Origin of the sequence: Cryobacterium cryoconiti, assembly GCF_004403065.1 — a bacterium.
In the GTDB taxonomy this organism is placed as follows: Bacteria; Actinomycetota; Actinomycetes; order Actinomycetales; family Microbacteriaceae; genus Cryobacterium; species Cryobacterium cryoconiti.
Genome location: NZ_SOHA01000044.1, coordinates 1 through 57,671, shown reverse-complemented (window position 1 = coordinate 57,671; position 57,671 = coordinate 1). Strand labels below are relative to the sequence as shown.

Below are 57,671 nucleotides of genomic sequence, written 5' to 3'. Positions count from 1 at the left end.
TCCTGCCGCTCGCGACGGTCATCGCCGGGTCATTCCTGCTGGCCCGGCAGACGGATGCCGCCACCCGGCGACCCCGGCGGCTCGCCACGGGCGCCCTGCTGGTTCTCGCCCTCACGCTGGTGACCATCGCCGAGATCAGCGCCTTCGCCGGGGCCGGGAACGGTGTCGACGGCGTGACCGGCGTGCGGGCATCCGTGCTCGTGCTGGCGCTGTCCCTGACGCACGTGCTCGCCCTCTGGCGACCGCGTGCCCCGCTCACGGCGGGCGTCGGCTGGGCCGCCGCCGGCCTCGCCGCCGTGGCCGCGCTGAGCTCGGTTCTGACGGGGGCCACCGAACCGTTCGAGCTCGTGACCGTTCCGCTCGCCCTCGCTGTGGTCGTCGGCCAGGTTCTTGCCGGGCGGCCTGCGCCCGGCACCCCCGCCCTGCCCGGCGCCCCTGCCCTGCCCGGTGCCCCTGCCGTGCCCGGCGAACGCCGGGGCTCCGCGGCGGCGCGGCGCATCACCGCCGGGCTCGCCCTCGCCCTGCTGCCCAGCGCGCTCGTCGGCGGAACGAACGAGGACCTCCTGCGCCCGATCCTCACCCTGACCCTCGGCGGCGCCCTGGGCCTCGGCGGAGCATTCCTGCTGTCCCGCCCGCAGAGGGCTCGCCTGGCCTGGCCCGCGCTCGGCGTGGGCTCGCTCACGGTCGTGCTCGCTGCCGGGGCGCGCCTCACGTCGCTGTTCGGAACGGGCCCCCTCGGCCCGGACACCCGGCTCGAGGCCTGGCTGCTTCCCGCCGTGTTGCTGCTGCTCGGCATCGGCGCGGGTGCCATCGCGGCGGTGGCGAAGGAGGCAGCGACGGCGGCACGTGCACCTGCACCGGCACCGGCACCCGCACCGCCGGCACCCGGAACAACCGCAGCCCGCGGGCGCCGATTCGGTTACGGCGTGCTCATGTTCGCCCTCGTCGCGGGCCTCCTCACCGAGCTGCTCGCCCTCGACTACGCACCGCTGGCCGAGCCCCGCGTGATCCTGCTGGCCTGGATCTTCGCCGCCGTGCACGTCGCCGTGGTGCGCTTCGACCGGAGCGGCGAGGGCCGCGCCCTCGGCTGGGTCGCCATCGGCGCCGCCGGTGTCGCCGTGCTCGCCGCGCTGGCCGTGGTCGGCCCCGAGCCGATCGAACTCGTGACCGTGCCGGTGGGCGTCGCCCTCGTGCTCGGCCGACTGCTGGCCGTGCGCGACCGGGCGGCCGGGGCATCCGTCGCCGGCGTTCAGCCTGGTTCGTGGTGGATCGCCCTGGGTCTGGCCCTGGGCCTGCTGCCGAGCGCGGTCAGCGTCGGCACCGGGACGGCTGCCGGCGACCTGCTCCGGCCGATCCTCGTGATCGGCCTCGGCGGCGCCCTCGCCGTGGCGGGGGCGCTCCTGGTGCAGCACCCGCGGTGGAGCCTGGTGGCGCGGCCGACCGTGCTCGTGGGTCTGGCCGCGGTGGCCATCGTTACCGCCACGCGCATCCTGGTCCTGCTCGGCCAGGTGCCCGCCGGCCCGACCCTGCTGCTCGAGGCCTGGCTGCTGCCCGCCGCCCTGCTCGTCGCCGCCGTCGGCACGTCCCTCACGGTCGTCACCCGCCGAGCGGCCGACCGAGCGCCGGACCAGCCGACGGATGCCGCCGCCACCCGCCTCGGCTACGGGCTGCTGATCCTCGCGATCGGCGGCGTCCTCCTGACCGAGGTGTCCGCCCTCGGCCACGAACCGCTCGCCGCGATCCGGGTGACCGTTCTCGCCTCGGTCTTCGCCGCTCTGCACCTGGTTGTGCTGCGCTCGGACCTGAGCCCAGGGGGCCGGATGCTCGGCTGGGTCTGCATCGGCGCCGCCGGTCTGACCGTCCTCGCGGGCTGGACCCTGTCCGCGCCTGACCCCTTCGAGCTGGCGACCGTGCCGGTGGGCGTGGCGCTCGTGCTCGGGCGACTGCTTCCCGCGCCAGCGAAGCCGGGCGCGCAGGCGAGCGGGCCTGCGAGCGCGGCGTCCGTGGCAACCGGACGGACGGCCTCGCTCTGGGTCACCGCCGGACTCGCCCTCGCCCTGCTGCCGAGCGCGATCGCCACAGCCGGCGGCACGAGCTCCGACCTGCTCCGGCCGATCCTCGTGCTCGGTCTCGGCGGCGCCCTGGCCGTGGCCGGCGCCGTCCTGGTGCGGCAACCGCGCTGGAACGCCGCCGCCTGGCCGGCCGTCGGGATGGGACTGGCCGCCGTGGGCATCACGGCTGCGGCCCGCATCCTGCCGCTGCTGCAGGAGTCGCCCCGTGGCCCGGATGCCCGCCTCGAGGCCTGGCTGCTTCCCACCCTGCTCATCGTGGTCGCCGCGGCCGCCTGCCTGGTGACCGCCGCACGCCGCGCCGAGCACGACGACCCCGCACCGTCGACGGATGCCGCCCTCCGCTGCGGCTACGGCCTGATCGTTCTGGCGATCGTGGCCACCCTCGCGGCCGAGGTGGTCGCGCTCGGCTTCGCGCCGCTGGCGACCATCCGGGTGATCCTGCTCGTCTTCACCTTCTCCGCCCTGCACGTCGCGGCCTTCTGGTTCGACGACAGCCGGCCCGGCCGCGTGGTGGCCTGGGTGTCCATCGGGGCCGGCGCGGCGGCCGTGGTTGCCGGCGCGGCCTGGAGCACACCGGACACGATCGAAATCGTGACCGTGCCGCTCGCGATCGCCCTGCTGACCAGCGGATGGCTGCACCTCGACGCGGTGCCGCGCGCCCGCAGCTGGCCCTGGCTCGCCCCCGGCCTGCTGGTGCTCCTGGTGCCCTCGATGCTGCAGGACGTCACCGAGAGCGCACTCTGGCGGATCGTTCTGCTGGGCGTGGTCGCCACCGTCGTGATCGTGGTCGGGCTGGTGCGCAAGCTGCAGGCGCCGTTCGTGATCGGGGCCGTGGTGCTCCTGATCCACGGCGTGGCGCAGCTGTGGCCGTGGATCTCGCTCGCCTACGGCGCTGTGCCGTGGTGGCTGTGGCTGGGTGCCGGGGGGATCCTGCTGATCGTTCTCGCCGCCCGCTACGAGCAGCGGATCGCGAACTTCAAGGCGATCGCGCTGAACGTGTCGGCGCTGCGGTAGCACCGGCGCGGGCCGGCACCGGATTCCGGCCGTCGGCTCAGGACTGTGCGGTGTGGCTGATCGTGAGCTGCACGAAGTCGGGATTGATCAGGGCCTTGGAGAGGTAGAACGGCTGGCCGTGCAGTTCGAGGGTCTGGGTGAGGATGAGCACGGGGCTGCCGGCTGGCAGTCCGAGGAGCTTGCCCCGGGTGCTGCCGGGCACGCCGAGTGTGATGTCGGTCTCGCCGGGTCCGAAGGTGGGGCCGAGCACCGCGATGAGCGCGGCGAGCGCGCTGCGCTCGGCGCTCACCTCATCCGCTGTTCCGTCATCGACTCCCGCATCGGCCGCGCCGCCGACCCCCGCATCGGCGCCTCCCTGGGCGATCGCCGCCACCGCGGCCTCGCCGAGTTCGGTCAGCCGTGCGGCCGGAACGTGCTCCTGGATCAGAGCGATGGGGGCGCCGTCCCGTGAGATGACGCTCTCCAGGAACCACGACGGCTCGTCGGGACGGATGCCGATGGCGTCGGCGGTGAACGCGGGCGACTCGGACTGCAGCGCGTTCTGGGTGCGGCGCACGAGAACGGCCGGGCCGGTCTCGCGCAGGAGTTCCTCGATCGGGCGGATCTTCTGCAACCCGAGGTGCGGCATCCGGTCGGCGACGAAGCGCCCGATCCCCCGGCGCGAGCGCACGAAGCGGTCCTCCTCCAGCAGCATGAGGGCTTCCCGCACGACGGTGCGGCTGACCCCCATTGCCGTGCCGAGCTCGGACTCCGAGGGAAGCAGGGAGGCAACCGGGAGGGATCCGTCGCGGATCGCCTCGGTGATGCGGGAGTACACGGCCACCCGCAGCGGCAGGCTTCCAGCGGTCTCAAGCGGACCCGCCAGGGCCGCCTCGGTGCGTCGATCCATGTGTCTCCCCCGGTCGTTTCTCCGAGCATATCGCGCCATCTCATGATCTTGTATAACAAGCATGTACACTGAGCGTGTCGACCTTGCGGTTGCTCCAATGAAGGAGTCTTTTCATGCTCGTACGTTCCCCCGAAGTAGCTCCGGTTGCGGTGCGTGCGCGGGCTCCCCGGTCGGCCGGGGTCTTGATCGGCACCCTGGTCCTGGCGATCCTGACCTTCCAGCTGAACGCCACGCTGCTCTCCGCCGCGCTGCCGGCCGTCGGTCGGCAGCTGGGCGAGAGCATGCAGGACATCGCCCGCGTGCAGTCGGTGTTCTTCCTCGCCGGCGCGGTCTTCAGCATGGTCTTCTCCCGCTGGAGCGACTTCCTCGGTCGCAAGCGCAGTCTCGTGATCGTGCTGTCGATGGTGCTGATCGGCACGGTGATCTGCGCCCTTGCCCCAAGCCTGCCGATGTTGCTGATCGGCCGGGTGCTGCAGGGTGCCGCCAACGCCACCTTCACCATTTCCTTCCTCCTGCTGTCGGAACGGCTGAACAGCCGCCTGTTCGGAATCTCGGTGGGTATCATCACCTCCGTCAACGGCGGACTGTTCGGCGTCGACGGGTTCGTCGGCGGGTTCGTGACCGACACCATCGGCTGGCGGTTCCTGTTCGTGATCACCCTCGCCCTCGGGCTGGTCGCGATCAGCTGCGTCGCCTTCTTCGTGCCGCAGGATGAGCCGCGCACCCAGCAGGGGTCGATGGACTGGTGGGGCGCCGGCATCCTGTCCCTCTTCCTGGTCCTGCTGACGAGCCTGATCGCGCAGATCTCCGCCGCCGGCTGGTCCGACCCGCTGACGATCGCGTACCTCCTCGGGGCGATGGTGAGCGCCGTCGTCTTCGTGATGATCGAAGCCCGCACCCGGCACCCGCTCATCCCCGTGCACGCGCTGCGCTCGCGCCAGGTGTGGCCGCTCCTGCTCTCCACCGTCTTCACCCTCGCCGGCGTCTACTCCGCGGTCAACTTCACCCTGGTCCTGCTCAGCCAGAACACGCAGGTCGGCTACGGGCTGTCCGCGTCGATGTCGGCCCTGCTCTACCTCACCCCCACCGCCTTCTTCGGCGTCACCGCGGCGATCTTCTCCGGCTGGGTCGCCGTGCGGATCGGCTGGATCACGTCCCTGCGACTGAGCAGCGGCGTCATCGCGCTGATCTCGGTGGCCATCGCCGTGTTCGCGATGGACCGCTGGGCGATCTTCGGCCTGCTGATCGTGATGGGCGTCTTCTACCTCGGCCTGTTCCAGAGTTCGGTCAACGGTGTCTCCGTGCTCAACTCCCCGGCCGAGGCCCGGGGGGCCCTCCCGGGCCTGAACGGCGCCTGCTTCGGAATCGGGATCGGGGTCGGCATCGCCCTCGTCGCCCCGGTCGTGGCTGCGGGAACCGTCACCGGATTCCGGACGGCCCTGTGGATCTCCGTGGGCCTCACGCTGGCCTCGTTCCTGGCCTCCCTCGTTCTGCGCCCTGCCGCGAGGATCGGCGCATGAACCCCTGCACTTCTCTCCCGCACACGAACGATGAGACGGATGGTCGACGATGACTCCCACACTGGCTCCCCAGCCCCGCCCGATCTACCTCGATTGCGACACCGGGATCGACGACGCGTTGGCGCTCGCTTTCCTGCTCGCGACGCCGGGCATCCGTCTGGTCGGAATCGGCACGGTGAACGGATGCGTCAACCCGGCCGTCGCCGCGGCGAACACCCTGAGCCTGCTCGCGACCGCCGGACGCGATGACGTTCCGGTGGCGATCGGAGCGTACGAGCCGGTGAGCGGGGTGTCCCGGCGCGGGGCCACCCACATGCACGGCCGCAACGGAATCGGAGACGTCCTGCTGCCCCGGTCACGGCGGAATCCGGTGGAGGAATCGGCGACGGAACTGCTGATCCGGCTGGCGCACGAGCACGCGGGGCGGCTCGAGGTCATCACGGTCGGCCCGCTGACGAACCTCGCCGAAGCGCTCTACCTCGACCCGGAACTGCCCCGGCTCGTGCGCCGGGTGACCATCATGGGCGGCGCCGTCTTCGCTCCCGGCAACGCGGGCAAGTTCGCGGAGGCCAACATCGCCGCCGATCCCACGGCCGCCGCTGACGTGTTCGCGGCCAGCTGGCCGGTCACCCTCGTTCCGCTCGACGCGACCGCCCCGCACTCCTTCGACGAAACCCACCGCCGCGAATTGGCCTCGTCGTCGGGACTGACCCAGCAGGCGCTGGCCGCCATGCTCGGAACCTGCCTGACGCAGTGCGGCAAGCAGTTCAGCACCCGGCACTTCGCCCTACCCAACTCGCTCGCCGTCGCGTTCGCGACCGGCGATCTCGACTCGGAGCGCGCGCCGACCCTGCGCGTCTGCGTGGACCTGAGCGCCGGACCGCGCCGCGGCCAGACCCACTTCGCCAAGCTGGCGGAGCCGGACGGCCCGGTGGGTGGCGCTGGTCGCCCGGCGGCCGGGCAGGTTCGGGCCGCTGGCGCGGCACACCTTGCCGGGCGTGCCGGGCAGAACCCGCACGAGGCCCGGGTCGTGCTGTCCTTCCGGCGCAACGCGGCCCCCGTGCTCCTGGAGCGCATCCTCACCCTCGCGCTGCCAACGCCCGCACGCCGGTCCGTTGCTGCACCCGCTCGGGCGTCCGACCCTGCTGCGGCTCCTGCTGCAAGCCCCGTGCCCGCTCCTGCCCTCAGTCCCCGCGGACCGGCCCCCACGCGCGCACGCCGGCAGGCGCAACCGGTGCCTGCCTGACCGGGGCTCGCGGCGCAGGTTGTGGAGGCTGGCGCACGATAGAGCATGCGCCCACTTCCACAGGGTGCGCCGCGACCTCGAACCCCCGGCGGACGACACGGCGGGCACGCGGGCACGCGGGCACGGCGGGAGTCTGAGAAAATAGACGGATGACCGCAACACTCGTGGCCAAGGGCCTGGCCGGCGGGTACGCGCACCGCACACTCTTCGAGTCGCTCGACCTCACCGTGGCGCCCGGCGACGTCGTCGGCGTCGTCGGCGTGAACGGATCGGGCAAGTCCACCCTGCTGAGCCTGCTCGCGGGCCTGGCCGAGCCTCAGGCCGGCACCGTGAGCCTCGCGCCAGCCGACGCCTTCGTCGGCTGGCTGCCGCAGGAGCACGAGCGTGTTCCCGGCGAGACCGTGGCCGGCTACGTGTCCCGGCGCACCGGCTGCGCCCAGGCGACCCTCGAGATGGATGCCGCGGCATCCGCTCTCGGTGATCTCTCGCCTGCCCCGCGCCCGGACGGCCTCGATCCCGCGGACGTCTACTCCGCCGCCCTGGAACGGTGGCTGGCCAGCGGCGCCGCCGACCTTGATGAGCGGATGCCCGTGGTGCTCGCCGAGCTCGGACTCACCCTCGGCGCCGCCGACGCCACCCTGATGACGTCCCTTTCCGGCGGTCAGGCCGCGCGGGTCGGGCTCGCTGCCCTGCTGCTGTCCCGCTTCGACGTCGTGCTGCTCGACGAGCCCACCAACGACCTCGACCTCGACGGCCTGGCACGGCTGGAGTCCTTCGTCACCGGCCTCCGCGGCGGGGTCGTGCTCGTCAGCCACGACCGCGAGTTCCTGGCCCGGTGCGTGACGCGCGTGCTCGAACTCGACCTCGCGCAGGGCGCGAACCGGGTGTTCGGCGGCGGTTACGACTCCTACCTGGAGGAGCGCGAGACGGACCGCCGGCACAAGCGCGAGCACTACGACGAGTTCGCGGAGAAGAAGGCCGACCTCGTGGGCCGGGCCCGCACCCAGCGGGAATGGTCGAGCCAGGGCGTGCGGAATGCCATGAAGAAGGCGCCGGACAATGACAAGATCCGGCGCAAGGCATCCGCCGAGTCCAGTGAGAAGCAGGCGCAGAAGGTGCGGCAGATGGAGAGCCGCATCGCGCGCCTCGAGGAGGTCGACGAGCCGCGCAAGGAGTGGCAGCTCGAATTCACGATCGGCGCAGCGCCGCGGTCGAGCTCGGTGGTGTCCACGCTGAGCAACGCGGTTCTCCGCCAGGGCGATTTCACCCTCGGCCCGGTGTCCCTGCAGGTCAACGCGGGCGAGCGCATCGGCATCACCGGCCCCAACGGCGCCGGAAAGTCCACACTGCTGCGCGCGCTGCTGGGGCGGCAGGTTCCGGATGAGGGCACGGCCGACCTCGGGGCCAGCGTGAGTATCGGCGAAATCGACCAGGCCCGGGCCCAGCTGGGCGGCACCCGGCCCCTCGCCATCAGTTTCGAGGAGCTTGTGCCCGACCTGTCCACGGCCGAGGTGCGCACCCTGCTCGCGAAGTTCGGGCTCAAAGCCGACCACGTCAACCGCCCCGCCGCCGACCTCTCCCCCGGCGAGCGCACCCGCGCCGGCCTGGCGCTGTTGCAGGCCCGCGGCATCAACCTGCTCGTGCTCGACGAGCCCACGAACCACCTGGACCTGGCCGCCATCGAGCAGCTCGAGCAGGCCCTCGAGTCCTACGAGGGCACACTGCTGCTGGTCACCCACGACCGACGGATGCTGGCCAACGTGCACACGGACCGGCACTGGCAGGTCGACAACGGCCAGGTGACCGAGGCCTGACCTGTCCCGGGGCTGCGGCCAACCCGCCGCGGGCGGCTCTACGAGGGGTGGGTCGGGAGGATGACGATCTTGCCGATGTGGCGCCGGGCGGAGAACTCCCGCTGGGCGTCTGCTATCTCGGTCAGGGCGAACGTGCTGCTGACCTGGGGGCGGACATCCCCGGCCCGGGCGAGCTCGACCAGCCGGCGGAAATGAACCCGGGTGTGCATGGAGGAGCCGATCAACTGCACGTTGTGCAGGTAGAGGCGACGAAGGTCGAACTCGATCACCGGCCCGGCCACGGCCCCCGCGATCACCCATCGCCCGTTGTCCCGAAGCAGCGGCATCAGGGCCGAGAGCCCCGGGCCGCCGGCGATGTCCGCGACCACGTCCAACCCCGCCGGAGCGGCGGCGGCGATCTCGGCGAGCATGTCCGGTGCATCCCGGTTGAACACCTGGGTTGCCCCGTTCGCGAGCACCGCCGTCCCCTTGGACCCACTGGTGATCGCCAGAACGCGCGCGCCCCGGGCCGCCGCGAGCTGAACGAGAGCGAGACCGACACCCCCGGACGCTCCCGTCACCAGCACGGTCTCGCCACCCTGCACGTGCGCGCGTTCAAGCATGCCGATCGCCGTACCGAAGGCCACGGGCAGGCACGCCAGCTGCTCGTCAGACATCGGAGACTCCTGCACGTCATGGGCGTGGGACGCGTCCACGGCGACATACTGCGCGAAACCGCCATCGGCCTCGCTGCCCAGGTATCCCACCGGTGACGCGTTCTCGTCCTCGGATCCGTAGAGGGCAGGGTCCACAAGCACCCGTCGGCCGATCAGCTCCCCCGTGACGTTCCGCCCGACCTCCACGACGACACCGGTGATATCCCCACCCTGGATGCGCGGGAAGTCGAACGACCCCAGCCAGCCGGCCTGCGCGGCGGGGTCCTCCGGCAGGCCGTAGGCTCCCTGGCGGGTCCAGATGTCGGTGTTGTTGACCGCGGCCGCGGTCACCCTGACCAGGACCTGGTCATCCAAGGGCTGTGGACGGGGCCACTCATGGTGCAGCTCCAGCACCTCGGGGCCACCGAACTTCGTCAGAACGGCCGCAGTCATGGTGTGAGTCATGGGTCAAGCGTGCCAGTGTCAGCGCCCGCATGCGAACGCGGGCGCGGCACCGGTGGTCCGAGGCGGTTAGTAGCTGCCGGCCGCGTCGGCCGGAGTGGCACCGGAGAGCAGTGCTGCGCTACCGGAGACGCCGAGTCGGGTTGCGCCGGCCTCGATCATGGCCAGTGCGTCGTCGAAGCTGCGAACTCCGCCGGATGCCTTGACCTCTGCCCGGTCGCCCACGGTCTGCTTCATCAGACGCACGGCGTGCACGGTCGCGCCGCCGGCCGGGTGGAAGCCGGTGGAGGTCTTGACGAAGTCGGCACCGGCAGCAACGGATGCCTGGCACACGCCGACGATCTCGGCATCCGTCAGCGCTGCGGACTCGATGATCACCTTGAGCACCAGCGGAGCCGGGATCGCGGCCCGCACGGCCGCGATGTCGGCCTGCACGTCGTCGAACCGGCCGGCCTTGGCCGCGCCGATGTCGATGACCATGTCGACCTCGTCCGCGCCCTGCTCAATGGCCAGGGCGGCCTCGGCGGCCTTGATGACGCTGTGGTGCTTACCGCTGGGGAAACCGCAGACAACCGCGACCTTGACGTCGGCGCCGGCGGGGATGCGGAGCGGCAGCATCGACGGGGAGACACAGATCGAGTAGGTTCCGAGCTCGGCGGCCTCGGCGATCAGCGCCGCCACGTCGGCGTCGGTGGCCTCGGGCTTCAGAAGGGTGTGGTCGATGTATCGGGCGACAGTGGCGGCGTCGAGGGACGATGCGGAGTCGAGGGAAAGGGTGGATGTCATTGTGGTGCGTCCTTAGGTGATGACGAGTTCGGGATGCCTTGCGACGTCGAAGCGACATCGGCGGGTGTGGCGAGCCCCGATTCACCGAACTCCTTAAACGACATTACGCGCCCATCCTTGGAAGAGCCCACTACTCCGCGCCCTCGGCGACTTTCTCAGGACCTCGGACGGGTGGCGCCGGCGGTCCTCGGTCGGCGCCGCGACGACCGCGCCTTCTGAATCGCCGCTTTCCCCTGCGGGCTGCGCAGATACTTGACGACCAGGGTCAGAACAACGGGGATGTACTTGAGCAGTCGTGCCATGACGATCTCTTTTCGTTTGATGATGTGCGAGCGAACGTGCGGAAGCGGCGTGGCCGAGCAGCCCGCCCATCCTGGAGTCAGCGGCCGAGGACTGCGCGGTCCACGCGACGGTGGAAACGCATCCCGGCGAGTCCGCCGACGATCGCGCCGAGGAGGCTGACCAGAACGATGACGAGCGCGGTGATGATGCTGCCCGCGGTGAGGTCTCCCGAATTGAGCGGGATGCTGGGCAGGCTGTTCAGATTCCCGAGAACGTTGAGCTCGCCCCCGGCGATGACACCGATGATTCCGGCCACGGCAGCGATCACGATCGCCCACACCCAGACCGCGATTCCCTGCTTGACGCCGCTGAAGCGGGCCATGCGACCGGCAACGTAGCCGCCGCACAGGTAGGCCACGAACACCACGACGGCCAGCACAATGGCACCAACCAGTGCGATGGTATCGGCGTTCTCGGCAACGTTTCCGGCTGCCTGGTCAGCGGAATCCGACCCACCCAGGCCGACCGCGGCTCCGGCTGCGGCGAACAGGGCGGTCAGGATGACTGCGGTCCCGGTGGCTGTCAGCCAACCGAAGAAGGCCGATCCCCACTGGATCCCGCCGAAGCGGGTCTCGTCGCGGACGACGACCTGTTCGCGGCCACCGACCTCGTCGCGGGTGGTCGCCCCGGCGCCCGCGGACACCGCAGCGCCGGAACCGTGGTCATCGACGTTTCGATTGATCGGTGTGCCGGCATTGATATGTGAACCGGAATTGATCGGTGAACCGGAATTGATCGGTGAACCGGATGAGTCGTGTGTCGCCATGGTGAGTGCTCCTCTACTGATCTCTTATGACGTAGTCGTATCTCGGACGACGTTCGTCACAGGATCAGGCAAGGAATTTTGGGGTCGTAAGCAGATTCCCGGCAACGGGGTGCGGGTTCGCCGACGAGTTCTACTCTCTGAGATAGAGCTCGAGTGCCGGTACCCGCATCATCGCCAGGGCCCGCTTCTCGATCTGCCGGATTCGTTCCCGGGTCACGCCCTCCCGGGCGGCGATTTGGTCGAGCGTTCGGGGTTGATCGCCGTTGAACCCGAAGCGGGCTTCCAGGATCATGCGCTCCCGGGTCGGCAACGCATCGAGATGGAAGGTGATATCAGACCGGCGCAGAGCCAGTTCTGCGTATTCGTCGGGCTGCGGCAGGTCGCCGTCCATGATCAGCTCGGAGATATCGGCCAGACCCTCGCCGAGCGGGGTCTGATACGAGATCGGCTCACTGTCCCAGTCGAGCAAGGCGCGCACGTCGGCCACGGGAATCCGCTCTCCTCGGCCAACTCCGCCAGGGTGGGCTCGCGACGCAGGATGCCGGTGAGGTCACGGCGAAGGCGCTTGAGCCTGTTGAGCTTTTCCACGGTGTGCACCGGGATCCGAATCGTTCGGGCGGTGCCGACCATGCCGCGGTGAATGGACTGCCGGATCCACCAGATTCCGTAGGTGGAAAACTTGTATCCGGTGGTGAAATCGAATTTCTCCACCGCCCGCAGCAGCCCGATGTTGCCGTCCTGAACGAGATCCATAATGGGAATCCCGTGGCCGGAGTAGTGCTTGGCAACGCTGACCACCAGACGCAGGTTCGCCTCGATGAACCGGCACTTCGCCCGGTCACCGTCTCGGGCCAGCCACTCCAACTCCCGGGTCAGATCCGGTTCCGTGGCACCCCGGGAGAGTCTCTCTGCCGCGAACAGGCCGACCTCCATCCGCCGGGCCAGGTCGACCTCTTCCTCCGCGGTGAGAAGGGCCACTCTGCCGATTTTCCGCAGATAGTAGCCGAAGGTGTCCGTCGGTCCCCGACTGAATCGTGCCGTCGTGGCAGGCGGCACGATGGTCGGAGCTGCGGTCAGCCAGGGATGAGCCGGATCGGACTCGGGTTGCTCCGATTCTTCGGTTGGGGATTCCTGATCCGGCGAGCTCACGAGCTGACCTCGGTCACGGTCACGCCAACACGTCCGCATTGACATGAGGATTCGTCACTATCAAACATAAGGACCTGTCCAAAGATTTGAACATTAATCGTACGCGCCGGATCGAGTGTTCTCAAGAGAAGAACACCCACCCCGGGGTCAGATGACGAGCGTCTGATCCACGAGCCCCTGGGCAACCTGGGACAGCATCACGCGGTTGCTGCGAGCGTAGGTGCGGAGCAGAACGAACGCTTCCTCCATCGAGACTCCGCGCGAATGCGAAATCACACCTTTGGCTTGTTCGATCACGACTCGGGACGTCAACGCGCTCGTCAGTTGCTCCCGCACCGAATTGCTCTCTCGGAGCGTGCGTTCCTGCAGAATCCCGATCGTGGCCACATCGGCCAACGCCTGGGCTGCCCGCACATCCTGCTGCCGCAGGGCCCCGGGAACCGTGGACAGCAGGTTGAGGGCGCCGATCGTCGTCTCCCGCAACCGCAACGGAATCGCCGTGACCGCAGCGAAACCCTGCTCCCTGGCGCTGTCCCGAAAGCGCAGCCACGCCGGCGGGCTGTCCTCCACATCCGGCAGCGACACGACCGTGCCCGTGGTGAAGCACTGCACGCACGGACCTGCCCGGGCGCTCAGCTGCATGACCTCGACCAGCCGGCTGGCTTCGCTGGTCGAGGCGACGACCTCGAGCTCACCGTCTGCGTCGGCCAGGAGGATGCCCGCCGCCGCAATGTCCAGGAGGTCGGCGCAGCTTTCCACCAGGGTTTGCAGGAGATCCACCACGTCGTAACCGGCGACCAGGGTGTCCGCCAGGGTCGCGAACGTCTCGATCAGGCGGTCTTCTCTCGTTGCCTCAATCATGAGAGCCCTCGATCTGATTCTCATTCACCGCAAAACTCAGTCGCCGGTCGATGATCTCCTGCGCGATCTCCTGCATCGGCCGGCCGGCGGCGAATGCATGGCCCTGGATGACCAGCAGAGCGTCTGTGGCGGCAATCCCCAGTTGCGCCAGCACCATGCCCGTGGCCTGATGCACCTCGCGCCGGGAGAACTGTCGGCTGGATTCTGCACCGCCCTCGATGTCGCCCTCGGCCAGCCGGATGGCTCGAGCGAGCACGAGGCGGCTGACAACGGTCGCGAGCCCGGAGGTCTGCCGGATGTTCAGATCGCTGAGGTGTCCCGGCCTGGTCGTGTACAGGTCGATCGCCCCGATGCGCAGGGGCCCCAGCAGCAGGGGAAAGGCGAACAGGGCACCCAGGTCGTCATCGATGATGGCCTCCGAGAAGACCGGCCACACCCGTGTCGGCCTGTGACGGATGTCGGGCTCGAGAATCGGGGCCCGGGTCGCCAGCGCATCCCAACAGGGGCCTTCGCCCAGATCCAATTGCAACTCGTCCAGTCGTATCGATTGCGCGTCGCTGGCCGAGACCGTTTCGGCAGGCAGGAAGTCGCCGAACGTCGAAATGGACAACCCGTCCACCGGCAGCACCCCCAGCAAGGGCTCATACAACCGCGACTCATCTCCCGCCAATGCGGTCAACGCGCCTTCGGTGGCTTCAAATCGATCACGCATGGCACTCGTACCTGCGCTTCCGATTTCTGCTTCGATTGAGACCTGCCCACGTCATAGTCCGAACGTACTCCGCCGATGGCGAATCGGGAGATTCTGCACCATCCGTCAGGCGCTCCTGACTGCTGGAATCTGCGTTCCGGCAAGACCGTCCTCCAGGTCGTAGCCGAGCGCCGCTGCGATACTGAGCAACTGCGCCGCGAGTAGCGACTGCTCTTCGTCCGACATCTGGCCCTGGGCCGTGCCGACCCGTGCACGAAAATCGCCGTAAATGCTGTCCATCAGCGTCTCGCCCGCCAGCGTCAGTTCCAGAAACAGGCTGCGCCGGTCTGCCGGGTTGGCAACTCGACGCACCACGTTCCGGGCAACCAGTCGGTCACAGATCGCCGTGACCGCGCCCATTGACAGGCCTGTGGACCCAGCCAACGTCTTCGGTGTTACCCGCCCTGCCTCCGAAATCCGAAAAAGCACCCGAATCTCCGACCCCGTCAAGCCGGCTTCCGCCGCCATCCCCGCACGGGTCTTGTCCAACGCCCGGAGCAGGACTATCACCGCGGCGGTGACACCCTCGAGCACCTGGACGGAGCCGCTTTCCTTGAACATGGTTTCTCCCGACAGCAACGACGCGAATACAACCGGAGCCCCGGCGAATCCGCCTCCACCCTAGCGATGACTGCACTGTTCTTCCAACATGGAATATCACGAACTTGGAATAGTTTGAAATCCAAACTAATGGCTATAGATTAAGCCCCGACGCCAGTTCCCTACGGCATCATCCGAACTCTGCCGGGCCACCCGTAGCGCCTCGGTGTTCGCTGAGAGACAGGTCTGCATCGATGAACGAGTACCGTCTGACCGTGAATGGCGACCGCTATGTGGTCGACACAATCGATGACCTGGCGGCATGGAAGACCTCCGTCGCCGCCGCCGTGCAGCGCGGCGGCGGATTCATCGATGTGACCAATTCCGCCGGATTCCTGACTTCCCTGCTGATCACTCCGAACTCGACCGTCACAGTGCAGCGGGTCCATCTCCCGGAACCACGACCGGAGCCCTGGACGCAGCTCCTCTCCGATGAGGCCTTCACCTACGAGGACTTCTAAGTCCGACTCGATCACCCCTGAACTGGTGTCTTCGGAGCCTCCGCGCCGCACCCGCCGCGGCGTAGATTTGACCTAACCACCTGGGGGCCAGGTGCAGCAGCCGTGACTCACACGTCCCGCACCTGGGGCACACATGACCGCGCTCCACCCGCGCCGGGGCGACGACCCGGCGCCACCGCCGACACCACGAACCTCGCCCTCGCCGCACCGAGCGCCTGGACACCGGTTCTACCTGTCCGTCACCGTGAAATTCGTGCTGTCCGTTCTGTTCGCACTCAGCTGGACCGGTGCATCCGTCTGGATCTCGTTGCCGTGGATCACGGATTTGTCTCGCCTGACCGGCGACCCGGCGGCGTGGATCATCGTCTCCCTGGTTGCCTTCCTGCCGGGCTTCGTGGTCGCGCTGTTGAGCCTGTCGCTGCTGCTGGATCGCCAGCCGCCGTTCCGGGTGAGCAACCCGGTCACCCCGTTGACCATCATTGTGGCGGCCCGCAACGAACAGGACGGCATCCGCGAGACCATCCGCTGCATCGGAGGCAGCGACTACGCCGGGCCCGTGACGGTGATCCTCGCCGACAACGGCTCCGAGGACGCCACGGCCCGGTTCGCCGAGCTGGCAGCAGCCGAAGCCGACGTGGCACTGCTGGTCGTGCGGGAACCGGCACCCGGCAAGTCGCATGCGCTGAACACGGCACTCCGCCAGGTCACCACGCCGTATGTGATCACCGTCGACGCGGACACGCTGCTGCACCGTGAGGCTCTGCGTCGCCTGATCTCCCGGCTCGAATCGTCACCGGCCGATACGGTGGCCGTGGCCGGCGCGGTGCTCGTGCGCAACTCCCGTGTCAATCTGCTCACCCGCATGCAGGAATGGGACTACTACCTCGGCATCGCCGCGGTGAAGCGGATGCAGGGGCTGTACCGGTCCACCCTCGTGGCCCAGGGCGCATTCTCGGTCTACCGCACCGCGAATGTCACGGCCATCGGCGGCTGGCCGGATGCCATCGGCGAGGACATCGTGGTGACCTGGAAGCTGCTGGAGCAGGGCGGACGGGTGCTGTTCGAACCTACCGCTGTGGCGTTCACCGAGGCGCCGACCACCGTCCTGCACTTCATGCGGCAGCGCGCCCGCTGGGCTCGCGGCATGTTCGAGGGTCTGCGCGCGGTGCCGCCGTGGCGTCAGAAGCACCGTCTGGCCGGAACCATCAGCGGCATCGACTTCCTGATCCCGCTGCTCGACATCGGCTACGGGCTGATCTGGGTGCCCGGCCTGGTGCTGTTCGTCGCCGTCGGCAACACGGCCGTCGTCTCGGTCTGGGCGCTGGCCGTGCTCCCGATCACGCTGGTGATCTACGGAAGCCTGCGCGCTTTCCAGAGCAATCGCGTGTTCGGCCCGCTCGGACTGCACGTGCGCCGCAACCGATTCGGCTATCTGACGTTCCTGCTCGGTTACCAGGTGCTGTGCTCCTACGCCTCGCTGGTCGGCTACGTGCAGTTCCTCGCCGGATCCGCGCGCCGCTGGAAGTAGGCGCGCGCCGACGCCGGGGTTCAGCCCTCGGCGGGAATCAGGTAGCGGTGCCGCACGTGCTTACGGCCGGGGTCGGCCTGCCAGAACTCGACCTCGACCGGGCGGAGGGCGTAGAGCTGCCAGGTGGGGTTGGGTGTTCCGTCGGTGCTGGGCCGCTCGGACCAGTCGGCTGCCGAGGCATCCGCCGACAATTCGACGACCGGGCCGACCACGCGAACCTGACGGCCGAGCGCCGACCAAAAGAAATTCATCGCGGCCACCGGATGCTCCGTCAGCTCCCGGCCCTTGCGTGACAGCCGTGAGGAGGCGAAGTGCCAGCCCTCGGCGTCGAGGTTCTTGAGGATGAGCATGCGCGACGACGGCATTCCCTCGGCGCCGACGGTCGCGAGACTGAAGGAGTGCGGCTGGGGCACCCCGGCCGCGAGGGCCTCGTCGAGCCAGACCCGGAACAACTCGGCCGGGTCTTCCGGGGCCGAGGCCGGGTCGAAAACCGGGAGATCCGCGGGGAAATCCGGCAGGGAACGCAGCATGCTGCGGAATGTTTCGCTCACGGTGTGAGCCTACCGGGCGATGCTGCTCGCATTCAGTGAGGGCCGCTAGCGTTGCAGGCAAACGAAGGAGCGAGATGACGGTACTCATTGCAGGATGCGGCGACCTCGGCACGGAAGTCGGCCTGCGCTTCGCGGCACTCGGCCACCACGTGGTGGGACTGCGCCGCAACGCGGCCGTGCTCCCCGCCGAAATCGAGGGGCAGTCCGTCGACCTCAGCGCGCAGAAGCCGGCCGTGCCGGTCGACACCGAGATCGTGGTCGTGGCCATCGCGCCCGGCAACCCTGACCCCGCGGCTTACCGGGCGGCCTACGTCGACGGCCTCCGGAACCTCCTCGACGCCCTCGACGAGGCCCGCGTCACCCCCCGCCGGGTGCTCCTGGTGTCATCGACCGCCGTCTACGACGTGTCCGACGCAAGCTGGGTCGACGAGCAGACGACAGCGAACCCGAAGCCGGGCACCGACGCCATCCTGCTCGAAGCCGAACAGCTGCTGCACGCCCGACTCCCCCAGGCCGTCATTTTCCGGCTGTCGGGCATCTACGGCCCCGGCCGGGAGCGGCTGATCGCCCAGGTGCGGGGCGGCCGCGCCACCCTGTCAGCCTCGGCCCGGCACACGAACCGAATCCACCGTGACGACGCCGCGGCGGCGATCGTGCACCTGATGCTGCGCGCGGAGGAGCCCGCTCCCCTCTATCTGGGCGTCGACAGCGCTCCAGTGCGCAGCAACGAGGTGCTGGTCTTCCTGGCCGGGGAGCTCGGCCTGCCGGCCCCGGCGGCGGAGGCGACACCGGCGGAGGAGGCCGCGGCGGCCGCGGGAGCATCCGCCGCAACGCGCGAAAGCCGGCGCGGAGGCGACAAGCGCCTCCGCAACCGGCTGTTACTCGACACGGGGTTCACGTTCCGCTACCCGACCTACCGCGAAGGCTACCGGGCCGTGTTGGCGGGCAACGGCATCCGTCACCCCTAGCGGCGCCGGGTCCGTTCGAGAACCAGGCGACTAGAACGAAACGCCGCAGACCAGCGCCGCGTTCGCGAACGGCGTCGCCTCACCCGAGCGGATGAACAGCTTGGCCGAGGCCGAGAGCTGTTTCAGTTCGGAGTGGCTGATGTATTCGATCGCGTCGAACCGGTCGGCCAGCCACGTGCCCGCGGGGGCGGTCTTCGCCTCCTCCGCGGCCACGCAATGCTGGAACACCATCTCCTCGAGCAGGGCGTCGAGCACCTGCTCGAAGCGCGGCACACCGTGCACCAGCGCCAGGTCGATCACGGGCACGCCGGCCGGGATCGGCATGCCGCAATCCGCGAGGAGAACGACATCCGTGTGCCCGAGGCGGGCCAGAGCGCCCGAGAGGTCGGCGTTCAGGATGCCGCGGCGCTTCATGCGTGCACCTGCGGCAGTTCGTCGGCCAGGGACGGATACGACGTCTGCGTTCCACGCCCCTGCACCGCGAAGGCGCCGACGCGCACGGCTCGGCGCACGGCCTCGGAAAGGCTCGACCCGGCCGCCAGCTGCGCGCTGAGGGCACCGACGAACGCGTCCCCGGCCCCCGAGCTGTCCACCGCGACGACCCGGGGCGACGCCACGCTGTGCGTGCCGTCCCGGTCGGCGCAGATGGCGCCCTTCGCGCCGCGGGTGAGCACCACGGAGGGAATCCCCGCTTCGAGGAGCCGGGCGACGAGCTCGGCGTCCTCGGTGGGGATGACGGTGTTCGGGGCCAGCTGGGCGAGAACGAGGGCAGCCTCGTGCTCGTTGACGACCAGCGGGTCGGCACGACGGATGCTCGCGGCATCCAGTTCGATCACGGGTGCCAGGTTCAGCACCACGCGGCCCGTGGCCAGCCGCATGGCCGCCACGATGCCGGCTGCGGGGATTTCACCCTGCAGCACCACGACGGCGGCTTCGGCGATGACGGACGCGCCGGCCTCGACGGCCTCCGCGCCCAGCTGGGCGTTGGCGCCGGGGATGATCACGATGGTGTTCTCCCCGCCGGCGTCCACGGTGACCAGTGCCAGCCCGGTCGGGCCGTCCACCGCGTGCACGTGCGAGAGGTCCACTCCGGCGCGGGTGAGGATCGCGGTCGCGACCTCGGCCTGCGGGTCCCGGCCCACGAGGCCGACCATGCGCACCGTGGCGCCCAGCTGGGCGGCCGCGACGGCCTGGTTGGCCCCTTTCCCTCCGGGGAGGAACTCCATCGACGTTCCGATGAGGGTCTCACCGGGCAGCGGGTGGCGTTCGATGGTGATCAGCTGGTCGACGTTGATCGACCCGACGACGACGACCGTGCCGGCAATGTCATTCACTTGGTGAAGTCGCCGACATTCGTCTTCGTGACGGAGACGACCTCAACCGGGACGGTCTTCTCGATCTTGTCACCCGCGATGGCCTTGATGGCGAGTTCAACGGAGAGCTTGCCGAGTTCGGCCGGCTGCTGCGCGATGGTGGCGACCAGGGTGCCTGCCTCGATGGCGGCGAGTCCGTCGGACGTGCCGTCGAAGCCGACGACCGAGACCTCGGTACCGGCACGCGAGCCGAGCGCCTGGATGGCGCCGAGAGCCATTTCGTCGTTCTCGGCGAAGAGGCCGGTCACGGCGGGGTTGGACTGCAGCAGGTTGGTGGTCACGTCGAGCGCGGCGGCACGGTCGAAGTTGGCGGTCTGCTTGGCCACCACGGTGATGTCCGGGTAGGCCTTCATGCCCTCTTCGAAGCCCTGGCCGCGGTCGCGGCTGGCCGAGGTGCCGGAGACACCCTGCAGGTGGATGACGCTGCCCTTTTCGCCCATGGCCTTGGCGAGTTCGTCGGCGGCCTGACGGCCTCCGGCCACGTTGTCGCTGGCGACGAGCGAGTTCAGGTCGGCGCCGTTGACGGTGCGGTCGACGCCGATGACGGGGATGTCGGCGCTGAGCAGGTCGTTCACGGAGGAGGAGGCGGCGTCGGAGTCGACCGGGTTCACGATGACGGCCTTGGTTCCACCCGAGGCGGCGGTGGCGAGCTGGTTGGCCTGCGTGGCCGAGTCATTCTGCGCGTCGACGATGTTCAGCTGCACGCCGGCTTCGTCGGCGGCGGCCTGGGCGCCGTCTCGCAGTTCCACGAAGAACGGGTTGTTCAGGGTGGAGAGGGCCATCACGATCTTCGTGCCGGACGCCTCGTCCCCGCCGCCCCGGCCGCAGGCCGTGGTGCCCACCAGGATCAGGGCGGCGGTGGCGGTCAGTGCCGCGATTTTGCGAAATGAGGAGGACTTCATTGTGTATTCCTTTGGGGTGTTGATGGATGAGGTGGGTGAGGTGACGGGTAACGGATGCCGGGCGTCGGCCGGGTCAGCTGCTACGGGTCTTGCGGCGCAGCACGTCGATGCCCACGGCGAGGGCGATCACGAGGCCGATGACGACCTGCTGCCAGAACGACGTCACGTTGAGCAGGTTGAGCCCATTGCGGATGACGACGAGCACGAGGGCGCCGACGAAGGTGCCCGAGATTTTGCCGAGGCCTCCGGCGAGTGAGGCGCCGCCGATCACGACGGCCGCGATGGCGTCGAGTTCGTAGCCGGCAGCGGCCTGAGGCTGCGCGGAGTCGAGGCGCCCGGCGAGGAGCAGCCCGGCGAGGGCGGCGAACAGGCCGGCCAGGGCGAAGACCGTGACGAGGATGCGTTTGACCGGCAGGCCCGACAGCCGGGCGGCTTCGGCGTTGCCGCCGACCGCGTACATGGAGCGGCCGATGACGGTGCGGTTGAGCAGGAAAGAGGCGGCGAGTGCGGCCAGCACCAGGATGATGATGGGCATCGGGACCGGTCCCACGTTGCCACCGAGGAAGGAGACCTCGGCCGGCATTTTGATCGGGCGGCCGTCGGAGATGACCAGGGTCAGCCCGCGGGCCACGCTGAGCATGGCGAGCGTGGCGATGAATGAAGGCAGTTTGCCGTAGGCGTTGGCCAGACCGTTGATGGTGCCGGCCAGCGTTCCGACCAGGAGACCGCCGATGAGGGCGAGCCAGCCGGGGAGGCCGGCGCTGGCGAACATCCAGCCCGACGACATTGCCGACAGGGCCGCCACGGCACCGACCGAGAGGTCGATCCCGCCGGCCACGATGACGAAGGTCATCCCGAAGGCCAGCACGGCCACCGTGGATACCTGGATGCCGATGTTGAGCAGATTCTGCGCGGTCAGGAAGTCGGGAGTCGCGATGAACAGGGCGATGCAGAGAACGACGAGGCCGACGAGGGCGCCGTTGTTGGCGAGGAATTTCTTGTAGTCGAAGCTGCGGCGCTTCGCCGGCACGGTTGCGGTGGACATGGTGTGGTTCCCTATCTCTGTTCGTGATTCTCGTCGACATCGCGGGCGGCGAGTGTCATGACTGCGTCCTGGGTGGCCTCGGCGGCGCTGAGCTCGCCGGCGAGCCGGCCGTCGCGCATCACCAGGATGCGGTCGCTCATGCCGAGGATCTCGGGCAGCTCGCTGGAGACCATCAGAATCGCTCCCCCGGCCGCCGTGATCGCGTTCATCAATTCGTAGATCTCGACCTTGGCGCCCACGTCGACGCCGCGGGTGGGTTCGTCGAGCAGCAGCACCGTGGAGGCGGCGATGATCCAGCGACCGAACACGGCCTTCTGCTGGTTGCCTCCGGAGAGTGCGCCGATCGGCTGGTCGATGGTGTGCATCCGAATGCGAAGTTTCTTGGCCACGTCGCCGGCCCGGCTGCGCTGGCCGGCGAAGTCGACCAGGCCCAGCTTCGCGGTGGAGGACAGCGTGGCGTAGCCGAGGTTGTCGTTGACGGATGCGTCGAGCACCAGCCCCTGCCCCTTGCGGTCTTCGGGCACGTGTCCGACACCCGCGGCGATCGCCGCCTGGATGCTGCCGTTCGGCAGGTGCCGGCCGCGCACGGCGACCGTTCCGGAGGTGTACCGGTCGGCGCCGGCGATCGCCCGGATCAGTTCGGTGCGTCCGGCGCCGACAAGCCCGGCAATGCCGAGCACCTCGCCCGCCTTGACGGTGAAACTGATGTCGCTGAACGAGCCGGTGGAGGTGAGGTGCTCCACCGTGAGGATCTCGGCCGTCTCACCCACCTTGCCGGCCACCCGCGGGAACTGGTCCTCGATACTGCGGCCGACCATCAGCTTGACGAGTTCGTCCTCGGGGGTGGAAGCGGGGACCTCGGCGATGAACTCGCCGTCGCGGAGCACGGTCACGGTGTCTCCGACTTCGGCGATCTCGTCGAGGTGGTGGCTGATGAACAGCATGCCCACTCCGCGCCGGCGCAGGTCGGCCATCACGGCGAACAGGCTCTCGGTCTCGTGGCGGGTCAGCGCCGCGGTGGGCTCGTCCAGGATCAGGATGCGGGCGTTGATGCTCAGGGCCTTGGCGATCTCCACCAGCTGCTGCTGGGCGATGCCGAGGTCCCCGACCAGGGTGTCGACACTGACGTCGAGTCCGATCAGGGCGAGGGCGGCGCGTGCCCGGTTGCGCAGGGCGCTGCGGTCGACCATGCCGTGCTTGGTCGGCGTCCGCCCGAGCATCACGTTCTCGGCGATGCTCATGGTGGGAACGAGGTTCAGTTCCTGGTGGATCGTGGCGATGCCGAGTTCCTCGGCCGCGCGGGTGGTCGGCAGGGTGACCGTCTTACCGTCCACCACGATGTGGCCGGCATCCGGCTGGTACACCCCCGCCATCATCTTGATCAGGGTGGATTTGCCGGCGCCGTTCTCGCCCAGCAGTACCTGCACCTGTCCGGCGTAGACGCTGACGGTGACGTCTTTGATGACCGTCACCGGGCCGAAGGTCTTGCCCACATTCTGCAGGGTGACCAGTGGTTGTTGACTCATGTCAGTTCTTTCTCGGGCTCGGCCCGGCTGCGGGTTAAACGAATTCTGGTGAGAGAGGTGTGGGTGAGACGGGCGCCGAGGACGACCCGCGGATGATCAGCTCGCTCGGCAGGACCACCGACTCGGGCGTGCCGCCGCCGATGACCTCGAGCAGCATCTTCACGGCGATGCGGCCCATCTCCTCGACGCTGTGCGAAATGACGCTCAGCGCCGGGTCGAGCAGCGCGAACCACTCGATATCGTCGAAGGCGATCAGGGCCACGTCGCGGCCGATGCGCAGCCCGCGCCGGTGCAGGATGGCGATCGCACCCACGGCCATCGGGCTGTCGGCGGCGAGCAGCGCGGTCGGCGGCTGGCGCAGTTCGAGAAGCGCGTGCACGCCCGCCGACCCGCTCGCGGCCTGGAAGTCGCCGAAGTACACGAGCTCGGGATCCTGACTGAGGCCGAACTCGGCCACGGCGCGGGTGAAGGCGGCGAAGCGGTCCCGGCCGGTCGAGATGCTCTGCGGGCCCGAGATGTAGCCGATGCGGGTGTGCCCGGCGGCCGCGAGGTGTTCGACGGCCTGACGGATGCCGGTCTCGCTGTCGGTGGTCACGCTCGGCACGTCGACGCCGTCCACGGTGCGGTCCACGAAGACGGTCGGGATCTTCCGCTGGATCAGTGAACGGATGCTGCCGCTGCCGTCCCCGAGTGGTGACACGACGATGCCGTCCACCCGCCGGGAGATCAGGGTGTCGAGGTACCGGTCCTGCTGTTCCTTGCGCTCATTCGCGTTGCCGAGCAGGGTGACGTAGCCGGCAGCCAGGGCGGCCTGTTCGACCGTGTGGGCGAGGTCGGCGAAGAAGGGGTTGCGCACATCCGATACCAGCAGGCCGATGGACTCGGTGTGCGTGCTGCGCAGGGCCCGCGCCTGGGCGTTGGGCCGGTAGTCGAGCTGGGCGGCCGCAGCGACGACGTTGGCCCGAGCCTCGGGCGAGGTGGCCGGGCTGCCGGAGAGCACCCGGGAGGCGGTGGCCACGGAGACGCCGGCGAGGGCGGCGACATCCTTGATCGTGATGGCGACCATGCTCACCTCTTCGTGTTCGTACGGGTACGTGTCGTACTCGTGTGTGCGCTTGCACTGTCTTCGTGGAATCGTTTCCATGGAAACGATTCCATCCTAGATCTACCCTGTTGCAGCTGTCAATGCGTTCACGCGAATGTGGTGCGGATTGGATCACGGCCCAGGGCGACGAAACACGAAGTAGCATGCCGGTACAGCGCGGGAGGCCACCATGAAGATTCAGCGGGACACCTATCAAGACGGAACGCTCATGGGTGAGGGACCCGTCGTCGCCGGCAAGAAGCACGGACCGTGGCGCAATTGGTACCGCAACGGCCAGCTCAAGGCCGAGGGCGCCTTCGTGCACGGGGAGTTCGACGGCCGCTGGACGTGGTGGCGTGAGAACGGCGAACTCCTCCAGAAAGGCGACTTCGTCGAGGGCAAGCAGGACGGCCCCTGGCAACGCTGGCACGAGAACGGGACCCTTATGGACACGGGAGCCTGGCGAGCCGGCAAGCGCACCGGCGACTGGACCTTCTACAATTCCGACGGCTCCCTCCGAAAGTCCCAGACATTCCGCTAGCCTCTCTCCTCGCGGCGCACCGTGTCGAAGCAGGCGCACGCTCTAACCAGCGCCGCGAGTCGGCGCTGCGGCCACCCGGGCGCTCCCGGTGGTCGAGCCTGTCGAGACCCGGCAAGCCGACCCCGTCGAGACCCCGGTGGCCGAGCCTGTCGAGACCCCGGTGGCCGAGCCTGTCGAGACCCCGGTGGTCGAGCCTGTCGAGACCCGGCGAGCCGACCCCGTCGCGACCCCGGTGGTCGAGCCTGTCGAGACCCGGCAAGCCGACCCCGTCGAGACCCCGGTGGTCGAGCCTGTCGAGACCCGGCAAGACAACCCGTAACCGCTTAGAACACGACTTCGAGTATCTGTCTCTAAATACACGACAAACTCTCGACTACACCTACTAACTCTGCTATTCTCGACGCATGACCACCACCGCAGACGACCTCAGAACGGCAACGGATGCCGTCGCCCGTCTGGGCTCCTCCTGCGCCGACTACGAGGCTCTTCCCGACGCCGAGGTGCTGGCCGGGCAGAGGCAGATCGCAGCCGCCCGGCGGCTCCTCGACACCCGGTCGGCGTGGATGGCGGCAACCATCGCCCATCGCTCTCGGCCCGAGCTCGGGCACTCGGGACTGGCCGCGCAGCAGGGCTTCCTCTCGCCCGAGGCGCTGATCCAGACGGTGACCGGCTCGACCAAGAACGATGCGTTCAAGCTCGTTGCGGTCGGCACGATGATGGCCGATGCCGAGGCGGCGGAGAAACTGGTCGAGGCTGCCGTGGACGCACCCGACGGCGATCCCGGTCTCGTCGCCGCTTTCGTGGCGAAGGTGCCGTGGCAGGCGCCGATAGCACGGGCGGTCACCGCCGGCACTCTCTCGGTCGATGCGGCCGAGTCGATCCGCGCGGGTTTGGGCCAGCTCGACGCGGCGGTCACCGCCGAGAGGCTCGGCACCGCCCTCGAATCCCTCCTCGTCGAGGCCGCGTCACTGAATGTCGACCAGGTTTTCAAACTCGCACGGCGTTTGCGCGACCAGCTCGACGAGGCGGGTATTGCCGCCCGGGAGAAGCAGGCCCACGACGATCGGTTCCTGCGGGTCTACCGGCTGGGAAACGGCAAGGTGCGCCTGCACGGCCTCTTCGCTCCGGAAGACGGCGAGTTCGTGCTCTCGACTTTCGACTCCGTGACCAGCCCCCGCCGTGGCGGGGTGCGCTTCGTCGACAAGGAGAAGGCCGCCTGGGCCAAACGTGTGCAGGACGACCCCCGCAGCACCGAGCAGATCGCCGCCGACGCCCTGGTGCAGTTGCTGAAGATCGCCGGTGAGGCCGACCAGGGCCGGGTCTTCGGCGGCCGCCGCCCCTCGGTGCGGGTCATCGTCACCGAGAAGTCCCTCAAGACGGATGGACCGGTGCCGGCCGAAGCCGCCGCCCATGGTCAGATCGAGGGCAACCCCGTCCCGATCTCGCAGGAGACCATCGACCGGCTGCTCTGCGACACCGGAACCCGCGGCATCCAAATCGACGACACCGGCCAGATCATCAACGTCGGCCGTGACGAACGACTCTTCACCGAAGCACAACGCGCTGCGATGGGGGTGCGGGACGGTGGCTGCCGGTGGGTGGACTGCGACCGATCACCGGCATGGAGCGAAGCGCACCACATCAACGAATGGTTGAAAGGCAACGGGTACACCGACCTTGCCGACGGAATACTCCTCTGCCATCCGCACCACCTGCTGCTGCATAACCAGCACTGGACGATCATCCGCACCGGAAACGACTACTGGCTACGACCACCGGTCGACGTCGACCCGGAACAAACGCTGATCGCATTGCCCAGCAAGAGGGCCACCCTGTGATCCGCAGACCGGATTCCCTGGGTCTGCCGTCTACTGACGTCTGTGCGACGTTGCCGTCCTCGCGCCCTCAGTCCGCAGCAGGCACGATCAAGAGCGGCCGGTGAACTTGTCCATGGAGCCGTAGACACCGAAGATGCGACCGGCGACGACGTCCCACAGGGGCAGGGGCAGCAACCCGCGGGCCACCTTCGAGAGCTGGACCGTCCACGGCATGGTGAGCATGGGCGCTCCGGCGAGCATCGCCTTCCAGACCCGATCGACCACGTACTCCGGCGTCATCACCGGCGTCAGAAGCGGTCCGCGAGCACCCTCGAACATTCCCGTCGAGATGTAGCTGGGGCTCACGGTCGTGACCTTCACATGCCCGTAGCGCTGCTGAAGCAGCTCCAGACGCAGAGAGTCGCTCCAGCCGATCAGAGCAGCCTTGGATGCGGCATAGACGCTCATCCGCGGGTTCGAAAGCATCCCGGCCGCCGACGCGATGTTCACGATGCGCGCCGCACGACCTTGATTCGCCATCATCGCCGGCAGGAACTCACGCGTGATGTACATCGGTGCGAGCGCGTTGATCTGCATGGTCGGCCGGGTGTCGGCGCCGTTGTCGTGCTCCCAGAAAAAGGCGCCGCGCACGATGCCGGCGTTGTTGATCACGATGTCCGGATCACCGACCTCGGTGCGCACCCGCTGCGCGGTCTGGGCGATCGCACCGAGGTCGGCGATGTCCACGACGTACGGCGCCACGATCGTTCCCTCGCCCGCGCGATCACCGAGGATGCCGGCAACACGAGTAAGAGCCCCGGCGTCACGATCCCAGAGGATCACGGCCTTCGCCCCCTCGGCCACGGCCCGCTCAGCGTAGAGGCGGCCCATGCCGCTGGCGGCACCGGTGATCAGCACAAGGGCTCCGGAAACGGTTCGAGTCATGGGCCCATCATCCCAAGAAGATGAGCCGAGTGGTGCACATTGAACACCCCGCATCCGGGCTGACACGTCGAAGTCATCGTGCGCTCCGAGCGCACCGGGGTCGTCGCCCGGTCACCGCAGGTGCTGCCAGGCCCGACCCGTCACGACCCGTGCCGCGGTTCCAGCGCCTACCCAGCGACGGGTGGAATCGTAGAGGACAACGCCCCAGACCCCCGAGCCAAGGAGCACACCATGGGATTCTTCGACCGCCTCTTCGGCACCGAGCCCCGGCAGCAGCCGCAGCAGCAGGGCCGCGCCACGGCGCCTCAGCGCACCGACGACGAGATCGCCGTCGAACGCTACCAATACCTGCTGCGCACGGCACCGCCCGAGACGATCGAGCAGGTTCACGCGGAGGCCTTCAGCAAACTCACCGATGAACAGCGCGACCTGCTGTTCCGCCAACTGAGCGAGAACACCGAGGCAAGCGAGCGCCCCGCGAACGCAGAACCGGCGACTCTGGCCCAGGCCGCCACCCGGGCAGAGCTGCGCCAACCCGGCACCCTCACCCGCGCCTTCGGCAATCAGGGCCAGGGCGGGCAAGGTCAGGGCGGGCCGAGCTTCGGCAGCATGGTCGGCAGTTCCCTGCTCGGCACCGTTGCCGGCTACGTGATCGCGTCGACTCTGATGAGTGCCTTCCTTCCGATGGATTCCGGAGCGACGGATGCCTCCGGCGACGCCGGATCCGGCGATTCGGGTTCCGGTGACTCCAGCGGCGACGCGGGTTCCGGCGGCGACTCGGGCGGAGGGGACTTCGACGGAGGCGGAGACTTCGGCGGCGACTTCGGCTTCTAAGCCCCTCGACCCCCGCGAGACCGCACCGTTCCCCTCTCGCGAGAGCGCACAATCTGCCCCCATTGCGCCGCTGAAGGGGCACATTGTGCGCTCTCGCGGCCGGGTGGCGGGAGCGGCGGGGGCTGTAGCCTGAAAAATGCGGCGGAAGACGTCCGCGACGCCTTGGGCTGCGACATCCGCTGCCAGGCCAATGAGATTGAACAGGGCTGGTAACCGTGCGCAAAGCGGGAGTGTTGATCGTGCTGCGGCACGGCGAGAGCACCGCGAACGCCGCCGGCCTGTTCACGGGCGTGCTGGATGCGCCGTTGTCAGAGCAGGGAACCCGCGAGGCCCACGCGGCCACCGCCCTTCTGAACGCGGCGCTACCCCTCGACGTGCCGCAGGTCGACACCCTTCTGCCTCCTCCCGCAGCCCCGGTCATCCTCTTCACCTCAACGCTGACGCGTGCGCGCCAGACCGCCGCCATCGTCGCCGCCGGCCTGGCCCGCCCGCTCGCGGCTCTGGAGGCGGATTGGCGCCTCAACGAACGCAACTACGGCGCGCTCACCGGCCGGTCCAAAGACGATGTGCGCGCCGAGTTCGGCGAAGCGCAATTCGTGCCCTGGCGCCGCTCAGTCGCCGAGGCCCCACCCGCGATGGGCGACCGGCTCTTCGACGAATTCGCCGCCACCGCCCTGTTCCGCGCCCTGCCGCCCGCCGCGCTGACCCGAACCGAGGCGCTCAGCGACGTCATCCGTCGAGTGGATGCCTTCCTCACCGAGCGCGTCGACCCGCTTCTCGCCCGCGGCCGGACCGTTCTCGTGATCGCGCACGGCAACTCCCTGCGTGCCCTGTGCGCGGTGCTCGACGATCTTTCCGATACGCAGATCCGTGACCTGAACCTGCCCACCGGGCAGCCGCTGGTCTACCGTTTCGATTCCCAGGGGCATCCCACCACGCCCGGCGGCCGTTACCTCGACTCCGTCGCGGCGCTGGCTGCCGCCATCACCCTCGCGAACGAGGGCGGAACCTAGCTCGCTCTGCGCACCGCGGGCTCAGGCGCCCGTCGCCCAGCCTGCCTGAGCCCCGTGCGGCGTCCCGGCCGACCGTCCGAGGGCGAGGAGGCGGCACACCGTCGCGGCGGCCCGCTCGAGGTTCGCCGGGCCATCCGTCAGCGCCCGCGGCAGGTCGCTGACCTCCTGGAGGATCGGAACCAGCGCGGTGAAGCCCTGGTCGTAGAGCACGTCGGCCCCCGGTCCGACCCGGCCCGCGAACGCGATCACGGGCACGCCGTGGCGCGCGGCAGCCTCGGCCACCCCGAGCGGGGTCTTGCCGTGCAGGGTCTGCCCGTCGATGCTGCCCTCGCCGGTGAAGACGAAGTCGGCCCCGCTCAGGCGTTGCTCGAGGAGGGCCGCCTCCATCACCACCTCCACGCCGCGGCGCATGCGGGAGTCGAAGCAGGCGAGGAATGCCGCGCCGAGCCCGCCGGCCGCACCGGCGCCGGGCATCTCCGCCACGGAACGCCCGGAGTCCACGGCGAGCACATCAGCGTAGACCGTGAGGGCCGCCTCGAGGTCCCGCACGGCCTGCGGATCGGCGCCTTTCTGCGGACCGAAGATGGCGCTGGCGCCATCGGGGCCGAGCAGCGGGTTGGAGACGTCGCTCGCAATCTCGTACGCTGCGGACCGGGCCCGGGGGTCGAATCCTTCGAGGTCGATCGTCCTCAACCCGGCGAGCGCGGCGCCGCCGCCGGCCAGGTCGCGACCGTCCGCATCGAGCAGCCGCGCACCGAGGGCGTGCAGCATGCCGGCGCCCCCGTCATTGGTCACCGATCCGCCCAGGCCGACCACGAACCGGATCGCGCCGCGGTCGAGCGCGTCGGTGATGAGCTCCCCCACACCGAATGTGCTCGCGGTGCGCACGTCACGCTCCGCCGCCGCGACCAGGTGAATTCCGGCCGCCGCCGCGATCTCGATGATCGCCAGTCGATCGTCGGCCACGTAGCCGTAGGCCGCCCGCACCGGGCGACCGAGGGCATCCTGCACCTCGACCTCCACGATCTCGCCGCCGCTCGCGGTGACGAGCGCCTCCACGGTGCCCTCGCCGCCGTCGGCCATCGGCACCCGCACGCACTCGGCGGTCGGGAACACGGCACGGATGCCGCGCTCCAGGGCCGCGGCGGCCTCGGCGGCCGACATGGACTCCTTGAACGAGTCAGGGGCCAGAACGAACTTCATGCTGTTGATCCTCCCCGGTCTCGGGCAGACGCTGCAACCGTGTGACGCGCGCCAGGCATCCGCTGCCCAAGCGTAGGCTCGAAACCATGCGATTCGGACTCTTCATACCTCAGGGCTGGCGCCACGACCTGGTCGGCATCGACCCGGCCGAGCAGTGGGCGACCATGAGCGGCCTTGCCGCTCACGCCGATGCCGGCGAGTGGGAGTCGATCTGGGTGTACGACCACTTCCACACCGTGCCGGTGCCGAGCGAGGAGGCCACCCACGAGGCCTGGACGCTGATGAGCGCGTTCGCGGCCACCACGAAGCGGGTGCGCCTCGGCCAGATGTGCACCTGCATCAGCTATCGCAACCCGGCCTACCTCGCCAAGGTCGCGTCGACCATCGACGTGATCTCCGGTGGGCGGGTCGAAATGGGCATCGGCGCCGGCTGGTACGAACACGAGTGGCGCGCCTACGGCTACGGCTTCCCCCGCGCCGGCGAGCGCCTCGCCCGCCTCGACGAGGGCGTGCAGATCATGCGCCAGGCCTGGACCACCGGCACCGCCACCCTCGACGGACAGCACTACCAGGTGGACGGCGCCATCATGCGGCCGCTTCCCCTGCAGGATGGCGGCATCCCGGTCTGGATCGCCGGCGGCGGCGAGAAGGTCACCCTGAAGATCGCCGCGAAGTACGCGAACTACACCAACTTCGACGGCTCGCCCGAGGGCTTCTCGCACAAGAGCGAACTGCTCGAGGCGCACTGCCGGGCGGAGGGCACCGACTTCGGCGCCATCACCCGTTCGGCGAACTACAACACCGTGATCGGGGCCACGGAGGCCGAGGTCGCCGACCGACTCGACGCCATCCAGTCCCGCGTCACCCCGTATCTCGGCGAGGACGGCGCGGCCGACTTCATGACCGAGTACCGCAGCGGCGAAGCGCAGGGCGTCGGCACGCCGGAGCAGGTCGTCGAGCGCCTCAAGGGCATGAGGGAACGCGGCCTCGGCTACGCCATCCACTACTTCCCGGAGGCCGCCTACGACCGCTCGGGCCTGGAGCTCTTCGAGCGCGAGGTCATGCCCGCCCTCCGCTAGCCGATCGGGGCCGGCCGCACGCCAGCCCCACCCGCCGACATCGACACTCCCGGTCGACGTCGACCGGCACACGACTCGAACTCGACCGCACCGGTCGAACTCGGCGCGCTGGAGCGCGAGGATGGAACCCATGAGCACCACGAACACCACCGCCGAGCCCGCCCGGATCACCTGGCAGGAGGATGGGCAGACCCGGTCGGCCCTCTGGCACTCGGAGAGCGGCTGGGCGCCGCCGCAACGCATCGTGATCGCCGACGACCAGCTGACCGCGGATGCCGCCTACCGCCTTGCGCGGAACGGCACCGGCATCCTCTGGCGCGGTGACTTCCACAATGCCCGGCAGTTGCTCACTGCTTTGGGCCGCCGCGTCGACCGCGGCCGGCACGCGCCCACGACCGACCTGGCCGCGGCGTTCCGGCGCTACCGATCCGAGGCGCTGCGCCGGGCGCAGTTGCTCGGACTGCTGCTCGTGCCGCTCGACGCCGACTACACCGTGCCGCTTCGCCGCGCGCCCGATGTGCGGCGCGCCTGCACCGAAACCTACGGCCCGGCGACGGCTGCCTCGGTCACCGCCCTGCGCGAGCTCGTCGGCGTCATCGGGGCGCATGAGTGGCGCACGACCGGCGTCGACGTGCCCGCGCTCGGAGCCCGCATCCACCCGCACTACGGGGTCTTCTCGCCGGTGCGCGGCGAGTACCTCGACCTCGTCCACACGGCCCCGCTCCCGCCGGCGCGGGGTGCGACGGCCGGCGGTTCTGAGGCCGAGGCCGGCTCCAGCGCGGCGCCCGCCACCGCATTCGACATCGGCACGGGCACCGGGGTGATCGCCGCGTTGCTGGCGCGGCGCGGCATCCGTCATGTGGTCGGCACCGACCAGGAACCGCGGGCACTGGCCTGCGCGCGGGAGAACATCGAGCGGCTCGGGCTGGCCGGCACGGTCGAGATCATCCGGGCCGACCTGTTCCCCGCCGGGCGCGCCGACCTGGTGGTCTGCAACCCGCCGTGGATCCCCGCGTCCGCCGTCACTGCCACAGACTTCGCCGTCTACGACCCGGACAGCCGGATGCTGCGCGGCTTCCTGTCGGGGCTGGCCGACCACCTCGAAGTGGCCGGGGAAGGCTGGCTCGTGCTCTCCGACATCGCCGAACACCTCGGCCTGCGCTCCCGCGGCGAACTCCTCGACCTGATCGAGGACGCCGGACTCGAGGTCGTCGCCCGCCTGGACACGAAGCCCGTGCACGGCCGCGCCGCCGACGCGTCCGACCCCCTGCACGCCGCCCGCTCGAAGGAGACGACGTCGCTCTGGCGGCTCCGGGCCGCCTCGGCGCCCGCTTTCCCCGCTTCCCCTCCGGGCGCTCGGTGAACCGACACGTTTGAGGGGTTTCCGACCCGCGCCACCCCTCAAACATGTCGGTTCACGCGGCGATCGGGCTATTTGAGCGGATGCGACGTCGCGACGCCGTCCGGACCCCGGCCGGCCAGGCGCCAGCGGGACCAGGGCCAGGCGCCGTCCATCTCCACCTCGAGGGAGAAGCTGAGGAGCACCCGGATCACCACGATCGAGCCGAGTACCAGCACACTCTGCGGGGTCGGGTCCACCAGGATCGTGCGGATGATGTCGGCGACGATCAGCACTTCCAGTCCGAGCAGGATGGCCCGGCCGAGATTGCGGCGCAGCTGCGTGTAGGCACCCTGCCGGGTGTCGGCCCGGAGTGCCGCCGGAACGGCGGCGAGGAACGCGGCCGCACCGCCTAGCACCATGATGGCCGCACCGGCCGCCTCGACGACCCGAATGACCACCGCGATCACCTGCTCAAAGTCCATTGCCGGCGCCCCTCGCTCTGTGATTGCCCTGACGATACCGCGCCCCGGTCAAGCCTGTCGACACCGGCCGCGTCCCGGTCGCCACCCGGAGCGCCGCCCGGCGACAGTGCCCATTCCGGTCGAGAGTGACCGGCGCAACGGACACTCTCGACCGGAACGGCGATTTCCGGCGCAGCGGCCCCGTCAATGCGGCGATTCGTTGCGGAAAGTAGCAAGAAAAAGCCGGTCGGGTCCCGATACTCTGGACGTTGGCGCCGACGCCGGTGCCATCACTACCCGCACACCCCGCCGCAACCGCGGCACTCACGAAGAACGGGAGGTTCCCATGTCGAATTATGTTGCGCACGAAGCACTGGTCGGTGAGCCCGAGGTTCTCGAGGATGCCGTCACCGACTCCGCCACCACCTCCGGCGCCGACCCGGCCACCCACCCGGCCTGGCTCCGCCTCAAGACCGCCGCCACCGCGCTGCAGGCTAGCCAGGTGCAGGACGGCTCGATCCCGATCGCCGCCGCCCACGCGGATGCCGCGGCTCACGTCGACGTGATCATCGCCGCCATCGACGAACTCGCCCCGCTGTTCCCGCACGACGACGCCTACCTCGCGGCGGTGAACGTGGACTTCACCCGCTGGCGCACCGAGGGCTTCGGCGTGCCGGACTTCTTCGACTCCCTGATGGCGTTCCAGCCGCAGCGGAACCGACTCGACGGCATCCGTCATCTGGTCGTGTTCCCGATGTACACGCAGAACGGCAGCGCCAACCGCTTCGTCGAGGCCGTGCTGATCGAGGTCATCTGGCCGGAATTCATCGATCAGCTCGAGCAGGAGTACACGAACGGCCTGTTCGTGCCGATCAGGTTCCTCGATTTCACTCCCGGTTACGACACCAACTCGGCCGTCCTGTTCCCCGAGACCGTGGCGATGCGCGAGATCCCCACGTTCACCTGGGGTGCGATCTTCGCCGACCGCGAGGCCGCTCGGTTCCGCCGGGTGGTGCGCGCGGCCGCCGAGATCACCCGCCTCGAACTGCCCGCCGACGCGGCGGCGCTGCTCGACGACCAGCACCTGACCGAGGAAACCTTCGTCATGTGGGACCTCATCCACGACCGCACGCACATGCGCGGCGACCTGCCGTTCGACCCGTTCATGATCAAGCAGCGGATGCCGTTCTTCCTCTATTCGCTCGAGGAACTACGCTGCGACCTGACCGCTTTCCGCGAATCGGTGACGATCGAGCGCGACGAGAACGCCAGCCCGGACGCCCGCACGCACGCGAAGCTCGTGCAGTACGCCGTGATCTTCGACCGGATCTTCCGGTTCGCGATCAGCGGCTCCCGGGTGCGCAACTACGACGGCCTCGGCGGGCAGCTGCTCTTCGCCTGGATGCACCAGCACCACGTACTGCACTGGACCGACACCCGGCTCACCTTCGACTGGGACGCCGTGCCCGACGTGGTCATCGCGCTCGGCAAGCAGATCGACGACCTCTACTGGGCGTCGATCGACCGGCCGAAGAAGTCCCACTGGCTGGCCGCCTACGAGATGATCGCCGAGACGCTCACGCCGAACCCGGCGTCGCAGTGGGCCCGGGGCCTGCCGCTGGACGTGCTCGCCGGCCCGCCGAAGGGGTACACCGACCTGGTCCTCGACGACGAGTTCCCGCTGTCGATGTTCTTCGAGGCGCTCGACAAGAAGATGAAGCCCGTGATCGAGTCGACCGCCGGGCTCACCGGGCGTGACTGACGACGTGACTGACACCACTGCGCGGCCTGCCGTCGCCGGTCGCACCGTGCTCATCGCCGGTGCGACCAGCGCGGCCGGCCGCGCTGTCGCCTCCGCGCTGACGGATGCCGGCGCGCACGTGATCGCGGTCGGCTCCAACGCCGAGCGCCTGCGGGGCCTTGCCGCCGAGGTCCCCGGCGCCGAGACGTACGTCTGTGACCTCGGTGATTTCGCGCAGGTCACGGCTCTGGCCGAAGCCGTGCGCGCCGACCACGGACCCATCGACGGCCTGATCCACCTCGTCGGCGGCTGGCGCGGCGGCGGCGGACTGGCCGGCCAGTCCGACGAGGACTGGGACTTCCTGCACACCCACGTCGTCACAACGCTCCGCAACACCACCCGCGCGTTCAACGACGATCTGCTGGCCTCGCCGGCCGGCCGGCTGGCGATCGTCTCGTCGGTGTCGGTCGACAAACCGGCTCCCGGCGGCGCGAACTATGCCGCCGCGAAGGCCGCCGCGGAGACCTGGACCCGCGCGGTCGGCCAGGGCTTCGCCAAGGCGAGCACGGATGCCGCGGCGGTCATCTTCGTCGTGCGGGCCCTCGCCGGGCTGGAAACCGAGCTCGCGACCGCGGTCGGCGGCCTGTGGGACGTGCCCGCCGCATCCGTCAACAACTCCCGCGTTCTGCTGGCCCCGCCCGCATCGTGAGTCACTGACTCAATCGGCCGAGGGCGTGGGGCGAGCCGCTAACGTGGATCGGAGAGGCTACGGAGGGGTAGGCATGCTCGAGATCAGGAACGTGAACAAGCACTACGGCACCCGGCAGGTGCTGAACGGGGTGAGTTTCGGCGTCGAGAGCGGTCGCCTGACCGGGTTCGTCGGGGCGAACGGCGCCGGCAAGACCACCACCATGCGGATCATCCTGGGGGTGCTGTCGGCCGACTCCGGCACGGTGCTGCAGGACGGCGTGCCCCTGACCAGCGACGACCGCCGCCGTTTCGGTTACATGCCGGAGGAGCGCGGCCTCTATCCGAAGATGAAGGTCGGCGAGCACCTCGTCTACCTGGCGCGGCTGCACGGGCTGAGCCCGGCATCCGCCCGTCGCAACACCGCCGAGCTGCTCGATCGGCTCGGCCTCGGCGAGCGCGCCGGCGACCTGGTGCAGTCCCTCTCGCTCGGCAACCAGCAGCGTGCCCAGATCGCGGCCGCACTCGTGCACGACCCGGAGTTCCTCGTGCTCGACGAGCCGTTCTCCGGCCTCGACCCGATCGCGGTGGAGGTGGTCATGAGCGTGCTCTCCGGCTTCGCCGCCCAGGGCGCGCCGGTGCTGTTCTCCTCGCACCAGCTCGACATCGTCGAGCGCCTCTGCGACGACGTCGTGATCATCGCCGACGGCCAGATCCGGGCCAACGGCCCTCGTGAGCAGCTGCGCGAACAGCACAGCAGCCCCCGGTTCGAGCTCCGCACCGCGGTCGACGCGGAGTGGATCCGCTCCGTGCCCGGCATCTCCGTGCTCGACCTCTCCGACGGCGTCGCCGTGTTCGAGGCCGCAACGGATGCCGCCAGCCAGGCCGTCCTGCGCCAGGCCCTCGACCGCGCGCCGGTCACGTCGTTCAGCCAGCAGCGGCCGAGCCTCGCCGCCATCTTCAAGGAGGTCGTGCAGTGAGCACCCCGCAGAACAGCCGCGTCCAGGCGCGCCCCCGCGTCCCTGCCCCCAGCTTCGCCCGGAGCGTGTGGCTCGTCGCCACCCGCGAGATCATCGCCCGGCTCCGCAGCAAGGCGTTCCTGATCTCGACCGGGCTGCTGCTGCTGATCTCGATCGGTTCCGTCGTCGCCGGCGGCATCGCGAGCCAGAACCAGAGCCTGCCCCGGGTGGCCGTGGTCGGCTCCGCCACCCAGATCATCGAGCGGACCGAGGCGTTCCGCATCGTGGAAGCGGATGACGTCGCGGCCGCCGAGAAGCTCGTGCGCGCCGGAGACGTCTCCGCGGCCGTCGTACCGGCCACAGGAGAGGCTGATCCCCTCGGCGTGCGCATCATCGCCCTGGACTCCCCACCGCTGGACGTTCTCGGCACCCTGAGCGTGTCCCCCGCGGTGAGTCTGCTCGATCCGGCCCCGCAGAGCGGCGGCCTGGTCTACCTCGTCTCCCTGGGCTTCGGACTCGTCTTCTTCATGTCCGCCATCACGTTCGGCTCGACCATCGCGCAGAGCGTGGTGGAGGAGAAGCAGACCCGTGTCGTCGAGATCCTGATGACCACCATCCCCGTTCGCGCCCTCCTCGGCGGCAAAGTGGTGGGCAACAGCATCATGGCCTTCGGTCAGATCGTCGCGATCGGCGCTCTGGTCTCGATCGGCATGGCCATCACCGGCCAGAGCGGGCTGCTGGGCACCGTCGGGCCGTCGATCGTCTGGTTCGCCGTGTTCTTCGCGTTCGGCTTCGTCATGCTCGCGGCACTCTTCGCCGCGACCGCCTCGATGGTCTCCCGTCAGGAAGACGTGGGCTCGGCCACCTCACCCGTGCTCTTCCTCGTGATGATTCCCTATTTTCTGGTGATCTTCTTCAACGACAACGCCGCCGTGCTCGCCGTGATGTCCTACATCCCGTTCTCGGCGCCGGTCGGCATGCCGATGCGGATCTTCCTCGACACCGCGCTCTGGTGGGAACCGCTGCTCTCCCTGGCCATCCTGCTCGTCTCGACGGTCGTCGTGATCCTGCTGGGCTCGCGCATCTACTCGAACTCCCTCCTGCGCATGGGTGCCCGCGTCACCTTCCGGCAGGCCCTGCGCGGCTGACCCCGCCGGGCGCACAGAAGGCGGGCAGACGGATGCGCGAAGATGGAGTGGTGACTCAACTTCATGACCTTTCTTCGCGCGGATTCGCCTCAGACAACTACTCCGGGGTGCATCCCGAGATTCTCGAGGCGATCGTCGCCGCAAACGGCGCGCACCAGATCGCCTACGGCGAAGACGTGTACACCGCACGGTTGCAGGAGGTCTTCGCCCTGCACTTCGGCGCCGGCGTCGAAGCCTTCCCCGTCTTCAACGGCACGGGCGCCAATGTGATCGGGCTGCAGTCGATGCTGCCGCGCTGGGGCGCCGTGATCTGCGCATCCACCGCCCATATCAACACGGATGAGGCGGGCGCGCCCGAAAAGGTGGCCGGCATCAAGCTCCTCACCGTCGACACCCCCGACGGCAAGCTCACCCCCGCGCTGATCGACCAGCAGGCGTGGGGCTGGGGCGACGAGCACCGGGCCCAGCCGCTGGTCGTGTCGATCACGCAGACCACCGAGCTCGGCACCGCGTACACGGTCGACGAAGTGCGCGCCATCGCCGACCACGCCCACGCCCACGGCATGAAGCTGCACATGGACGGCGCCCGGCTGTCCAACGCGGCCGCCTCTCTGGGCCTGCCGTTCCGCGCGTTCACCCGCGACGCCGGCGTCGACGTGCTCAGCTTCGGCGGCACGAAGAACGGCATGATGTACGGCGAGTGCGTCGTGGTGCTGAACCCGGAGGCATCCGCGGGTCTGATCTACCTGCGCAAACTGAACATGCAACTGGCCTCGAAGATGCGCTTCATCTCGGCCCAGCTGATCGCGCTGCTCGGCGGCGACCTGTGGCTGCGGAATGCCGGCCACGCCAACGCCATGGCCAGGCGGATGCGCACCGCCCTCGAGTCCGGCATCGCGGCCGGCGAGATCGAGGGTCTGTCCTTCACCCAGAACACCCAGGCCAACGCCGTCTTCGCGATCCTGCCCCCCGGCGTGGCCGATCGCCTCCGCGGGCACTTCCGGTTCTACGATTGGAATCCCGCGACCAACGAGGTGCGTTGGATGTGCGGGTTCGACACCGAGGAGGCCGACATCGACGCATTCGTCGCGGCCCTGATCCGAGAGTTGGCCGCCCGATGAACGTCTTCGAGAACAAACCCTGGCTCGGCTCGTACGCCCCCGGGGTGCCAAGCACCATCCAGGAACCGACCGACACGCTGTCCGACATGATCGAGACCTCTGCGCGCCGGTTCGGCCCCAAGGTGGCCCTCGACTTCTTCGGCGCCACCACCACGTACTCCGAGCTCGACGAGCAGATCTCCCGCGCCGCGAACGGGCTGCTGCGCCTCGGCGTGAAGCCGGGCGACCGGGTGGCCCTGGTGCTGCCGAACTGCCCCCAGCACGTGGTGGCCTTCTACGCTGTGCTGCGGCTCGGCGCCATTGTCGTCGAGCACAACCCGCTCTACACCGAGCGTGAGCTCCGGCACCAGTTCGAGGACCACGGCGCCCGCATCGCCATTGTCTGGGACAAGATCTATAAGACCGTCACCGATTTTCCGGCCGACCTCGGCCTGCGCACCGTGATCGCGGTCAACCTGACCGAGGCGATGCCGCTCGCCAAGCGGCTCCTGCTCAAGCTGCCGATCAACAAGGCCCGCGAGTCCCGCGCCGCCCTGACGTCGGGTCCGCTGGGCAAGGATGCCTTCACCTGGGCCGGCATCGTCGGCTCACGCAAGCTGCGCGCGAGCCACCCGCGCCCGAAGGTCACCGACACGGCCGCGCTCCAGTACACCAGCGGCACCACCGGCACCCCGAAGGGCGCCATCCTCAGCCACTTCAACCTGCGCTCGAACGCCTTGCAGGGCGAGGCGTGGGTGCAGGGGCTGCGCCCCGGTGAGGAAGTCTTCTACGCGGTCCTGCCCATGTTCCACGCGTACGGGCTGACCCTGTGCCTGACGTTCGCCATGGCCACCGGTGCACGGCTGGTGCTTTTCCCCAAGTTCGAGGAGGGTCTGCTGCTGGATGCGGCCAAGCGAACCCCGCCCACGTTCATGCCGGCCGTCCCGCCGATCTACGACCGGCTCGTGACGGCCGCCGCGAAGCAGAATGTGAGCCTGCGCAGCATCCGTTTCGCCATCTCGGGCGCGATGAGCCTGCCGGTGTCGATCGTCGAACGCTGGGAGTCCGCCACCGGCGGGCTGCTGGTCGAGGGCTATGGCATGACCGAGGCCTCGCCCATCGCCGTGGGAAACCCGATGGGCCCGACCCGGCGCCCTGGCACGGTGGGCGTGCCGTTCCCGAGCACGGAGATCCGCGTGGTGGACCCCGACGACCCCACCGTGAACCGCGGCATCGAAGAAGAGGGCGAGCTGCTCATCCGCGGCCCGCAGGTCTTCTCCGGATACTGGGACCAGCCCACCGAGACCGCGAAGACGCTGCTTGACGGCGGCTGGCTGCGCACCGGTGACATCGTGCGGGTCTCGGCCGACGGCTTCGTCACGGTCGTCGACCGCATCAAGGAGCTCATCATCACCGGCGGCTTCAACGTGGCACCCTCCGAGGTCGAGGCTGCCCTGCTGTCGCATCCGGATGTCGCCGACGCCGCCGTCGTCGGGCTGCCGAGCGCGAACGGCGGCGAAGACGTCTCCGCAGCGGTCGTGCTGTCGCCCGGCGCCACCCTCGACGTGGCCGCCCTCCGCACCTATTGCCGCACACGGCTCTCCGCCTACAAGGTGCCGCGCACGATCGTGGAGGTCGACGAGCTGCCCCGGTCGTTGATCGGCAAGGTGTTGCGCCGCGAGGTGCGTGCCGGCCTGATCAAGGAGTAGCCGCGCGCGCCTGATCGCACCGCCCCACTGATCGAGCCGCCCCGGTGATCGAGCCACCCCACTGATCGAGCCGCCCCGGTGATCGAGCTTGTCGAGATCCCCACCCCACTGATCGAGCCTGTCGAGATCCCCACCCCGGTGATCGAGCCACCCGGGTGATCGAGCCACCCCGGTGATCGAGCCTGTCGAGATCCCCACCCCCGGCACAGTAACTCCCCAGCCCCATCCGGTAAAAAGGTCTTCCGACTGAAGCGCCCGGCACACCGTCCGCGCGGCACCAGCAGTGAACACGGGTGGAGCCCACGATGACCGAAACAAAACCCGATCACTTCGATGTCGTCGTCATCGGCGCAGGTCCGGCCGGGACGGCCGCGGCGCTCCGGGCCGCCGAGCTGGGAGCCCGGGTCGCCGTTGCGGAGGCCGACCGGCTCGGTGGCACCTGCGTGAACACGGGCTGCGTGCCAACGCGAGTGCTCGCCAAGGCGGCGCGACTGATGCGCGAGGTTCGCACAGCGGACACCTACGGAATCGTGGTCAACGACCCGCATATCGACTGGGCGACCATGGTCGATCGGGTGCAGTCGCGGGTGGACAAGGTGCGCTCGATCAAGAGCGAGGCCGAGCGTTTCGCCGACGCGGGAATCGAACTGGTGCTGGAAGGTCGGGCGCGTTTCATCGATCCGCACTCCGTGGTCCTGGACACCGGCCGGATCCTCACCGCCGACACGTTTCTGGTCTGCGTCGGCGGGCACTCCCGTCGACTCCCCGTGCCGGGAGCGCACCTGGCGACCGTCCCGGAAGACATCCTGAACCTGCCGGAACTGCCTGCACGGGTCGCCGTGATCGGCGCCGGCAACACCGGCGCGCAACTCGTCACGGTGTTCAATTCGTTCGGCTCGGCCGTGACCGTGCTCGACGTCGCGCCGCGCATCCTGACGGCGTCGGATTCCGACATCTCCGCCCTGGTGTCGGCGGCGTTCCGTCGGCAGGGCGTGGCCGTGCACACGGGCATTGAAACGGTCACGGGGATCGAGCAGGAATCCGACGGATCCCTCACCCTGTCCTGGCGCGAGAACGGAACGGACCAGTCCTCCGGCTTCGACGCCGTCATCATGTCCACGGGCTGGCCGGCGGATGTCGACGACCTGGGGCTCGACAAGGCCGGCATCACCACGGCGCGTTCGGCAATCCCGGTGGACCTGTACTTTCGCAGTGAGGTGTCCCACATTTTCGCGGTCGGCGACGCCAACGGACGGGACATGCTCGTGCAGGCCGCCCAGTTCGAAGGTGAGGCTGCGGCCGAGAACGCGGTGCTGGGCGCCAACCGCAGAACACCGCACCACCTGCTCCCCGCCGGCGGATTCACCGACCCCGACTACGCCGGAGTGGGGTTCACCGAGGAGGAGGCGAGGGCTCGGGACCCGCACTGCGTCGTTGCGACCGTGCCCTATATCGAACTCGACCGCGCGGTGATCGACGGCCGGGAACCCGGGTTCCTCAAGCTGATCGCCGACCGGCGGCGGGAATTGATCCTCGGCGCCCATGCCACCGGGGAGAACGCGGTCGAGGTGATCCAGTCGGTGACGACGGCGATGGCCGCCGGCGTCGACGTCGCCACCCTGGCCGGGGTGCGCTTCGCCTATCCCACCTATAGCGCGGTCATCGGCCTGACCGCGCGTCGACTCCTGCTGGAGCAGCCGACACCTCCCCGCTGACGCTCACGCTGCTTCGACCCGTCGGCCATCGTTGACGAGGCCACCCTGCCCACCGACCAGCGACAGCCGCGAGAGCGCAAAAATTGCCCCCTCACGAGTCGTGAGGGGGCAATTTTTGCGCTCTCGCGAGCGGGGTTACGGAACGGCTACGGGCGCAGCAGCACCTTGATGGCGCGGCGCTCGTCCATGGCGGCGTACGCCTCGGCGACCTCGGACAGCGGCAGCTGCAGGTCGAACACGCGGCCGGGGTTGATGGCGCCCGAGAGCACCTCCGGCAGCAGCTCTTCCACATAGCCGCGAACGGATGCGACGCCGCCGTTGAGCCCGACGTTGCGCCCGAACAGCGGGCGAACCTCGATCGGTCCACCGGTGGGCACGCCGACGTAGCCGACCATTCCACCGGGGCGGGCAGACGCGATGGCCTGCTCCATCGATTCCTTCGTGCCGACGCACTCGAGTACGCAGTCCGCGCCGATGCCGTCGAAGAGCTCACGGATGCGGGCCACGCCGGCCTCGCCGCGTTCCTCGACGATGTCGGTCGCGCCGAACTCGCGGGCCACGACCTGGCGCTCGGGGTGACGGGACATGGCGACGATGCGGGAAGCCCCGAGCCGCTTGGCCGCGATGATGGCGCAGAGGCCCACGGCACCGTCGCCCACGACGACCACGGTGCTGCCGGTCGTCACGCCGGCGGAGACCGCGGCGTGGTGGCCGGTGCCCATGACGTCGGCGAGGGTCAGGAGACCCGGAACCTGGGCATCCGTGGGCATCGTCGGCGTCGCCACAAGCGACCCGTCGGCGTGCGGCACGCGCACCTTTTCGCCCTGGGCGCCGTCGGCGAAGCCGCCGAGCTGGTCGTCCGCGCCCCACCAGCCGCCGTGCAGGCAGGAGGTGCTGGTGCCGTTCTGGCAGTTGATGCAGGTGTTGTCGCAGTCATAGAACGGCGCGATGACGAAGTCGCCGACCTTGACCCTGCTGACGTCGGCGCCGATTTCCTCGACGATGCCGACGAACTCGTGGCCGATGCGTTTGGGTTCATCGGTGGGTTGGATGCCCCGGTAGGGCCAGAGGTCTGAGCCGCAGACGCAGGCTGCGACGACACGCACGATGGCGTCACCGCCGGTGGAGAGAATCGGATCGGGTACTTCTTCGAGGCGGATGTCCCGTTCCCCGTAAATCACTGTTGCACGCATGGTTCGAGCCTAGGTCAGCCCCCTGACCGTCACCGGGTCAGGGGGCCCGTTCCGCCATATTCCCGCCGGATTCCGCTGGACGCGCAACCCGCCGGGAATGCCCGGAGCTACAGCAGCGCGTCGTCGTCGAGGTCGGCCGGGTCGACCACCAGCACCGGGGCGACCGCGACGCTGAGCGAATCCCCATCCGGGGCCAGGTCCACCCGCACCGTGTCGCCGTCCCGCACGGCCCCGGACAGGATCGCGGTCGCCAGGCGGTCGTCGATCTCGGTCTGCATCAGCCGCCGCAGCGGGCGCGCCCCGTAGATCGGGTCGTAGCCGCGCTCGGCCAGCCAGGTGCGGGCATCCGGGGTCACCCCCAGCTCGAGCCGGCGCTCGACCAGCCGCTTCTCCAACCGGTCCACCATCAGGCCGACGATCTGGCCGAGGTCCTCCATCGACAGCGTCTGGAACACCACGATGTCGTCGAGGCGGTTGACGAACTCGGGCTTGAAGGTCTGGCGCACGAGCGTCTGCACGGCTGCTTCCTTCTCGTCCCGGCTGAGCACCGGGTCGATCAGGAACGCCGACCCGAGGTTCGACGTCAGCACCAGGATCGTGTTGCGGAAGTCCACGGTGCGGCCCTGGCCATCCGTGAGCCGGCCGTCGTCGAGCACCTGCAGCAAGACGTCGAAGACCTCCGGATGCGCCTTCTCCACCTCGTCGAACAGGATCACCGAATACGGGCGGCGGCGCACGGCCTCGGTCAGCTGACCACCCTGTTCGTAGCCGACATAGCCGGGAGGGGCCCCCACCAGGCGGGACACGGAGAACTTCTCCCCGTATTCGCTCATGTCGATGCGCACCATGGCTTTTTCGTCGTCGAAGAGGAACTCGGCGAGCGCCTTCGCGAGCTCGGTCTTGCCCACGCCGGTCGGCCCGAGGAAGAGGAACGAACCGGTCGGCCGGTCCGGGTCGGAGATGCCGGCCCGGCTGCGCCGCACGGCGTCGGCGACCGCGCGCACGGCCTGCCGCTGCCCGACCAGGCGGTGCCCGAGTTCCGCCTCGAGGTTCAGTAGTTTCTCCGTCTCGCCCTGCAGCAGCCGGCCCACCGGGATGCCGGTCCACATGGCGACCACGGCGGCGATGTCCTCGGAGGTGACCTGATCGTTGACCATGCGCGGGCCGTCGGATTCGGCCTGTTCGGCCGCGGCGAGTTCCTTCTCCATCTTCGGGATGTCACCGTAGAGCAGCCGGGACGCCTTCTCCAGGTTGCCTTCGCGTTCGGCCCGGTCGGCCCCGCTGCGCGCGGTGTCGAGCCTCTCCTTGAGCTCGCCGACGCGGTTGAGGGAGGCGCGTTCCTTGTCCCAGCGCGCCTGCAACTCGGTCAGTTTCAGTTCGCGTTCGGCGAGGTCCCCGCGCAGCTTCTCCAGCCGCGCCTTGGAGGCGTCGTCCTTCTCCTTCTTGAGGGCGAGCTCCTCCAGCTTGAGCCGGTCCACGCTGCGCCGCAGCTCGTCGATCTCCACCGGGGCGGAGTCGATCTCCATGCGCAGCCGGCTGGCTGCCTCGTCGATCAGGTCGATGGCTTTGTCGGGCAGCTGGCGGGCCGTGATGTACCGGTTGGAGAGGGATGCAGCGGCGACCAGCGCCGAGTCCGCGATCGACACCTTGTGGTGGGCCTCGTAGCGCTCCTTCAGCCCGCGCAGGATGGCGACGGTGTCTTCCACGCTCGGCTCGTCGACCAGCACCGGTTGGAAGCGGCGCTCGAGGGCGGCATCCTTTTCAATGAATTCGCGGTACTCGTTCAGGGTGGTGGCGCCGATCAGGCGCAGCTCGCCGCGCGCGAGCATGGGCTTGAGCATGTTGGAGGCAGCCACGGAGCCCTCGCCGCCGCCGGCACCCATCAGGGTGTGCAGCTCATCGACGAAGGTGATGATCTGCCCCTCGGCGTCGTTGATCTCCTTGAGCACGGCCTTGAGCCGTTCCTCGAACTCGCCGCGGTACTTCGCCCCGGCCACGAGCGCCGCCAGGTCGAGAGACACCAACTGCTTGCCCTTGAGGGAGTCGGCCACGTCACCGGCCACGATGCGCTGGGCCAGCCCCTCCACCACGGCGGTCTTGCCCACGCCGGGTTCCCCGATCAGAACGGGGTTGTTCTTGGTGCGCCTGGTGAGTACCTGGCTGACCCGGCGAATCTCGGCGTCGCGGCCGATCACCGGGTCGAGCTTGCCGCTCTTGGCGATCTCGGTGAGGTTGACGCCGTACTGTTCCAGCGCCGTCTTGGCCTCGTCCTGGGGCGGTTGCTGACCTGCTTGCATCGGAAGATCCTCTCTCGGGCCGGCCGCTCTCGCTGCAGGTCGGTGGAAAAGCTGAGTCTGATGGACTCAAGTTTAGGTGACATCACGCCGGCGCGCCAGCGGTCCGGCGGCAGGCGGAGGATCGCCCCTGTGAACCCATTTCCTCCCGGGGTATCCGGATTCCGCTGTCAGATGCCATACTTACCGAACTAAAGACCCGTTTCTACACTCAGCGCAGAGGATCAGGCCCGTGGCTACCCCCACCCTTAAAAACTTCGTCAATGGCCGCTTCATCGATCCCGCCGGCACCGAGTTGCTCGACATCGTCGATCCCACCACGGGCAACCTGGTTGCCCGGGCCCCGGTCTCGACCGTTGCCGACGTCGACGCCGCGATGACCGCCGCGAAGACCGCCTTCCGCACCTGGGGCCGCACCACGCCGTCCGAACGGCAGCGCGCGCTGCTGCGCCTCGCCGACGCGATCGACGCCGAGAGCGACGCCATCGTGGAGGCCCAGCACCGCAACACGGGCCAGCCCCGTGCCACGATCGCGGCCGATGAGGTCGCGGCCGGCGCCGACCAGCTGCGCTTCTTCGCGGGCGCCGCCCGCCTGCTTGAAGGCAAGTCGGCCGGTGAATACCTGCCGGGCATGACCTCCTGGGTGCGCCGCGAGCCGATCGGCGTGGTCGGGCAGGTCACCCCGTGGAACTTCCCGTTCCTGATGGCGATCTGGAAGATCGGACCGGCACTGGCGGCCGGCAACACCCTCGTGCTCAAGCCCAGTGACACCACCCCCGAGTCGACCCTCGAACTCGCCCGGATCAGCCAGGGCATCCTTCCCGACGGCGTGATGAACATCGTTCTCGGCAACGGCGGCACCGGGGCCGCGATCGTCGAGCATCCGGTGCCCGGCCTGGTTTCGATCACCGGCAGTGTGCGGGCCGGCATGGCCGTGGCCGCAGGCGCGGCCAAGACGCTCAAGCGGGCGCACCTCGAACTCGGCGGCAAGGCGCCTGCCCTGGTCTTCGCCGGTGTGGACGTCGCGAAGACCGCTGCCGCCATCGCGGACTTCTCCTTCTACAACGCCGGGCAGGACTGCACAGCCATCACCCGTGTGCTCGTGCACGAGTCCATTCACGACGAGTTCGTCGACGCCTTCGTCGCCGAGGCCCGCAGCCGCACCACCGGCTCAGGCGACGACACCGACAACTACTTCGGACCGCTCAACAACGTCAACCACTTCGGCGACGTCGTGCGGAAGGTCGCCGCGCTGCCCGACCACGCCGTCATCGCCACCGGTGGTCACCAGGTCGGCACCGCGGGCTTCTTCTTCGAGCCCACCGTCGTCACGCAGGTGCGCCAAACGGATGCGATCGTGCAGGAGGAAACGTTCGGCCCGGTGATCACCGTGCAGTCCTTCGCCTCGGAAGAGGAAGCGGTCACCCTCGCGAACGACGTCAACTATGCCCTCGCCTCGAGTGTGTGGACCCGCGACCACGCCACGGCCATGCGGGTCTCCCGTGACCTCGACTTCGGCGCGGTGTGGATCAACACCCACATCCTGCTCACCGCCGAGATGCCCCACGGCGGCTTCAAGCAGTCCGGTTACGGGAAGGACCTATCGATGTACGGCGTCGAGGACTACACCCGAATCAAGCATGTGATGAGCTCGCTGGAGTAACGCGGGTCTCGACAGGCTCGACCACCGGGTCTCGACAGGCTCGACCACCGGGTCTCGACAGGCTCGACCACCGGGTCTCGACAGGCTCGACCACCGACCAGAACAGGGGACCATCGATGACATTCCATCCGCTCGACCCGCTGTCCGCCACGGAGTTCACCGCCGCGGTCGCCATCCTCGCCCGCGAGCGCGGCGTCGCCGACGGCTGGCGGTTCGCCTCGATCGAGCTGGTCGAGCCCACCCGGAACGCCGTCGCCGCGTTCGCGGCCACGGGCGTGGTTCCCGACCGCCGGGCGCGCCTGGTCGTGCTGAACCGGGCCGAGAACACCACGTGGGTGGGCGTGGTGTCGCTCACGACCGACGCCGTGCTGGACTGGGACACCGTGCCCGGGGTGCAGGCCAACTTCACCGTCGACGAGTGGGAGGAAGCCGACGCCGCCCTCCGCGCGCATCCCGACGTGATCACCGCCCTCGCCCGCCGGGGCGTGACCGACCTCGACCTGGTCTTCATCGACACCTGGACCTACGGCGACGCCGTCATCCCCGACCGGTACCGCGGCCGTCGCCTGGGCTGGTCGGATGTCTGGGTGCGGGCCTCCACAGAAGCCAACCCCTACGCGGGCCCGGTCAGCGGCCTGCACTTCGTGCTCGACATGAACACCATGGAACTGCTCGAGGTCGAAGACTCGTTCACGGTCGACCCGCCGGAGGGCATGGGTGAATACGTGCCGCACCTGGTGCCCCGGCGCATCCGGGATCGCGGCGAGCGCCCGGCACTGACCCCGCTCGACGTGGTGCAGCCCGACGGCCCGAGCTTCACGCTCGACGGCAACCTGGTGCAGTGGCAGAACTGGTCGCTGCGGGTGGGCTTCAATTACCGCGAGGGCATGACCCTGCACAACGTGGGCTACCGCGACGGCGGCCGGGTGCGCCCGATCGCCAATCGGCTGTCGTTCGCGGAGATGGTCGTGCCCTACCGCGACCCCAGCGTGGATCACTTTCGCCGCACCGCCTTCGACATCGGCGAGTGGGGTCTGGGTTTCATGACCACCTCCCTTGAACTGGGCTGCGACTGCCTCGGTGAGATCCGCTACCTCGACGCCGTGCTGCACAACAGCAAGGGCGAGCCGTACAGCATCCCGAACGCGTTCTGCATCCACGAGGAAGACAACGCCGTGCTCTGGAAGCATGTCGACCACAACGGCAGCGCCGAGGTGCGACGGATGCGCCGGCTCGTCGTGTCCTTCCACGTGACGGTCGCGAACTACGAGTACCTCGTCTATTGGCGCTTCTACCAGGACGGCAACATGGAGTGCGAGGTGCGCGCCACCGGGATCATGGTGGTGACCCACCTCGACGAGGGCCAGCCCCACCCCAACGGAACCCTCGTCGACACCCGCACCTACGCCCCGTTCCACCAGCACTTCATCGTGGCCCGGATGGACCTCGACGTCGACGGGCCGGAGAACACGGTGTTCCGCACCGAGACCAGGGCCGAGCCGATCAGCGCCGCGAACCCGCTCGGCCTCGCGATCACCCAGCAGAACACCCCGATCGAGACCGAGGGCTTCGACGACTTCAACTGGGACACCCAGCGGGCCTGGAAGGTCGTGAACGAGAACTCGTTCAACGGCCTCGGCACCCCCGTCTCCTACAAACTGGTGCCGGGCGGAGCCATCCCCTCGTTCTTCGACCCGGCCGCGCCCGCACTCCAACGCGCCCAGGTGATCGGGCACACGGTCTGGGTCACCCCCACCGACGAGGCCGAGCGCTGGCCGTGCGGCGAGTTCGTGAACCAGAGCGCGGTGGACCACGGTCTGCCCGAGTGGATCAAGGCGCGCCGACCAGTGCGCAACGCCGACCTCGTGCTCTGGTACGTTTTCGGCATCCACCACATCACCAGGCCGGAAGAATGGCCGATCATGCCGGTCGACACCGTGTCGTTCTGGCTCAAGCCGGTCGGTTTCTTCGACCGAAACCCGTCGCTCGACGTGGAACCCAGTCCGGCGCACTGCGCACCGGACGAGCACACCGGGCACCCGCATGAACACTGACCAGTGCGACACCCGTCGCGAACCGAGGGAGAGACCCGCGTGACCCGAGTACCCAACTATGTCGTCGCCTACGAAGCGACCGAGCGGGGCAATGACACCGTCGAGCTGGGTGTCGCGCTGGCGCGCCTGACCCGCTCCGAGCTGCGTCTGTGCCTCGTGCTCCCCCATCACTCATCCACCGTGCCGGCCCGGGTCGGCGCCGTCTCCTCCCCCGATTACCAGGCGCTGCTGGAGGAGCAGTCCCTCGAATGGCTCGAACAGGGCCTGGCGCGAGTCCCCGCCGATGTGATCGCCACCACGCACCTGCTCTACGCCGAGTCCACCACCGAGGGGCTGCTGCAGGCTGCCCGCACCTTCGACTCGGACCGCATCGTCGTCGGGGCCTCGCGCCGTGGCCTGATGAACCGATTCACGATCGGCAGCGTGGCGAACGCCCTTCTGCACTCCTCTCCCGTGCCGGTCGCGCTCGCTCCGCGCGGCTACAAGGCGCCCGCGCAGCTGACCCGGATCACGTGCGCCATCGGTACCCGGCCCGGCTGGAGGACACTGCTCGACTCCCTGCTGGCCTTCTCCGAGGACCTCACCGTGGATCTGCGCTTCGTCACCCTCGTCGAGGTCGACGCCGGTCGCCGGCACCCGGCCGAGCAGGCCGAGAGTCAGACCCACCTGGCCGAGGTGCTGGAGTATTTCCAGAGCCGGTCCACGGCGCACGGCGCCATCAGCACCGAGGTTGCCTCCGGGCACAGCGTCGAAGCCGCGGTCGAGGCTCTCGACTGGCAGCCCACCGAGGTTGCCTTCGTCGGATCCAGCCGCCTGGCCCAGCCCACCACGATTTTCCTCGGCATCACCGCGCACCGCATGCTGCACGCGCTCCCCGTTCCCCTCATCGTGGTTCCCACCGGCACTGACGCCCGTAAGCCGCACTGACCCTAAGGACAGTCCTATGACTAGCCAATCTCCTCCCTCGGGCTCGACGCCCGGAACCTCCACCCTCAGCGGCGGCCTGTCCGAGAAGGGCCTCAGCGCCGGCTCGATCGGTCTGCTCGGCGCCACGGTCATCGGCATCTCATGCATCGCGCCGGCCTACACCCTGACGGCTTCCCTCGGCCCGACGGTCGCGGCCGTCGGCACCCAGATGCCGGGCATCTTCCTGGTCGGGTTCATCCCGATGCTGCTGGTGGCGCTCGGCTACCGGGAGCTCAACAACGCCATGCCGGATGCCGGCACCTCCTTCACCTGGGCCACCCGCGCCTTCGGGCCGTGGGTGGGCTGGATGGGCGGCTGGGGTCTGATCGTGGCGACCGTGGTCGTGCTCTCCAACCTCGCCGGAGTCGCCGTCGACTTCTTCTACCTGATGCTCGCCCAGCTGTTCGGCAACCCGGGCCTCGCCGACCTCACCAACAACGTGCTGATCAACGTGCTCACCTGTCTGGTGTTCATGGTCGCGGCCGCCTACATCTCCTATCGCGGCATGGAGACCACCAAGGCCGTGCAGTACGTGCTCGTGGCCTTCCAACTGGTTGTGCTGGTCTGGTTCAGCGTGGCCGCCCTGACCCAGGTCGCCGAGGGCACCGCCTTCGACGCCCTCGCGTTCAGCGCCGATTGGTTCAACCCGTTCCTCACCCCCTCGTTCACGGCATTCGCGGCCGGGGTCTCACTCTCGATCTTCATCTTCTGGGGCTGGGACGTCACCCTGACCATGAACGAGGAGACCAAGAACCCGAAGACCACCCCCGGGCGTGCGGCAACGCTGACCGTGGGCGTCATCTTCGCGCTCTACATCCTCGTGGCCATCGCCACACTGATGTTCTCCGGCATCGGCGCCGGCGAATTCGGGCTCGGCAACGAGGAGATCCAGGGCAACGTGTTCGCCGCCCTGGCCGGTCCGGTGATGGGTCCCTTCGCCATCCTGATGTCGCTGGCCGTGCTGTCCAGCTCGGCCGCGTCGCTGCAGTCGACCTTCGTCGGTCCGGCACGCACCATGCTCTCGATGGGCCACTACCAGGCGTTCCCGAAGCGCTTCGCCTCGATCAGCCCGCGCTACAAGTCCCCGGCCTTCGCCACCGTGATGGCAGGCGCTGTGGCCTGGGGCTTCTACGCGATCATGCGCGTGCTCAGCACCGATGTGCTCACCGACACGATCCTCACCCTGGGCATGATGATCTGCTTCTACTACGGGGTCACCGCGTTCGCCTGCGTCTGGTATTTCCGGGACTCTCTGCGCGGCCCCCGGGCCATCCTGCTGAAGCTGCTGGCGCCGCTGATCGGCGGGGTCATCCTGCTGGTCATCTTCGCGACCACGCTGTACGACAGCATGAACCCGGACTACGGCAGCGGATCGAACATCGGCGGAGTCGGGCTGGTGTTCATCCTGGCGATGGTGCTGTTCATCGGCGGCATTGTGCTGATGCTCGTCCAGCACCGCATCAACCCTGCCTTCTTCCAGGGTAAGACCCTGACGAAGGGGTCCGCCAAGGAACACGGGCACGTGGAGTAGCCCACGGATGCGTCCGGCCGGGCCTGCCCCGGCCGGACGCATGGGAGAATGGTGCCCGCCATGGCCCACACGCTCAGCTCCCACGACATCGCGCTCCTCGTGGGCAGCCAGGCCTTCTCGCGCGGCGAGCGCTATCTGCGCAACGGCCACGTCGAGGCGGAGACCTGGTTCGGTTCCGGCACCCAGCTGTTCGGCACGGTTCGCGGTTCGCGGCCCACGCCCTATTCGGTGACCGTCTCGTTCACGCTCGATTCCGCGGGTGCGGCGGTGCGGGCATCCGGTGTCTGCACCTGCCCGGTGAAGCGCAATTGCAAGCATGTCGCCGCACTGCTGCTCGGCAGTCAGGGCGGAATTCCGGGACGCAGCCGCGGCGGGGTCGCCGCCGACCCCGACTTTCCCGCCAGTGGCACCGCCGCGCGCGCAGCGTGGCGCAGCGCGCTGGCTCCGCTGGCCCGACCGGTTTCCGCGCCGGCGTTAGACACCCGGCTCGCCCTCCAGTTCCAGCTCCTCGCTCCCGAGAACGGACGTTTCGCCGGCCGGCCGGGGCTGCGCCGGCTCGCGGCGCGGCCCGTGATGATGGGCAAGCAGGGCAAGTGGATCCGGGGCAGCATCACCTGGGAGAACCTGACCACCGACGGTTCGCTCGATCGCGGCCAGCTGCGCGTGCTCTCCGCGCTGTACGCGCTGCAATACGCGGATCGGCCGTACTACTTCGGCGCCACCCAGTGGATCCCGGTCGACGCGTTCCCCGACCGGGCGCTCTGGACCCTGCTCGACGACGCGGCGAACGCCGGCCTTCCCCTGATCGCCGCCACCCTGGAACAGCACCCCGTTCTCGTCTCGCCCGTGCCTGCGAGCCTGGAACTGGACATCCGCCGCTCGGCCGACGGGTTGACGTTGCGACCGACCCTGCTGCTGGGCGACGAGTCGCACCTGCCGGGAACCTTCGGCTTCATCGGTGACCCGGCCCATGGCGTCTACACCTGGGCACCGCACGCCGGCAGCGACTCCCCGCAGATCACCCTGGCCCCCCTGGCGGGCGAGATCAGCCGGGAGCTCACAGCCATGGCCACCTCCGCCGGCATCAACGTGCCCCGCTCCGACGAAGCCGACTTCCTGGCCGAGTTCTACCCCTTCCTCCGCAACCGGGTCACCGTGACCAGCCGCGACCTGTCGTTCGCCCTGCCCGAGACTCCGCAGCCGGTGCTGGCCTTGACCATCACCCATCAGACGGATGCCCGCATCACCCTGCACTGGGCCTGGCACTACCCGGATTACGACCAGCCGCTCCGCCCGGTGCCCGGCGACATCCGTTATCGCGACGACGGGCGCGAGGGGCAGATCCTGCACGGGGTGCACGGTCTGCTGTCGCCCGTACCGGCACTGATCGGTCAGCGGAACGGCTTACCGGTACTGATCGAGCGGGCCACTCTGTCCGGTTCCGCCATGCTCGGCTTCCTCGACACGATCGTGCCGACCCTGGCGGCCGCCCCGCACGTCACGGTGCTGGTCGCGGGTGACGCGACGGAGTACCGCCGGGCCGACGCGGCCCCGGTGATCACGATGGGCACCACCGAACGTGCGGACGACCGGGACTGGTTCGACCTGCAGGTATCGGTCAGCATCGACGGCGAGGAGATCCCGTTCGACAGCCTGTTCCGGGCGCTGGCCTCCGGTCAGCAGCTGATGATCCTGCCGAGCGGCACGTGGTTCAGCCTTGACCGTCCCGAACTGCACACGCTCCGCCGGCTGATCGAGGAGGCCCGCGGGCTGCAGGACGCCGGCGCCGATTCCCTGGGGATCAGCCCGTTCCAGGCTGATCTCTGGGAGGAGCTGCAGGCCCTCGGAGTCGTCGCCGGGCAGGCGGCCGCGTGGCGCGACACCGTGTCCGGGCTCACCGATGTCGCCCGGATCCCGGTCCAGGCGCTGCCGGCCGGCGTCGACGCCACCCTGCGCACCTACCAGCAGGCCGGTTTCGAGTGGTTGAGCTTCCTCTACGACCATCACCTGGGCGGCATCCTCGCCGACGACATGGGGCTCGGCAAGACCCTGCAGGCCATCGCGCTGATGGAACGCGTGCGGGAACAGCCCGGGGCGAGTGCGCCGTTCCTGGTGGTGGCGCCCACCAGCGTCGTCTCCAACTGGGCCGCGGAGTGCGCTCGGTTCGCGCCGGGCCTGCGGGTCGCCGCGATCACCGAGACCGCCGGCAAGCGCAGCACCACCCTGGCCTCGCTGCACGAAGGCGCCGACGTCGTCGTGACCTCGTACACGCTCTTCCGCCTCGATTTCGACGATTACCAGGCCCTGGCCTGGTCGGGGCTCCTGCTGGATGAGGCCCAGTTCGTGAAGAACCGCAAATCCCGCGCCCACCAGTGCGCCCGGCGCCTGGACACCCCGTTCAAGCTGGCGATCACCGGCACGCCGCTGGAGAACAACCTGATGGAGTTCTGGTCCCTGCTCTCGATCACGGCACCGGGGCTGTTCCCCAGCCCGGGTCGCTTCGGCGACTACTACCAGAAACCGATCGAGAAGGATGGCGATGGTGACCGGCTCGACCAGCTGCGCCGGCGCATCCGCCCGTTCATGCTGCGCCGCACGAAGGAGCAGGTGGCCGGCGATCTGCCCGCCAAGCAGGAGCAGGTGCTCGAGCTCACACTGCACCCGAAGCATCGCTCGGTGTACGACACGCACCTGCAGCGGGAGCGACAGAAGGTGCTCGGCCTGATCGACAACCTGAACACGAACCGGTTCGAGATCTTCCGCTCGCTCACCATGCTGCGCCAGCTCAGCCTCGACGCGAGTCTCTACGACGAGAAGTACGGCGACATTCCCTCGACCAAGCTCGACGTGCTGCTCGAGCTGCTGGAGGACATCGTGGCCGGCGGACACCGCACGCTCATCTTCAGCCAGTTCACCCAGTACCTGGCCAAGGCCCGCGCGCGCCTTGACGCCGCCGGCATCAGCTACTCCTACCTCGACGGCAAGACCCGCAACCGGGCGCAGGTCATCAGCGACTTCAAGACCGGCGACAACGCGGTGTTCCTGATCAGCCTGAAGGCCGGCGGTTTCGGCCTCAACCTGACCGAGGCCGACTACGCCATCCTTCTCGACCCGTGGTGGAACCCCGCCACCGAGGCGCAGGCCGTGGACCGCATGCACCGCATCGGGCAGACGAAGAACGTCTTCGTCTACCGGCTGGTCTCCCGCGACACGATCGAGGAGAAGGTGATGGCCCTCAAGGCAACGAAGGCCCGCCTGTTCGAGAGCGTGATGACGGATGGCCCCGCGCACGGAACCGCCCTGACCGCCACCGACATCCGCGAGCTTCTGGCGTAGCGCGCCCGCGCCCGCACCCGTGGCTGCACGAGAACGGCACCGGGCACGCGAGTAGGCTGTGCCTGCCGGTCCCGAGACCGCTGTCCCAGCAAGAGGTGGCCCATGCCGCAGCACAACCAGTCCGCGCCCTTGGCCGGAACCACCGTCATCGGCGCCGACGGGTGGCCCGCCGAGCTGGTCGCCGCCGTGCGCGCCTCCACCGAGGCGGCAGCCCGCGCAACGCTGCCGTGGGTTGGCCGGGGTGACAAGAATGCCGCCGACGAGGCCGCCGTCGCGGCCATGCGCGCCGTGCTCCTGACGGCGCCGTTTAGCGGAACCGTCGTGATCGGCGAGGGCGAGAAAGACGAGGCTCCGATGCTCGCCAACGGCGAGCGACTCGGCACCGGGATCGGTCCGGACTGCGATATCGCGGTGGACCCGCTCGACGGCACACGCCTCGCCGCCGACGACCTTCCCGGTGCGGTCTGTGTCATCGCCCTCTCCCCGCGGGGCACGATGTTCGACCCGGCGGGCGTCTTCTACATGGAGAAGCTCATCGCCGGCCCGGCCGGTCACGGCGTTCTCGATCTCCGGGCCTCGGCCACCGAGAACCTCCGAGCCTTCGCGGCTGCCACCGGTATCCGCGAGACCGCGCTCACCGTCGCCGTGCTCGACAAGCCCCGCCACGCCGCGCTCATCCGCGAGATCGAGTTCGCGGGCGCGCGGGTGCTCCGAGTGCTCGAAGGGGACGTCTCCACCGCGATCTCCGCCGCGTCCACGGATGCCGCCGTCGACCTCTCGATCGGGATCGGCGGAACCCCGGAGGGTGTGATCGCGGCCTGCGCCGTGCGCGCCCTCGGCGGTGTCATGCTCGGCCGGATGGCCCCGCAGAGCGACGAGGAACGCGCTGGTGCCCTCACCGCCGGCCTCGACCTCACCCGCATCTACACCGTCAACGACCTGGTCGCGAGCGACCGGGTGCTTTTCGCCTCCGCCCCCATCACCTGACCCGGCCGGTGGTCGAGCCCGCCGCTGGTCGAGCTTGTCGAGACCCAAGCCTGCCCGGTGGTCGAGCTTGTCGAGACCCGCCCGCCCTCGCTGCTCGAGCCTGCCGCTCCTCGAGCCTGCCCATGGTCGAGCCTGCCGCTGGTCGAGCCTGTCGAGACCCGATTCCCCTCCCGGCACGTCCCCGAGGGAGAATAGTCTGGTGAGCTCCACAACGACCTTCGCCCTCATCCGCCATGGACAGACCGATTGGAATGCCGCTCTGCGCATCCAGGGTCACTCCGATATCCCCCTCAACGAGACCGGTCGAGGCCAGGCGGCGGATGCCGTCGGCCACCTGGCCGACTACGAGTGGGACTTCGTCGTGTCCTCGCCGCTCAGCCGCGCGGCAGAGACCGCGGATCTGATCGCCGATGGCCTCGGGCTCACCGTCAACCGGCGCATTCCTGAGATGGTCGAGCGCAATTACGGCCCGGCCGAGGGAATGAGCGCCGGCCCCGAGCTGGACGCGCTGCGCGAGCCGGGCGGCCCCACCGGCATCGGCGGCTTCATCGGCGCCGAGCCGGAGTCGACCGTGGCCGCCCGTGGCCTGACCGCCCTGCAGCTGCTGGCCCGGGATCACCCCGGTGCCCGCATCATCGTCGTGAGCCACGGCACGCTAATCCGTTTGACGCTGATGCAGGCGCTGGACCAGCCTGTCGACACGATCAGGAATGCCTCCCTCAATGTGCTCGCGCACACCCAGGCCGGCTGGACCCTGGACATCCTCAACGGCATCCCGATTCCCGCCGCCGACCTCCTCCCCACCGCTTAACGACGGAAGGCCACCCTGCTTGGGTGGCCTTCTTTTTCGGTCGTGGCGTGCGCCCCAGCACCGAGACGCGCGCGTGTGCGGCCTCGTGTGGGGCGGATTGTGCCCACGATTGTTCCCGTTCCGGTCGAGAGTGGCCGTTCTGCTGGGCACTCTCGACCGGAACGGGAACAGTCACGACTGGTTAACGGGGGAAGGCC

The 57,671-nt window shown here is 69.1% G+C and carries 50 protein-coding genes (1 of these 50 running past the window's edge); 28 read left to right on the top strand and 22 right to left on the bottom strand.

Annotated features, from left to right (window positions below; all coding sequences use genetic code 11):
- Positions 1–3,086, top strand: partial view of an SCO7613 C-terminal domain-containing membrane protein gene (locus E3T49_RS15975; protein ID WP_134425903.1) — the final stretch only. Its footprint begins 3,568 nt before the window's first position; only the last 3,086 of its 6,654 coding nucleotides appear in the window; its start codon lies beyond the left edge, outside the window; it ends in the stop codon at positions 3,084–3,086.
- 37 nt (positions 3,087–3,123) lie between these two features.
- Here E3T49_RS15975 and E3T49_RS15970 read toward each other — a convergent pair whose 3' ends face one another.
- Complete coding sequence (locus tag E3T49_RS15970; RefSeq protein ID WP_134425902.1) at positions 3,124–3,975, bottom strand: GntR family transcriptional regulator; 852 nt, start codon at positions 3,973–3,975, stop codon at positions 3,124–3,126.
- A gap of 113 nt (positions 3,976–4,088) precedes the next feature.
- Between E3T49_RS15970 and E3T49_RS15965 the strand changes: the two genes are divergently transcribed.
- The 3 genes from E3T49_RS15965 to E3T49_RS15955 all read left to right on the top strand — a co-directional run bounded on the left by E3T49_RS15965 (position 4,089) and on the right by E3T49_RS15955 (position 8,555).
- Complete coding sequence (locus E3T49_RS15965; protein WP_134425901.1) at positions 4,089–5,495, top strand: MFS transporter; 1,407 nt, start codon at positions 4,089–4,091, stop codon at positions 5,493–5,495.
- 49 nt (positions 5,496–5,544) lie between these two features.
- Complete coding sequence (locus E3T49_RS15960) at positions 5,545–6,741, top strand: nucleoside hydrolase (protein WP_134425900.1); 1,197 nt, start codon at positions 5,545–5,547, stop codon at positions 6,739–6,741.
- 149 nt (positions 6,742–6,890) lie between these two features.
- Positions 6,891–8,555, top strand: coding sequence for an ABC-F family ATP-binding cassette domain-containing protein (locus E3T49_RS15955; RefSeq protein ID WP_134425899.1), 1,665 nt, complete (start codon positions 6,891–6,893; stop codon positions 8,553–8,555).
- A 38-nt stretch (positions 8,556–8,593) separates the two neighbouring features.
- Here E3T49_RS15955 and E3T49_RS15950 read toward each other — a convergent pair whose 3' ends face one another.
- From E3T49_RS15950 to E3T49_RS15920, 9 genes are all read right to left on the bottom strand, one after another.
- Positions 8,594–9,655, bottom strand: coding sequence for a zinc-binding dehydrogenase (locus tag E3T49_RS15950; protein WP_198414277.1), 1,062 nt, complete (start codon positions 9,653–9,655; stop codon positions 8,594–8,596).
- Positions 9,656–9,721: 66 nt separating this feature from the next.
- Positions 9,722–10,438: a deoxyribose-phosphate aldolase gene (deoC, locus tag E3T49_RS15945; RefSeq protein WP_134425898.1), complete on the bottom strand. Its 717-nt coding sequence runs from the start codon at positions 10,436–10,438 to the stop codon at positions 9,722–9,724.
- Positions 10,439–10,593: 155 nt separating this feature from the next.
- On the bottom strand, positions 10,594–10,740 hold the full coding sequence (locus E3T49_RS16295) for a hypothetical protein (RefSeq protein WP_166785592.1): 147 nt from the start codon (positions 10,738–10,740) through the stop codon (positions 10,594–10,596).
- A gap of 77 nt (positions 10,741–10,817) precedes the next feature.
- On the bottom strand, positions 10,818–11,546 hold the full coding sequence (locus E3T49_RS15940; RefSeq protein WP_198414276.1) for a hypothetical protein: 729 nt from the start codon (positions 11,544–11,546) through the stop codon (positions 10,818–10,820).
- A gap of 130 nt (positions 11,547–11,676) precedes the next feature.
- The gene (locus E3T49_RS16690; RefSeq protein WP_241972869.1) at positions 11,677–11,937 is read right to left on the bottom strand and encodes a sigma factor-like helix-turn-helix DNA-binding protein; all 261 of its coding nucleotides are present in this window, start codon (positions 11,935–11,937) and stop codon (positions 11,677–11,679) included.
- 2 nt (positions 11,938–11,939) lie between these two features.
- The gene (locus E3T49_RS16685; protein WP_241972868.1) at positions 11,940–12,524 is read right to left on the bottom strand and encodes a sigma-70 family RNA polymerase sigma factor; all 585 of its coding nucleotides are present in this window, start codon (positions 12,522–12,524) and stop codon (positions 11,940–11,942) included.
- 318 nt (positions 12,525–12,842) lie between these two features.
- Complete coding sequence (locus E3T49_RS15930; protein WP_134425897.1) at positions 12,843–13,556, bottom strand: GAF and ANTAR domain-containing protein; 714 nt, start codon at positions 13,554–13,556, stop codon at positions 12,843–12,845.
- Positions 13,549–14,268, bottom strand: a complete 720-nt coding sequence (locus E3T49_RS15925) for a GAF and ANTAR domain-containing protein (RefSeq protein ID WP_134425896.1) — start codon at positions 14,266–14,268, stop codon at positions 13,549–13,551. Before E3T49_RS15925 ends, E3T49_RS15930 begins: the two co-directional genes overlap by 8 nt.
- Before the next feature lie 105 nt (positions 14,269–14,373).
- Positions 14,374–14,868: a MarR family winged helix-turn-helix transcriptional regulator gene (locus tag E3T49_RS15920; protein ID WP_134425895.1), complete on the bottom strand. Its 495-nt coding sequence runs from the start codon at positions 14,866–14,868 to the stop codon at positions 14,374–14,376.
- A gap of 233 nt (positions 14,869–15,101) precedes the next feature.
- Here E3T49_RS15920 and E3T49_RS15915 point away from each other — a divergent pair, with 233 nt between their 5' ends.
- Both E3T49_RS15915 and E3T49_RS15910 read left to right on the top strand, forming a co-directional pair.
- Positions 15,102–15,368 carry a hypothetical protein gene (locus E3T49_RS15915; RefSeq protein ID WP_134425894.1) on the top strand — a complete coding sequence of 89 codons (267 nt, stop codon included), beginning with the start codon at positions 15,102–15,104 and terminating at the stop codon, positions 15,366–15,368.
- A 133-nt stretch (positions 15,369–15,501) separates the two neighbouring features.
- Complete coding sequence (locus E3T49_RS15910) at positions 15,502–16,896, top strand: glycosyltransferase family 2 protein (RefSeq protein ID WP_134425893.1); 1,395 nt, start codon at positions 15,502–15,504, stop codon at positions 16,894–16,896.
- A gap of 20 nt (positions 16,897–16,916) precedes the next feature.
- Here E3T49_RS15910 and E3T49_RS15905 read toward each other — a convergent pair whose 3' ends face one another.
- Positions 16,917–17,447 (bottom strand): pyridoxine/pyridoxamine 5'-phosphate oxidase, encoded by a 531-nt coding sequence (locus E3T49_RS15905; protein WP_134425892.1) that lies wholly within the window; start codon positions 17,445–17,447, stop codon positions 16,917–16,919.
- A gap of 74 nt (positions 17,448–17,521) precedes the next feature.
- Between E3T49_RS15905 and E3T49_RS15900 the strand changes: the two genes are divergently transcribed.
- Positions 17,522–18,415, top strand: coding sequence for an NAD-dependent epimerase/dehydratase family protein (locus tag E3T49_RS15900; RefSeq protein WP_134425891.1), 894 nt, complete (start codon positions 17,522–17,524; stop codon positions 18,413–18,415).
- Between the two features lie 30 nt (positions 18,416–18,445).
- On the opposite strand, the gene rbsD is transcribed toward E3T49_RS15900, so the two are convergent.
- The 6 genes from rbsD to E3T49_RS15870 form a co-directional block, all read right to left on the bottom strand.
- Entirely contained in the window at positions 18,446–18,829 is a 384-nt protein-coding gene (gene rbsD, locus E3T49_RS15895; RefSeq protein ID WP_134425890.1) for a D-ribose pyranase, read from the bottom strand.
- A complete protein-coding gene (locus E3T49_RS15890; protein ID WP_338145436.1) occupies positions 18,826–19,749 on the bottom strand; it encodes a ribokinase in 924 nt (307 codons plus the stop codon). The genes rbsD and E3T49_RS15890 overlap by 4 nt, the downstream gene beginning before the upstream one ends.
- Positions 19,746–20,690 carry a substrate-binding domain-containing protein gene (locus tag E3T49_RS15885; protein ID WP_134425889.1) on the bottom strand — a complete coding sequence of 315 codons (945 nt, stop codon included), beginning with the start codon at positions 20,688–20,690 and terminating at the stop codon, positions 19,746–19,748. Before E3T49_RS15885 ends, E3T49_RS15890 begins: the two co-directional genes overlap by 4 nt.
- Positions 20,691–20,763: 73 nt before the next feature.
- Complete coding sequence (locus E3T49_RS15880) at positions 20,764–21,735, bottom strand: ABC transporter permease (RefSeq protein ID WP_134425888.1); 972 nt, start codon at positions 21,733–21,735, stop codon at positions 20,764–20,766.
- A gap of 11 nt (positions 21,736–21,746) precedes the next feature.
- Positions 21,747–23,261, bottom strand: coding sequence for a sugar ABC transporter ATP-binding protein (locus E3T49_RS15875; protein ID WP_134425887.1), 1,515 nt, complete (start codon positions 23,259–23,261; stop codon positions 21,747–21,749).
- A gap of 34 nt (positions 23,262–23,295) precedes the next feature.
- Positions 23,296–24,405 carry a LacI family DNA-binding transcriptional regulator gene (locus E3T49_RS15870; protein ID WP_241972867.1) on the bottom strand — a complete coding sequence of 370 codons (1,110 nt, stop codon included), beginning with the start codon at positions 24,403–24,405 and terminating at the stop codon, positions 23,296–23,298.
- 130 nt (positions 24,406–24,535) lie between these two features.
- Between E3T49_RS15870 and E3T49_RS15865 the strand changes: the two genes are divergently transcribed.
- The 3 genes from E3T49_RS15865 to E3T49_RS15855 all read left to right on the top strand — a co-directional run bounded on the left by E3T49_RS15865 (position 24,536) and on the right by E3T49_RS15855 (position 26,724).
- Positions 24,536–24,886 (top strand): toxin-antitoxin system YwqK family antitoxin, encoded by a 351-nt coding sequence (locus tag E3T49_RS15865; RefSeq protein ID WP_134425886.1) that lies wholly within the window; start codon positions 24,536–24,538, stop codon positions 24,884–24,886.
- An 88-nt stretch (positions 24,887–24,974) separates the two neighbouring features.
- Positions 24,975–25,205, top strand: a complete 231-nt coding sequence (locus E3T49_RS15860) for a hypothetical protein (protein ID WP_134425885.1) — start codon at positions 24,975–24,977, stop codon at positions 25,203–25,205.
- An 85-nt stretch (positions 25,206–25,290) separates the two neighbouring features.
- Positions 25,291–26,724 carry a DUF222 domain-containing protein gene (locus E3T49_RS15855; RefSeq protein ID WP_134425884.1) on the top strand — a complete coding sequence of 478 codons (1,434 nt, stop codon included), beginning with the start codon at positions 25,291–25,293 and terminating at the stop codon, positions 26,722–26,724.
- Positions 26,725–26,811: 87 nt separating this feature from the next.
- On the opposite strand, the gene E3T49_RS15850 is transcribed toward E3T49_RS15855, so the two are convergent.
- On the bottom strand, positions 26,812–27,648 hold the full coding sequence (locus E3T49_RS15850; protein WP_134425883.1) for an SDR family NAD(P)-dependent oxidoreductase: 837 nt from the start codon (positions 27,646–27,648) through the stop codon (positions 26,812–26,814).
- Between the two features lie 231 nt (positions 27,649–27,879).
- On the opposite strand from E3T49_RS15850, the gene E3T49_RS15845 reads away from it, so the two are divergent.
- Entirely contained in the window at positions 27,880–28,482 is a 603-nt protein-coding gene (locus E3T49_RS15845) for a hypothetical protein (RefSeq protein ID WP_134425882.1), read from the top strand.
- 215 nt (positions 28,483–28,697) lie between these two features.
- A complete protein-coding gene (locus tag E3T49_RS15840) occupies positions 28,698–29,495 on the top strand; it encodes a 2,3-bisphosphoglycerate-dependent phosphoglycerate mutase (protein WP_134425881.1) in 798 nt (265 codons plus the stop codon).
- A 21-nt stretch (positions 29,496–29,516) separates the two neighbouring features.
- Here the strand turns inward: E3T49_RS15840 and E3T49_RS15835 are convergent, their stop codons facing one another.
- Entirely contained in the window at positions 29,517–30,698 is a 1,182-nt protein-coding gene (locus tag E3T49_RS15835) for a glycerate kinase (protein ID WP_134425880.1), read from the bottom strand.
- A gap of 86 nt (positions 30,699–30,784) precedes the next feature.
- Between E3T49_RS15835 and E3T49_RS15830 the strand changes: the two genes are divergently transcribed.
- Positions 30,785–31,777 carry an LLM class F420-dependent oxidoreductase gene (locus E3T49_RS15830; protein WP_134425879.1) on the top strand — a complete coding sequence of 331 codons (993 nt, stop codon included), beginning with the start codon at positions 30,785–30,787 and terminating at the stop codon, positions 31,775–31,777.
- Between the two features lie 130 nt (positions 31,778–31,907).
- Positions 31,908–33,140, top strand: coding sequence for a methyltransferase (locus tag E3T49_RS15825; protein WP_134425878.1), 1,233 nt, complete (start codon positions 31,908–31,910; stop codon positions 33,138–33,140).
- 68 nt (positions 33,141–33,208) lie between these two features.
- Here E3T49_RS15825 and E3T49_RS15820 read toward each other — a convergent pair whose 3' ends face one another.
- Positions 33,209–33,601 carry a DUF1622 domain-containing protein gene (locus E3T49_RS15820; RefSeq protein WP_134425877.1) on the bottom strand — a complete coding sequence of 131 codons (393 nt, stop codon included), beginning with the start codon at positions 33,599–33,601 and terminating at the stop codon, positions 33,209–33,211.
- 325 nt (positions 33,602–33,926) lie between these two features.
- Between E3T49_RS15820 and E3T49_RS15815 the strand changes: the two genes are divergently transcribed.
- The 7 genes from E3T49_RS15815 (at position 33,927) to E3T49_RS15785 (ending at position 42,639) form a co-directional block, all read left to right on the top strand.
- The gene (locus tag E3T49_RS15815; protein WP_134425876.1) at positions 33,927–35,342 is read left to right on the top strand and encodes a DUF6421 family protein; all 1,416 of its coding nucleotides are present in this window, start codon (positions 33,927–33,929) and stop codon (positions 35,340–35,342) included.
- Between the two features lie 4 nt (positions 35,343–35,346).
- Entirely contained in the window at positions 35,347–36,030 is a 684-nt protein-coding gene (locus E3T49_RS15810) for an SDR family NAD(P)-dependent oxidoreductase (protein ID WP_241972866.1), read from the top strand.
- A gap of 73 nt (positions 36,031–36,103) precedes the next feature.
- Positions 36,104–36,988, top strand: coding sequence for an ABC transporter ATP-binding protein (locus E3T49_RS15805; RefSeq protein ID WP_134425875.1), 885 nt, complete (start codon positions 36,104–36,106; stop codon positions 36,986–36,988).
- A complete protein-coding gene (locus tag E3T49_RS15800; RefSeq protein WP_134425874.1) occupies positions 36,985–38,115 on the top strand; it encodes an ABC transporter permease in 1,131 nt (376 codons plus the stop codon). Before E3T49_RS15805 ends, E3T49_RS15800 begins: the two co-directional genes overlap by 4 nt.
- 32 nt (positions 38,116–38,147) lie before the next feature.
- Complete coding sequence (locus tag E3T49_RS15795; protein WP_174722440.1) at positions 38,148–39,236, top strand: threonine aldolase family protein; 1,089 nt, start codon at positions 38,148–38,150, stop codon at positions 39,234–39,236.
- Complete coding sequence (locus tag E3T49_RS15790; protein ID WP_134425873.1) at positions 39,233–40,924, top strand: long-chain-fatty-acid--CoA ligase; 1,692 nt, start codon at positions 39,233–39,235, stop codon at positions 40,922–40,924. Before E3T49_RS15795 ends, E3T49_RS15790 begins: the two co-directional genes overlap by 4 nt.
- Positions 40,925–41,229: 305 nt before the next feature.
- Positions 41,230–42,639, top strand: coding sequence for a dihydrolipoyl dehydrogenase family protein (locus E3T49_RS15785; protein WP_134425872.1), 1,410 nt, complete (start codon positions 41,230–41,232; stop codon positions 42,637–42,639).
- Positions 42,640–42,785: 146 nt separating this feature from the next.
- On the opposite strand, the gene E3T49_RS15780 is transcribed toward E3T49_RS15785, so the two are convergent.
- Positions 42,786–43,832 (bottom strand): zinc-dependent alcohol dehydrogenase family protein, encoded by a 1,047-nt coding sequence (locus E3T49_RS15780; protein WP_134425871.1) that lies wholly within the window; start codon positions 43,830–43,832, stop codon positions 42,786–42,788.
- Between the two features lie 107 nt (positions 43,833–43,939).
- Positions 43,940–46,129, bottom strand: coding sequence for an ATP-dependent Clp protease ATP-binding subunit (locus tag E3T49_RS15775; RefSeq protein WP_134425870.1), 2,190 nt, complete (start codon positions 46,127–46,129; stop codon positions 43,940–43,942).
- Between the two features lie 229 nt (positions 46,130–46,358).
- Here E3T49_RS15775 and E3T49_RS15770 point away from each other — a divergent pair, with 229 nt between their 5' ends.
- The 7 genes from E3T49_RS15770 to E3T49_RS15740 all read left to right on the top strand — a co-directional run bounded on the left by E3T49_RS15770 (position 46,359) and on the right by E3T49_RS15740 (position 57,474).
- Positions 46,359–47,789 carry an aminobutyraldehyde dehydrogenase gene (locus tag E3T49_RS15770; protein ID WP_134425869.1) on the top strand — a complete coding sequence of 477 codons (1,431 nt, stop codon included), beginning with the start codon at positions 46,359–46,361 and terminating at the stop codon, positions 47,787–47,789.
- Between the two features lie 116 nt (positions 47,790–47,905).
- The gene (locus tag E3T49_RS15765; RefSeq protein ID WP_134425868.1) at positions 47,906–49,843 is read left to right on the top strand and encodes a primary-amine oxidase; all 1,938 of its coding nucleotides are present in this window, start codon (positions 47,906–47,908) and stop codon (positions 49,841–49,843) included.
- Positions 49,844–49,882: 39 nt separating this feature from the next.
- Positions 49,883–50,770 (top strand): universal stress protein, encoded by an 888-nt coding sequence (locus E3T49_RS15760; RefSeq protein ID WP_166785591.1) that lies wholly within the window; start codon positions 49,883–49,885, stop codon positions 50,768–50,770.
- 16 nt (positions 50,771–50,786) lie between these two features.
- Positions 50,787–52,340, top strand: a complete 1,554-nt coding sequence (locus E3T49_RS15755) for an APC family permease (protein ID WP_134425866.1) — start codon at positions 50,787–50,789, stop codon at positions 52,338–52,340.
- A 60-nt stretch (positions 52,341–52,400) separates the two neighbouring features.
- Positions 52,401–55,676 (top strand): DEAD/DEAH box helicase, encoded by a 3,276-nt coding sequence (locus E3T49_RS15750; RefSeq protein WP_198414274.1) that lies wholly within the window; start codon positions 52,401–52,403, stop codon positions 55,674–55,676.
- Between the two features lie 102 nt (positions 55,677–55,778).
- Positions 55,779–56,663, top strand: coding sequence for a class II fructose-bisphosphatase (glpX, locus tag E3T49_RS15745; RefSeq protein WP_134425864.1), 885 nt, complete (start codon positions 55,779–55,781; stop codon positions 56,661–56,663).
- 199 nt (positions 56,664–56,862) lie between these two features.
- Positions 56,863–57,474 (top strand): histidine phosphatase family protein, encoded by a 612-nt coding sequence (locus E3T49_RS15740; protein WP_420898564.1) that lies wholly within the window; start codon positions 56,863–56,865, stop codon positions 57,472–57,474.
- Positions 57,475–57,671 lie beyond the last annotated feature (197 nt).

Bases quoted from the DNA above. Each gene is read 5' to 3' on its own strand.
- E3T49_RS15915 (WP_134425894.1), top strand. From the start codon at position 15,102: ATGAACGAGTACCGTCTGACCGTGAATGGCGACCGCTATGTGGTCGAC.
- E3T49_RS15940 (WP_198414276.1), bottom strand. From the start codon at position 11,546: ATGGCGACACACGACTCATCCGGTTCACCGATCAATTCCGGTTCACCG.
- E3T49_RS15920 (WP_134425895.1), bottom strand. From the start codon at position 14,868: ATGTTCAAGGAAAGCGGCTCCGTCCAGGTGCTCGAGGGTGTCACCGCC.
- E3T49_RS15825 (WP_134425878.1), top strand. From the start codon at position 31,908: ATGAGCACCACGAACACCACCGCCGAGCCCGCCCGGATCACCTGGCAG.
- E3T49_RS15855 (WP_134425884.1), top strand. From the start codon at position 25,291: ATGACCACCACCGCAGACGACCTCAGAACGGCAACGGATGCCGTCGCC.
- E3T49_RS15805 (WP_134425875.1), top strand. From the start codon at position 36,104: ATGCTCGAGATCAGGAACGTGAACAAGCACTACGGCACCCGGCAGGTG.
- E3T49_RS15790 (WP_134425873.1), top strand. From the start codon at position 39,233: ATGAACGTCTTCGAGAACAAACCCTGGCTCGGCTCGTACGCCCCCGGG.
- E3T49_RS15880 (WP_134425888.1), bottom strand. From the start codon at position 21,735: ATGTCCACCGCAACCGTGCCGGCGAAGCGCCGCAGCTTCGACTACAAG.
- E3T49_RS15795 (WP_174722440.1), top strand. From the start codon at position 38,148: ATGCGCGAAGATGGAGTGGTGACTCAACTTCATGACCTTTCTTCGCGC.
- E3T49_RS15885 (WP_134425889.1), bottom strand. From the start codon at position 20,690: ATGAAGTCCTCCTCATTTCGCAAAATCGCGGCACTGACCGCCACCGCC.
- rbsD (WP_134425890.1), bottom strand. From the start codon at position 18,829: ATGAAGCGCCGCGGCATCCTGAACGCCGACCTCTCGGGCGCTCTGGCC.
- E3T49_RS15930 (WP_134425897.1), bottom strand. From the start codon at position 13,556: ATGATTGAGGCAACGAGAGAAGACCGCCTGATCGAGACGTTCGCGACC.
- E3T49_RS15835 (WP_134425880.1), bottom strand. From the start codon at position 30,698: ATGAAGTTCGTTCTGGCCCCTGACTCGTTCAAGGAGTCCATGTCGGCC.
- E3T49_RS15875 (WP_134425887.1), bottom strand. From the start codon at position 23,261: ATGAGTCAACAACCACTGGTCACCCTGCAGAATGTGGGCAAGACCTTC.
- E3T49_RS15965 (WP_134425901.1), top strand. From the start codon at position 4,089: ATGCTCGTACGTTCCCCCGAAGTAGCTCCGGTTGCGGTGCGTGCGCGG.
- E3T49_RS15820 (WP_134425877.1), bottom strand. From the start codon at position 33,601: ATGGACTTTGAGCAGGTGATCGCGGTGGTCATTCGGGTCGTCGAGGCG.
- E3T49_RS15785 (WP_134425872.1), top strand. From the start codon at position 41,230: ATGACCGAAACAAAACCCGATCACTTCGATGTCGTCGTCATCGGCGCA.
- E3T49_RS15750 (WP_198414274.1), top strand. From the start codon at position 52,401: ATGGCCCACACGCTCAGCTCCCACGACATCGCGCTCCTCGTGGGCAGC.
- E3T49_RS15865 (WP_134425886.1), top strand. From the start codon at position 24,536: ATGAAGATTCAGCGGGACACCTATCAAGACGGAACGCTCATGGGTGAG.
- E3T49_RS15780 (WP_134425871.1), bottom strand. From the start codon at position 43,832: ATGCGTGCAACAGTGATTTACGGGGAACGGGACATCCGCCTCGAAGAA.
- glpX (WP_134425864.1), top strand. From the start codon at position 55,779: ATGCCGCAGCACAACCAGTCCGCGCCCTTGGCCGGAACCACCGTCATC.
- E3T49_RS15765 (WP_134425868.1), top strand. From the start codon at position 47,906: ATGACATTCCATCCGCTCGACCCGCTGTCCGCCACGGAGTTCACCGCC.
- E3T49_RS16295 (WP_166785592.1), bottom strand. From the start codon at position 10,740: ATGGCACGACTGCTCAAGTACATCCCCGTTGTTCTGACCCTGGTCGTC.
- E3T49_RS15950 (WP_198414277.1), bottom strand. From the start codon at position 9,655: ATGACTCACACCATGACTGCGGCCGTTCTGACGAAGTTCGGTGGCCCC.
- E3T49_RS15850 (WP_134425883.1), bottom strand. From the start codon at position 27,648: ATGACTCGAACCGTTTCCGGAGCCCTTGTGCTGATCACCGGTGCCGCC.
- E3T49_RS15815 (WP_134425876.1), top strand. From the start codon at position 33,927: ATGTCGAATTATGTTGCGCACGAAGCACTGGTCGGTGAGCCCGAGGTT.
- E3T49_RS15970 (WP_134425902.1), bottom strand. From the start codon at position 3,975: ATGGATCGACGCACCGAGGCGGCCCTGGCGGGTCCGCTTGAGACCGCT.
- E3T49_RS15955 (WP_134425899.1), top strand. From the start codon at position 6,891: ATGACCGCAACACTCGTGGCCAAGGGCCTGGCCGGCGGGTACGCGCAC.
- E3T49_RS15830 (WP_134425879.1), top strand. From the start codon at position 30,785: ATGCGATTCGGACTCTTCATACCTCAGGGCTGGCGCCACGACCTGGTC.
- E3T49_RS15925 (WP_134425896.1), bottom strand. From the start codon at position 14,268: ATGCGTGATCGATTTGAAGCCACCGAAGGCGCGTTGACCGCATTGGCG.
- E3T49_RS15870 (WP_241972867.1), bottom strand. From the start codon at position 24,405: ATGGAAACGATTCCACGAAGACAGTGCAAGCGCACACACGAGTACGAC.
- E3T49_RS15900 (WP_134425891.1), top strand. From the start codon at position 17,522: ATGACGGTACTCATTGCAGGATGCGGCGACCTCGGCACGGAAGTCGGC.
- E3T49_RS15755 (WP_134425866.1), top strand. From the start codon at position 50,787: ATGACTAGCCAATCTCCTCCCTCGGGCTCGACGCCCGGAACCTCCACC.
- E3T49_RS15960 (WP_134425900.1), top strand. From the start codon at position 5,545: ATGACTCCCACACTGGCTCCCCAGCCCCGCCCGATCTACCTCGATTGC.
- deoC (WP_134425898.1), bottom strand. From the start codon at position 10,438: ATGACATCCACCCTTTCCCTCGACTCCGCATCGTCCCTCGACGCCGCC.
- E3T49_RS15910 (WP_134425893.1), top strand. From the start codon at position 15,502: ATGACCGCGCTCCACCCGCGCCGGGGCGACGACCCGGCGCCACCGCCG.
- E3T49_RS16690 (WP_241972869.1), bottom strand. From the start codon at position 11,937: ATGGACGGCGACCTGCCGCAGCCCGACGAATACGCAGAACTGGCTCTG.
- E3T49_RS15845 (WP_134425882.1), top strand. From the start codon at position 27,880: ATGGGATTCTTCGACCGCCTCTTCGGCACCGAGCCCCGGCAGCAGCCG.
- E3T49_RS15775 (WP_134425870.1), bottom strand. From the start codon at position 46,129: ATGCAAGCAGGTCAGCAACCGCCCCAGGACGAGGCCAAGACGGCGCTG.